This window comes from Cardiobacteriaceae bacterium TAE3-ERU3 (assembly GCA_019218315.1).
Taxonomy (GTDB): domain Bacteria; phylum Pseudomonadota; class Gammaproteobacteria; order Cardiobacteriales; family Cardiobacteriaceae; genus JAHUUI01.
In genome coordinates, this window is record JAHUUI010000003.1 from 57672 (window position 1) to 115342 (window position 57671).

Annotated in this window: 57 protein-coding genes and 1 tRNA gene (2 of these 58 cut by a window edge); 22 read left to right on the forward strand and 36 right to left on the reverse strand. The window is 48.3% G+C overall.

Annotated features, from left to right (window positions below):
• On the reverse strand, positions 1–965 hold the 5' portion of the coding sequence (locus KRX19_06475; GenBank protein MBV7434671.1) for a M24 family metallopeptidase. 265 nt of this gene lie to the left of the window's left edge; 965 of the gene's 1230 nt are visible here — the first part of the coding sequence; it begins with the start codon at positions 963–965; the stop codon falls past the left edge of the window.
• A 99-nt stretch (positions 966–1064) separates the two neighbouring features.
• Here KRX19_06475 and KRX19_06480 point away from each other — a divergent pair, with 99 nt between their 5' ends.
• The 7 genes from KRX19_06480 to KRX19_06510 all read left to right on the forward strand — a co-directional run bounded on the left by KRX19_06480 (position 1065) and on the right by KRX19_06510 (position 10828).
• Complete coding sequence (locus KRX19_06480; GenBank protein MBV7434672.1) at positions 1065–2018, forward strand: GlxA family transcriptional regulator; 954 nt, start codon at positions 1065–1067, stop codon at positions 2016–2018.
• Between the two features lie 68 nt (positions 2019–2086).
• Positions 2087–2347, forward strand: coding sequence for an HPr family phosphocarrier protein (locus KRX19_06485; protein ID MBV7434673.1), 261 nt, complete (start codon positions 2087–2089; stop codon positions 2345–2347).
• Between the two features lie 131 nt (positions 2348–2478).
• Positions 2479–4200 (forward strand): phosphoenolpyruvate--protein phosphotransferase, encoded by a 1722-nt coding sequence (ptsP, locus tag KRX19_06490; protein ID MBV7434674.1) that lies wholly within the window; start codon positions 2479–2481, stop codon positions 4198–4200.
• 74 nt (positions 4201–4274) lie between these two features.
• Complete coding sequence (locus KRX19_06495; GenBank protein MBV7434675.1) at positions 4275–6203, forward strand: fructose-specific PTS transporter subunit EIIC; 1929 nt, start codon at positions 4275–4277, stop codon at positions 6201–6203.
• Between the two features lie 130 nt (positions 6204–6333).
• On the forward strand, positions 6334–7797 hold the full coding sequence (locus KRX19_06500) for a glycoside hydrolase family 1 protein (GenBank protein ID MBV7434676.1): 1464 nt from the start codon (positions 6334–6336) through the stop codon (positions 7795–7797).
• 137 nt (positions 7798–7934) lie between these two features.
• Positions 7935–9884 (forward strand): PTS glucose transporter subunit IIBC, encoded by a 1950-nt coding sequence (gene ptsG, locus KRX19_06505; protein ID MBV7434677.1) that lies wholly within the window; start codon positions 7935–7937, stop codon positions 9882–9884.
• A 347-nt stretch (positions 9885–10231) separates the two neighbouring features.
• Complete coding sequence (locus KRX19_06510) at positions 10232–10828, forward strand: hypothetical protein (protein MBV7434678.1); 597 nt, start codon at positions 10232–10234, stop codon at positions 10826–10828.
• A gap of 228 nt (positions 10829–11056) precedes the next feature.
• Here the strand turns inward: KRX19_06510 and nagA are convergent, their stop codons facing one another.
• The 13 genes from nagA to KRX19_06575 all read right to left on the reverse strand — a co-directional run bounded on the left by nagA (position 11057) and on the right by KRX19_06575 (position 27371).
• Positions 11057–12178, reverse strand: coding sequence for an N-acetylglucosamine-6-phosphate deacetylase (gene nagA / locus KRX19_06515; GenBank protein MBV7434679.1), 1122 nt, complete (start codon positions 12176–12178; stop codon positions 11057–11059).
• 27 nt (positions 12179–12205) lie between these two features.
• A complete protein-coding gene (locus tag KRX19_06520; protein MBV7434680.1) occupies positions 12206–12646 on the reverse strand; it encodes a PTS sugar transporter subunit IIA in 441 nt (146 codons plus the stop codon).
• A 73-nt stretch (positions 12647–12719) separates the two neighbouring features.
• Positions 12720–13670 (reverse strand): PTS system mannose/fructose/sorbose family transporter subunit IID, encoded by a 951-nt coding sequence (locus KRX19_06525; protein MBV7434681.1) that lies wholly within the window; start codon positions 13668–13670, stop codon positions 12720–12722.
• Entirely contained in the window at positions 13670–14464 is a 795-nt protein-coding gene (locus KRX19_06530) for a PTS sugar transporter subunit IIC (GenBank protein ID MBV7434682.1), read from the reverse strand. Before KRX19_06530 ends, KRX19_06525 begins: the two co-directional genes overlap by 1 nt.
• 12 nt (positions 14465–14476) lie before the next feature.
• Positions 14477–14953 (reverse strand): PTS N-acetylgalactosamine transporter subunit IIB, encoded by a 477-nt coding sequence (gene agaB / locus KRX19_06535; GenBank protein MBV7434683.1) that lies wholly within the window; start codon positions 14951–14953, stop codon positions 14477–14479.
• 104 nt (positions 14954–15057) lie between these two features.
• Positions 15058–16227 (reverse strand): SIS domain-containing protein, encoded by a 1170-nt coding sequence (locus KRX19_06540; GenBank protein MBV7434684.1) that lies wholly within the window; start codon positions 16225–16227, stop codon positions 15058–15060.
• A complete protein-coding gene (locus KRX19_06545; GenBank protein ID MBV7434685.1) occupies positions 16224–17507 on the reverse strand; it encodes a class II D-tagatose-bisphosphate aldolase, non-catalytic subunit in 1284 nt (427 codons plus the stop codon). The genes KRX19_06540 and KRX19_06545 overlap by 4 nt, the downstream gene beginning before the upstream one ends.
• Positions 17508–17524: 17 nt before the next feature.
• Positions 17525–18307, reverse strand: a complete 783-nt coding sequence (locus KRX19_06550; GenBank protein ID MBV7434686.1) for a DeoR/GlpR family DNA-binding transcription regulator — start codon at positions 18305–18307, stop codon at positions 17525–17527.
• Positions 18308–19805: 1498 nt separating this feature from the next.
• Positions 19806–20798 (reverse strand): tRNA pseudouridine(13) synthase TruD, encoded by a 993-nt coding sequence (locus KRX19_06555; protein ID MBV7434687.1) that lies wholly within the window; start codon positions 20796–20798, stop codon positions 19806–19808.
• 70 nt (positions 20799–20868) lie between these two features.
• Complete coding sequence (locus KRX19_06560; GenBank protein ID MBV7434688.1) at positions 20869–23073, reverse strand: 3-hydroxyacyl-CoA dehydrogenase family protein; 2205 nt, start codon at positions 23071–23073, stop codon at positions 20869–20871.
• Between the two features lies 1 nt (position 23074).
• On the reverse strand, positions 23075–25120 hold the full coding sequence (locus KRX19_06565; protein ID MBV7434689.1) for an enoyl-CoA hydratase/isomerase family protein: 2046 nt from the start codon (positions 25118–25120) through the stop codon (positions 23075–23077).
• Between the two features lie 30 nt (positions 25121–25150).
• Positions 25151–26848, reverse strand: a complete 1698-nt coding sequence (locus KRX19_06570; protein MBV7434690.1) for a proline--tRNA ligase — start codon at positions 26846–26848, stop codon at positions 25151–25153.
• A gap of 31 nt (positions 26849–26879) precedes the next feature.
• Complete coding sequence (locus KRX19_06575; GenBank protein ID MBV7434691.1) at positions 26880–27371, reverse strand: DUF4124 domain-containing protein; 492 nt, start codon at positions 27369–27371, stop codon at positions 26880–26882.
• A 129-nt stretch (positions 27372–27500) separates the two neighbouring features.
• Here KRX19_06575 and KRX19_06580 point away from each other — a divergent pair, with 129 nt between their 5' ends.
• The 3 genes from KRX19_06580 (at position 27501) to KRX19_06590 (ending at position 30185) form a co-directional block, all read left to right on the forward strand.
• Positions 27501–28484, forward strand: a complete 984-nt coding sequence (locus KRX19_06580; GenBank protein ID MBV7434692.1) for a malate dehydrogenase — start codon at positions 27501–27503, stop codon at positions 28482–28484.
• A gap of 131 nt (positions 28485–28615) precedes the next feature.
• Complete coding sequence (locus KRX19_06585; protein MBV7434693.1) at positions 28616–29695, forward strand: AI-2E family transporter; 1080 nt, start codon at positions 28616–28618, stop codon at positions 29693–29695.
• A complete protein-coding gene (locus KRX19_06590) occupies positions 29688–30185 on the forward strand; it encodes a DNA-deoxyinosine glycosylase (GenBank protein MBV7434694.1) in 498 nt (165 codons plus the stop codon). Before KRX19_06585 ends, KRX19_06590 begins: the two co-directional genes overlap by 8 nt.
• Here the strand turns inward: KRX19_06590 and KRX19_06595 are convergent.
• The 12 genes from KRX19_06595 to KRX19_06650 form a co-directional block, all read right to left on the reverse strand.
• Positions 30165–31229, reverse strand: coding sequence for an alginate lyase family protein (locus KRX19_06595; GenBank protein ID MBV7434695.1), 1065 nt, complete (start codon positions 31227–31229; stop codon positions 30165–30167). The two genes, KRX19_06590 and KRX19_06595, sit on opposite strands and share 21 nt — an antisense overlap.
• A 16-nt stretch (positions 31230–31245) precedes the next feature.
• Positions 31246–32097, reverse strand: a complete 852-nt coding sequence (locus tag KRX19_06600; protein ID MBV7434696.1) for an SDR family NAD(P)-dependent oxidoreductase — start codon at positions 32095–32097, stop codon at positions 31246–31248.
• Between the two features lie 9 nt (positions 32098–32106).
• Positions 32107–33519, reverse strand: a complete 1413-nt coding sequence (locus KRX19_06605) for an aldehyde dehydrogenase family protein (protein MBV7434697.1) — start codon at positions 33517–33519, stop codon at positions 32107–32109.
• Between the two features lie 83 nt (positions 33520–33602).
• Positions 33603–35051, reverse strand: coding sequence for an aminoacyl-histidine dipeptidase (locus tag KRX19_06610; GenBank protein ID MBV7434698.1), 1449 nt, complete (start codon positions 35049–35051; stop codon positions 33603–33605).
• A gap of 31 nt (positions 35052–35082) precedes the next feature.
• The gene (locus KRX19_06615; protein ID MBV7434699.1) at positions 35083–35808 is read right to left on the reverse strand and encodes a DUF4184 family protein; all 726 of its coding nucleotides are present in this window, start codon (positions 35806–35808) and stop codon (positions 35083–35085) included.
• Positions 35809–35814: 6 nt separating this feature from the next.
• On the reverse strand, positions 35815–36819 hold the full coding sequence (sohB, locus tag KRX19_06620) for a protease SohB (protein MBV7434700.1): 1005 nt from the start codon (positions 36817–36819) through the stop codon (positions 35815–35817).
• Between the two features lie 6 nt (positions 36820–36825).
• Positions 36826–37566 (reverse strand): hypothetical protein, encoded by a 741-nt coding sequence (locus KRX19_06625; GenBank protein MBV7434701.1) that lies wholly within the window; start codon positions 37564–37566, stop codon positions 36826–36828.
• Complete coding sequence (locus KRX19_06630; GenBank protein ID MBV7434702.1) at positions 37553–38368, reverse strand: ABC transporter ATP-binding protein; 816 nt, start codon at positions 38366–38368, stop codon at positions 37553–37555. Before KRX19_06630 ends, KRX19_06625 begins: the two co-directional genes overlap by 14 nt.
• A 50-nt stretch (positions 38369–38418) precedes the next feature.
• Positions 38419–38589 (reverse strand): 50S ribosomal protein L33, encoded by a 171-nt coding sequence (rpmG, locus tag KRX19_06635; protein MBV7434703.1) that lies wholly within the window; start codon positions 38587–38589, stop codon positions 38419–38421.
• An 11-nt stretch (positions 38590–38600) separates the two neighbouring features.
• Positions 38601–38837, reverse strand: coding sequence for a 50S ribosomal protein L28 (rpmB, locus tag KRX19_06640; GenBank protein ID MBV7434704.1), 237 nt, complete (start codon positions 38835–38837; stop codon positions 38601–38603).
• Between the two features lie 29 nt (positions 38838–38866).
• Positions 38867–38942: transfer RNA gene (locus KRX19_06645), tRNA-Phe, on the reverse strand.
• A 103-nt stretch (positions 38943–39045) separates the two neighbouring features.
• Positions 39046–39318: an oxidative damage protection protein gene (locus tag KRX19_06650; protein ID MBV7434705.1), complete on the reverse strand. Its 273-nt coding sequence runs from the start codon at positions 39316–39318 to the stop codon at positions 39046–39048.
• Between the two features lie 84 nt (positions 39319–39402).
• Between KRX19_06650 and nagZ the strand changes: the two genes are divergently transcribed.
• The 5 genes from nagZ (at position 39403) to KRX19_06675 (ending at position 43193) form a co-directional block, all read left to right on the forward strand.
• On the forward strand, positions 39403–40404 hold the full coding sequence (nagZ, locus tag KRX19_06655) for a beta-N-acetylhexosaminidase (protein MBV7434706.1): 1002 nt from the start codon (positions 39403–39405) through the stop codon (positions 40402–40404).
• A 70-nt stretch (positions 40405–40474) separates the two neighbouring features.
• The gene (locus KRX19_06660) at positions 40475–40843 is read left to right on the forward strand and encodes a peroxiredoxin (protein MBV7434707.1); all 369 of its coding nucleotides are present in this window, start codon (positions 40475–40477) and stop codon (positions 40841–40843) included.
• Positions 40844–40868: 25 nt separating this feature from the next.
• Complete coding sequence (locus tag KRX19_06665) at positions 40869–41423, forward strand: hypoxanthine-guanine phosphoribosyltransferase (protein ID MBV7434708.1); 555 nt, start codon at positions 40869–40871, stop codon at positions 41421–41423.
• Between the two features lie 514 nt (positions 41424–41937).
• Positions 41938–42924, forward strand: coding sequence for a DnaJ domain-containing protein (locus tag KRX19_06670; GenBank protein MBV7434709.1), 987 nt, complete (start codon positions 41938–41940; stop codon positions 42922–42924).
• Positions 42921–43193: a chaperone modulator CbpM gene (locus KRX19_06675; protein MBV7434710.1), complete on the forward strand. Its 273-nt coding sequence runs from the start codon at positions 42921–42923 to the stop codon at positions 43191–43193. Before KRX19_06670 ends, KRX19_06675 begins: the two co-directional genes overlap by 4 nt.
• 67 nt (positions 43194–43260) lie before the next feature.
• Here KRX19_06675 and rpe read toward each other — a convergent pair whose 3' ends face one another.
• A complete protein-coding gene (gene rpe, locus KRX19_06680; GenBank protein ID MBV7434711.1) occupies positions 43261–43947 on the reverse strand; it encodes a ribulose-phosphate 3-epimerase in 687 nt (228 codons plus the stop codon).
• A 65-nt stretch (positions 43948–44012) separates the two neighbouring features.
• Between rpe and KRX19_06685 the strand changes: the two genes are divergently transcribed.
• Both KRX19_06685 and KRX19_06690 read left to right on the forward strand, forming a co-directional pair.
• Positions 44013–44741: a biotin--[acetyl-CoA-carboxylase] ligase gene (locus KRX19_06685; protein MBV7434712.1), complete on the forward strand. Its 729-nt coding sequence runs from the start codon at positions 44013–44015 to the stop codon at positions 44739–44741.
• Positions 44738–45469 (forward strand): type III pantothenate kinase, encoded by a 732-nt coding sequence (locus KRX19_06690; GenBank protein MBV7434713.1) that lies wholly within the window; start codon positions 44738–44740, stop codon positions 45467–45469. The genes KRX19_06685 and KRX19_06690 overlap by 4 nt, the downstream gene beginning before the upstream one ends.
• 31 nt (positions 45470–45500) lie before the next feature.
• On the opposite strand, the gene KRX19_06695 is transcribed toward KRX19_06690, so the two are convergent.
• Complete coding sequence (locus KRX19_06695) at positions 45501–46367, reverse strand: complex I NDUFA9 subunit family protein (GenBank protein MBV7434714.1); 867 nt, start codon at positions 46365–46367, stop codon at positions 45501–45503.
• A 267-nt stretch (positions 46368–46634) separates the two neighbouring features.
• Here KRX19_06695 and KRX19_06700 point away from each other — a divergent pair, with 267 nt between their 5' ends.
• From KRX19_06700 to serS, 5 genes are all read left to right on the forward strand, one after another.
• A complete protein-coding gene (locus tag KRX19_06700) occupies positions 46635–46982 on the forward strand; it encodes a DUF1289 domain-containing protein (protein MBV7434715.1) in 348 nt (115 codons plus the stop codon).
• A gap of 110 nt (positions 46983–47092) precedes the next feature.
• Positions 47093–48025 carry an NAD(+)/NADH kinase gene (locus KRX19_06705; protein MBV7434716.1) on the forward strand — a complete coding sequence of 311 codons (933 nt, stop codon included), beginning with the start codon at positions 47093–47095 and terminating at the stop codon, positions 48023–48025.
• Complete coding sequence (gene recN / locus KRX19_06710; protein ID MBV7434717.1) at positions 48018–49682, forward strand: DNA repair protein RecN; 1665 nt, start codon at positions 48018–48020, stop codon at positions 49680–49682. The genes KRX19_06705 and recN overlap by 8 nt, the downstream gene beginning before the upstream one ends.
• Positions 49683–49733: 51 nt before the next feature.
• Entirely contained in the window at positions 49734–50072 is a 339-nt protein-coding gene (gene bamE / locus KRX19_06715; GenBank protein ID MBV7434718.1) for an outer membrane protein assembly factor BamE, read from the forward strand.
• A 1-nt stretch (position 50073) separates the two neighbouring features.
• On the forward strand, positions 50074–51351 hold the full coding sequence (gene serS, locus KRX19_06720) for a serine--tRNA ligase (protein ID MBV7434719.1): 1278 nt from the start codon (positions 50074–50076) through the stop codon (positions 51349–51351).
• A 72-nt stretch (positions 51352–51423) separates the two neighbouring features.
• On the opposite strand, the gene KRX19_06725 is transcribed toward serS, so the two are convergent.
• The 8 genes from KRX19_06725 to KRX19_06760 all read right to left on the reverse strand — a co-directional run.
• Complete coding sequence (locus KRX19_06725) at positions 51424–51690, reverse strand: DksA/TraR family C4-type zinc finger protein (protein ID MBV7434720.1); 267 nt, start codon at positions 51688–51690, stop codon at positions 51424–51426.
• A gap of 9 nt (positions 51691–51699) precedes the next feature.
• Positions 51700–53526, reverse strand: coding sequence for an RNA polymerase sigma factor RpoD (gene rpoD, locus KRX19_06730; GenBank protein ID MBV7434721.1), 1827 nt, complete (start codon positions 53524–53526; stop codon positions 51700–51702).
• 72 nt (positions 53527–53598) lie between these two features.
• The gene (gene dnaG, locus KRX19_06735) at positions 53599–55293 is read right to left on the reverse strand and encodes a DNA primase (GenBank protein MBV7434722.1); all 1695 of its coding nucleotides are present in this window, start codon (positions 55291–55293) and stop codon (positions 53599–53601) included.
• Between the two features lie 84 nt (positions 55294–55377).
• Positions 55378–55785 (reverse strand): GatB/YqeY domain-containing protein, encoded by a 408-nt coding sequence (locus tag KRX19_06740; GenBank protein MBV7434723.1) that lies wholly within the window; start codon positions 55783–55785, stop codon positions 55378–55380.
• A gap of 46 nt (positions 55786–55831) precedes the next feature.
• Positions 55832–56047 (reverse strand): 30S ribosomal protein S21, encoded by a 216-nt coding sequence (gene rpsU, locus KRX19_06745; protein ID MBV7434724.1) that lies wholly within the window; start codon positions 56045–56047, stop codon positions 55832–55834.
• 162 nt (positions 56048–56209) lie between these two features.
• Positions 56210–56749 (reverse strand): gamma carbonic anhydrase family protein, encoded by a 540-nt coding sequence (locus KRX19_06750; protein ID MBV7434725.1) that lies wholly within the window; start codon positions 56747–56749, stop codon positions 56210–56212.
• Entirely contained in the window at positions 56749–57492 is a 744-nt protein-coding gene (gene nadE, locus KRX19_06755) for an NAD(+) synthase (GenBank protein ID MBV7434726.1), read from the reverse strand. Before nadE ends, KRX19_06750 begins: the two co-directional genes overlap by 1 nt.
• A gap of 4 nt (positions 57493–57496) precedes the next feature.
• Positions 57497–57671 carry the end of a hypothetical protein gene (locus KRX19_06760; GenBank protein MBV7434727.1) on the reverse strand. 257 nt of this gene lie beyond the right edge of the window, so 175 of the gene's 432 nt are visible here — the last part of the coding sequence; its start codon lies beyond the right edge, outside the window; it ends in the stop codon at positions 57497–57499.

Genomic DNA, 57671 nt, shown 5'->3' on the forward strand with positions numbered 1-57671 from the left:
TTAAGCAAACCGTAATGCTTGAAAATTTTGTTTAATTCTTTCGCCACATCACAACAACGCAGCCCCGGCTTGAGCATTGAAAGCCCTGCTTCGTGTACTTCAATATTCACCGCCCATAGCTTGCGTGAGGCTGCATCCGGCTCGCCAAAAAACAGCGTGCGTTCTAATGCGGTGTAATAGCCACCAATCATGGAAAAGCAGTTCAGGCTTAAAATGTCACCGCGTTGCACCCTACGACTGGTAACCGGATTATGTGCACCATCGGTATTGATGCCGGATTGAAACCACGTCCAAGTATCCATCAGCTCTGCATGCGGAAAACGCTTGGCAATTTCACGAACCATCGCCTGTGTGGATGCCAGTGCAACCTCATATTCAGGTACGCCTTCTTTTATTGCGGCAACCAATGCTGCTCCACCCACATCACAAACCTGCGCACCCTGCTTAATATGGGCTATTTCTTCAGCCGACTTAATCATGCGCATATGCATACACGCCGTACTGACATCAGCAAATTCAACCTCTGGCAAGGCCGCCTGTAAGCGGGAAAATCGCTCTAACGGCAAATGATCAAACTCGATACCAACCCGCCCTTTGTTTGCAACCAACTCACGCACAGCTCGGTAATAATTATCGCGGTTCCAATCGGTGTAAACCAAGTTATCTCCATTAACCGTACGCCACCATGGTTGTCCACCATCAATATTTGCTGAAATAGTAGTCAGCGTATCTTGCGTCACGACCAGCCCATACGACCGGCCAAATTGGCAAAACATGAAGTCGCTGTAGTAATTAATGTTGTGGTAGGACGTAAATAACACACTGTCGAGCCGTTCTTTAAGCATATAAGCGCGCAACTTCTCGACCCTGCGCGCAAATTCTGCAGCCGAAAACATCGACTCAACCTTTTCGCCATTATGAATGCGCAACAAATCAGGTAAATCTGCCACCGTCGTTATCGACATCTCCAACCTCCATAAACTTGCTTTACTTTAAATTCATCCTAGCTTAGTTTATGAGTCATAAATATTCCCAAACCGACCAATAACACGCAAAAAACGACAATGACCACCTATACCATCAGCTTTTTACTTCTCGATGGATTTTCAATGATCGCCTTCACTAACCTCGTCGAGCCGCTACGCATTGCCAACTACTTGCTTCATAGCACAGCTTACTCATGGCAAATCTCCGGCTTTGGTCAGGCTGCGACACAAGCCAGTAATGCACTCACGCTTAACCACACACACGAACCCGATGCACTACTCAACGCAGATATGCTGATCGTCTGTGGTGGCTACGACTTACGCCACACCATCAACTCAAAAGTACGCCAGCTGATAAACCGCGCCGCGGCACGAAAATTGATTCTCGGCGGAGCTTGCACCGGAGCTGTGGCACTCGCAGATGCGGGTCAGCTCAACAACTACGCAGCCACGTTGCACTGGGAAAACCTCAGTGCCGCACGCGAACAATATCCATCAACCCATTTCCGGCAAAACCTGTTTATTGCCGACCGTGACCGCCTCACTTGCTCCGGAGGCACTTCAGCACTCGATATGGCATTGCATATTATCTCCAGCCATCACGAACCAACATTGCTCACACGTATTGCGGACATATTCATGATCGAACACATCCGCCCTACCGCTGCTTTGCAACACATGCCACCGCACATCCCACCCGGCAACACCCATAAGCACTTAAGAGACGCACTTATCATCATGCAGAACACCATCAGCGACCCCATTCCCACAGCTGACATCGCAGACAAGATCCACCTCTCATCCCGCCAGCTTGAGCGCCTGTTCAAGCAACACTTGAGCACCAGCCCGGCTCGCCATTACACCCGTTTACGCCTAGAGCACGCCCGATCACTCTTACTACAAACTGACCTTAGCATCACAGCAATCAGCACTGCCTGCGGCTTTAGTACAGTGTCAAACTTTTGTAAAAGCTACCAAAAACACTATCAAATCACGCCCGGAGCTCAGCGCAAAAACATTGCCATATTTTGAGATTGGCAAAAAATGTGAATTTATACGACAATAGGCATTACCTCGAATCATCTATATGGAGAAATAAGATGCAAGAACAAAAACTCACTTTGACTAACGCTTCAGGCCTGCACGCCCGTCCGGCAAAAGACTTTGTCCAAATCGCAAAAGGCTTTGAAAGCAGCATCACGATTGTCAAAGGCGACAACAGCTACAACGGCAAATCACTGATGAAGCTTCTGCAAGCTGGCCTTGCTCAGAATGACGAGCTGACCCTGCAAGCAGACGGGGCTGATGAAGCCGATGCGATCACAGCACTGACTGACTTCATCAACAACCTCGACGAATAGTTCGAATCAAAAAAGCGGTCATCATGGCCGCTTTTGCACAAGTGAATGACTGTGATCTAAATTAAAGGTACACACGCATCAATAAGCAGCATCATGCATGCATTGCTGTACCAAACCGAAACGGAGTAATCATGAATATATACAAAGGACTCGCTGCCTCACCTGGAATTTCTGAAGGTGTACTGTGGCATTATCGGCCACAGCAACCGAAAGTTGATTCACGCACCATCGATGAGTCGGAAATCAGTACGGAACAACAGTCTTTTCATGATGCCCGTAAAACGGTCGATACGCACTTAGCAGCTATTTTTGAGCGCGTACTCGCCAAGCAAGGCAAAGAAGAAGCAGAGATTTTTGCCAGCCACCGTGAACTGCTTGACGATGAAGAACTCGTTGGCGATATCGTTAGCCTGATCAACGACGACAAGCTCACTGCTACTGCAGCGGTCAAGAGTTATCTCGATGATGCCGCCGAAACCATGCGCCAGCTCGATGATCCATACTTGCAAGAACGTGCTGCCGAGTTCCTCGATTTGCAGAAAAATATCTTACTCGCACTCAATGGCCTCCCACTTGCCGGCCTTGGCAACGTCGCTAATAACAGCATTATCGTCGCTGAAGATCTCACGCCAAGCGAAACTGCACAGCTCGATATCGATGATGTGCGCGGCTTCGTTCTTGAGCGCGGCGGCCTGACCAGCCACGTTGCGATCCTCGCACGCAACCTCGGCTTACCAGCCGTGATGGGCTTAAGCAATATCATGAGTGCTGGAAAAGATGGCGACAAAGCGCTGATTGACGGCAGTACAGGTACTTTTATTATCGAACCTGATCAAGCAACTCAGCGTATTTATGCGCAAAAGCACGAAGAGCAGAACCGCCGCAAAGCCGAGTATGCCAAGCTGTATGGCAAACCAGCTGTCACCAAGGACGGCGTACACTTCCCACTCTATTCCAACATTGGCTCCTCCGCCAATTTGCACCTGATCGAAGAGAATGGCAGCGAAGGCATCGGCTTATTCCGCTCTGAATTCCTGTTTATGGAAAGTGCTCAGGCACCAAGTGAGGAAGAGCAGCTTAAGGTCTATCAGGAAGTTGTTGAGCACATGGAAGGCAAGCCGGTTATTCTGCGCTTGCTCGACATCGGCGGCGACAAACCACTCAATTACATGGACTTCAAAAGCGAAGACAACCCATTCCTTGGCTGGCGTGGCGTGCGTCTGTATAAAGATCACCCGGAAATTTTCCTCAGCCAGATTCGCGCAGCGTTACGCGCATCAGCCTTTGGTGACCTGCGCATTATGGTGCCGATGGTCATTGGTGTTGATGAAATCCGCTGGGTTAAAGAGCAGTGCAAAGAGCAAGCTGAGAAGCTTCAAGCAGAAGGATTTAAGGTCAACCCTGATATCCAAGTCGGTATCATGATTGAAACCCCGGCTTCAGCCATGGTCGCACCACAGCTGGCCAAAGTTGCTGATTTCTTCAGCATCGGCACCAACGATCTCACGCAATATACCCTTGCAGTGGATCGCGGTAATACACGCATTTCCGAACTTTACGACAGCCTGCATCCGGCCGTATTACGCCTGATGGACATCACCTGCCAAGCCGCGCATGAAGCTGGCATCGAAGTTGGCATTTGTGGAGAAATGGGCGGGCAAGCAGAAGCCACTCCATTACTCGTCGGCATGGGTATGGATGAAATTTCTATTTCTGGCCATGGCGTACCTGCAGTTAAATACGACATCATGCACCTTGAGCAAAAAGCCTGCCGTGAGCTACTCAATCGAGCTATTGCCGCGGAAGACAGCACCGAAGTCAGAGCCTTAATTCAGGATTTTATTAACCATTAAAAATCTATTGACTCAGTATTGATATAGGGCGTTATTATTAACGCCCTATTTTTTTGTCTGCAAAGGTACCCATTATGCTGATAACCACAGGCCTCATTGCAACCAATGAGTGCATTACAGATAAGGATGCAGCCCTGACCCGACTGACTGAGCTGCTTGTAGAGAATAATAAAGTTGAAGCAAGCTATATTGAAGGCATGCGTGCTCGCGAACAACAGATCAACACCTATCTCGATCAAGGTATTGCCATTCCACACGGCACACCAGAAAGCCGATGTGATATTCACGAAACAGCTATTGCTTTTCTGCAAGTTCCAAACGGGATTGCCTGGGGTGAACAGGGAGAAACAGCTACCCTCTTGATCGGCATTGCAGCCAAAGGTGATGAGCACCTCGATATTCTGCGCCGATTAACAGGCATTCTCGATGACGAGCAGACTTTACACACCCTAAAAACCACCAATGACAAAGCACTGATTGCGCGGATTCTCAATGGTGAGGAAAGTGGCAACGCTAAGACTGAGGCACCTACAAATACCGAAGCATCGCTATCCGAACAAAGCACCGAATCCAAGGGGCTGATTATCGGTGTCACCTCTTGCCCTACCGGTATTGCCCATACTTTTATGGCAGCAGAGAGCCTAAACAATGCTGCTAAAGCGCTTGGTTACCGCGTCAACATTGAGACTCAGGGCAGCGTCGGTACTCAAGATACGCTAAGTGATAGGGATATCAGCGACGCTGAAGTCGTTATCATTGCATCTGATACCAGCGTCGATCTAAGCCGCTTTAATGGCAAACGCATTTACCAAACTAACACCAAGGCTGCCATCAATAATGGACGGGCTACAATCGAAAGAGCACTTGCAGAAGCTTCTCTCTTAAACAAACGCAGCAGCAACAACGCACAACAGGCATCACCACAATCAAGCACATCTGCACTGTCATCCGTCTATAAACACTTGATGACTGGTGTCTCTTTCATGCTGCCCTTTGTCGTCGCTGGTGGCTTGCTGATTGCACTTGGCTTTGCCTTTGGCTCATGGCAGTTTGGCGATCAGGGCATCTATATTTATGAGGCTGAATACGCAGGCAGCATCGGGCAAGTATTATTTAATACCGGTAAAGCAGCCTTTGCGCTATTTGTGCCAATACTCGGCGGTTATATTGCCTATTCTATTGCCGGCCGCGCTGCTATTGCCCCGGGTATGGTTGGCGGTTTTCTCGCTAATAGCGAAGGAAGCGGGTTTATTGGTGCGATCATTGCCGGTTTCATTGCCGGTTACCTGATTGCAGCGCTGACCAAATGGATCAAATTACCCAAATCCCTCGATGGTCTCAAACCAATTTTGATCTTGCCATTGCTTGGCACCATGATTGTCGGCTTACTGATGTTCTACCTGATCGGCGATCCTGTTACAAGCCTCAATAATAGCCTCACCACCTGGCTGCAATCCATCAGTGGCGTCAATGCTGCTGTGCTTGGTCTCATCCTCGGCGCAATGATGGCTGTCGATATGGGTGGACCAATCAATAAAGCAGCGTATGTTTTTGCAACCGGCCTCATCGGTTCGGAAGTCTATGCGCCAATGGCAGCCGTCATGGCTGCTGGGATGACGCCACCGTTGGCCATTTTTTTCGCCAGCATCATACGCCGTAATTTATTTAGCACAGAAGAACGCGAAGCAGCCAAAGCAGCTGGTGTCATGGGCCTGGCCTTCATTACCGAGGGTGCTATTCCCTTTGCTGCACGTGACCCATTGCGCGTCATCCCCGCATTGATTGCCGGTAGTGCAATAGCTGGTGCGATGAGTATGGCTTTTGATTGCTTACTGCGCGCACCACACGGTGGCCTATTCGTATTATTCGTGCCCAATGCAGTCAGCAATCTTGCTATGTATATTCTCAGCATTGTGATCGGAACGGCCGTCAGTACTGCGGCTTTGATTTTGCTGAAGCCGCGCGTTAGTGGCCAAGCCGTAAACGCACCAACACAAGCTTAAGCCAGCATCAGTGCATGTAGTCAGCGTGTGTCAGTACCCTCAGGTATTGGCATACGCTCGGTACTACAGCGCAAGCAGCAATACCTAGCCAAATATGGCATTAGAGTATGCCGCAAGAATAGGATGAAAGATGAAGCAAACAAAAATCAGTTTTCCACAGGGTTTTCTATGGGGCGGTGCTACTGCTGCAAATCAGCTTGAAGGCGCAAGTGATATCGGTGGTAAAGGGCTATCAAGCGCTGATGTGATTCCTTTTGTTCCACCCGAGAAACGGGTGCAAGATCATACAATGGAAATCAGCAGTGATACTTTAGCCCGAGTCGTATCAGGTAACTTCAAAGGCCACTTCCCCAAGCGCCACGGTATTGACTTCTATCATACCTACGAGCACGACCTCGCATTAATGAAAGAAATGGGCTTTAAAGCATTTCGTATTTCTATCGCATGGACGCGTATTTTCCCTCAGGGAGATGAGCGTCAACCCAATGAAGCAGGGCTCGCATTTTACGATCGCCTTATCGACTGCATCATCAAGAATGGCATGCAGCCCGTCGTCACGCTATCACATTATGAAACGCCCATCGGCCTGACTCAAAAGTGGAATTCATGGATAGATAGGAGGACGATTGATTGCTTTGTCCATTTTGCTGATACTTGCTTCAAGCGCTACACAGATCGCGTAAAATACTGGATAAATTTCAATGAAATAAACATGATACTACACTCGCCTTTTACTGGCGGAGGTGTACTCATCGACCGTATCCCTGAAAAGCAGCAACAGCAGGCAAAATATCAAGCACTCCATCACACCTATGTCGCCAGTGCCATAGCCGCACAAAAATTGCATGAGACAAACCCGAATGCACTCATGGGCTGCATGTTAGCTGCTACCCCGACTTACCCCCTAACCAGCGATCCTCAAGATGTTTGGAAAGCCCAGCAAGTTAATAAAGTACGCTGTTTACAGTTCGCCGATATCTTTGTGCGCGGTGAATATCCCGGCTACATGGAAAGATTTTTGCGCGAACACAATATTAAAATACACAGAAGCCAAGAAGATTTGGCACTGATGAAAGCAAACCCTGTAGATTATATTTCACTCAGCTACTACATGAGTGCCTGCGTTAGCAGTAGTGAAGATACAGCGAAACCCGGCAACTTAGTACAAGGCGTGGATAACCCCTACCTCACAAAAAGTGATTGGGGGTGGCCAATCGACCCCATGGGGTTGCGTATATTACTCAATGAACTTTGGGAACGTTATCAAAAGCCTTTGTTTATTGTCGAAAATGGCCTTGGCGCTCAAGACGAAGTGAGCGCTGACGGGAAGATTCACGATATTTATCGCATAAACTATTTACGCCAACATATTCAGGCCGTTAAAGAAGCACTCAAAGATGGTGTGTGCTTGATTGGCTACCTCAGCTGGGCGCCTATTGATTTGATCAGCATGAGTACAGCACAAATGAGTAAGCGATACGGGTTTATCTATGTAGATCAAGACGACTACATGCAAGGCAGCAAAAAGCGAATTAGAAAGGATTCTTTTTATTGGTATCAAAAAGTTATCTCAAACAATGGAGAAATTTTATAGCATTCATTGATTATTTAATCATCTCTTTCTGAAATAAACACAATTGTCAATCGACTAAAATGGTTATAATACAAATTGGTAATTGTTTCCACCAAAACGAATCAGCCATTTTTAGGATAAATACAGAAGGAGAATAAATGTCAAATTTATTTGCTAATTTGCAGAAAGTCGGTAAGGCTCTCATGCTGCCTGTATCGGTATTACCCGTTGCAGGCATTTTACTGGGTGTTGGTGCTGCTCATTTCAGCTGGTTGCCAGAAATTGTTTCAAACATTATGGAACAAGCAGGTAGCTCAGTATTTGGACAAATGCCATTACTGTTTGCCATCGGTGTTGTTTTAGGCTTCACAAGAAATGATGGCGTTGCCGCTTTAGCCGCTGTCGTCGGTTATGGCATTTTACAGGCAACATTGGTTGTCATGGCACCTGTTGTTGGTGTAGAAGCCATTGATACTGGTGTTTTGGGTGGTATTTTGGCTGGTGCTGTCGCAGCTTGGGCATTCAACCAATTCTACAGAATGACACTGCCGAGTTATCTGGGCTTCTTCGCTGGCAAGCGTTCAGTTCCTATTATCACCGGCTTCCTCTCTATCCTTTTAGGTCTGATTCTGTCTGTCGTATGGCCGCCAATCGGTCATGCAATAGCCGTCTTCTCATCTTGGGCCGCAGAACAAAGTCCAGAATTTGCATTCGGTATTTACGGTGTCATTGAGCGTACGCTGATCCCGACAGGCCTGCATCATATCTGGAACGTACCGTTCTTCTTCGAAGCGGGAACTTGTGTTGATGCCTCAGGCGCTACACAGCACGGCATCGTAACCTGCTACTTGTCTGCTACCGAAGCAACCCGTACTCCGGAAATGAGCTACTTTGGGCAGCTCGCGGGCGGCTACTTATTCAAGATGTTTGGTTTACCAGCTGCGGCAATCGCTATTTGGCGCGCAGCCAAGCCTGAGAACCGCAAGATCGTTGGCGGTTTAATGATTTCTGCTGCATTGACGTCATTCCTGACCGGGATCACCGAACCAATTGAGTTTGCATTCCTGTTTGTTGCACCAATCCTATATGGCGTCCACGTTCTGCTTGCTGGTTGTGCTTATGTGCTAACCAACATGCTCGGTATCGTTCACGGTACGTCTTTCTCACACGGCTTGATTGACTTCATCGTACTGTCTGGCCATTCTCAAAAAATCTGGTTGCTCATCATCTTAGGATTGATTTACGCAGCTCTTTATTATGTGATTTTCACTGTTCTGATTAAAAAATTGGATTTGAAAACACCTGGTCGAGATGCTGATTTAACAGTCGATACTCAAGATAATGCTAGTGGCGCAGGCAATAACAGCATAGCTCAAGCATTAGTCGAAGCTTATGGTGGCAAAGAAAATATTGACAACCTAGACGCCTGCATCACTCGTTTGCGCATCACAGTCAAAGATGTCAATGCAGTCGATCAGGGCAAGCTCAAAGCGTTAGGCGCTGCGGGTGTATACGTTGCTGGCAAAGGTGTACAAGCAATCTTTGGCACCAGATCCGATAACCTGAAAACGGACATGGAAGACTGGATCAAATCCGGTACAACGAGTACTCAAGCACCAGCACAACCTGTGACCAAAGCAGAGCCAACACCTAAAGCAACGAATGAAACACCTACCATTCCTGCTGATTGGCGTATGCCATTAGAGGGTGAGGTTATTCCTTTAGCCGAAGTACCTGATCAAGTCTTTGCTGAAGGTACTATGGGTGCAGGCTTTGCAATCAAGCCAACAGGTAAACAAGTAGTTTCACCTGTAGCTGGCAAAGTAAGCTTTGTATTCCCAACCAAACATGCTGTAGGTATTATTACGGACAGTGGTTTGGAAGTCCTTATCCACTTGGGCATCGATACAGTCAAGCTGAAAGGCGAAGGCTTCACCAGCTTGGTTCAAGAAGGTGATGACGTCGTTGCTGGTACGCCGCTGATTGAGGCTGACTGGTCAGTCATTGGGCCGCAAGTACCGAGTATCATTAGCCCAATTATTTTCACTAATTTTACAGACGGTGAAGAAGTGGCGATTATTGATAATAAGCCTGTGATCAAATCCTAACTTTATAATCCAAAGTTGGTATACAGCAATGGCTCTGGATCATATCCAGAGCCATTTTTGTTTCAGCAGTCATTTTGGGGAATACAGGCCTATCCATTCCTCAGAGCGGAATTTATTCACAAAGTAAAATAGCGATACATACCACGCAGCGGTGTAGCAAAAGCCTTGGTCTGTTACTGGGTCGCGCTTAAAATATCAGGAACATCCCAATGGTATTCCCATTGAAATTATTAGCTATGAAGGACAGCAGAGCTATACAGGATTCTGGCAGATAACGGCTAGATAATACCTTTACACCATTAAACAAGCGTTCTCAATAATCCAACCTAAAACACAGGAAATATAAAATGATATATAAATGGATGAATGCTGATTCACGCTATGCGCAATACGATGGAAAAGAAGAAGTTGATGACACGGCTATTACATGGATGAGCCCCGTTCTTGGTGATCCATTACCGCCATTGTCACAATGGCGTACCCCAACTCTGACACAGTATATTGGCGATAATAGTAGTAAATCATCCAAAATCATTGCTGATTGTGTGAGAGGGCTTTCACCCTACATTAACCAAAAATCAGTCGATGCCCTGGCAGATATATGGGACAAGCATGCCACTTTATATCCCGTGATATTGGATGACAGACCTAATGAGCCTTATTATATGGTAGTGGTAAACACAGTGATTGATTGTATTGACCGCGAAGCATCAATTGGCAATATTGACAAAAATACGCTACACGGCAAAAAAGGCTACTTTAGTGGCATTACTCAATGGGTATTTAGAGAAGATGAGATTGGTGATAATGATATATTTGTATTACCAGATGATCCATCTACTAACTATGTGACAGAAAGGTTCAAACAACGGGTTATCGAAGCAGAATTGACAGGATTTGGTTTTGTGACAGAACAATTTGACGATAATCCATTTGTTTCTTAGGCCAACTCTGCTATTTTTTGTAGTATAAAAAGACCCCAGAAAACAGTTACAGCTCATAAAAGCCAGGCATTGTTCTGGTTTTATTTTTTGGCTACCTTGCGACCATGTTTCTCGAGTTCGGCTGTAGTTTATGCGCCACTCACGGCCTTACTTTTTCAAGATATAAAAAACGCCCCAATGTTTCCATTGAGGCGCTGATATCAGCCAGCTAATTCAACTGACTTACTGTTAGGCTTGATACCACTCAAGCAATTCCAAAGATTGATCAAGGCAAATGATATCTTCAACGCGGCGGTTGATGATACTGCCAAGGTCATCACGATCAATATAATGTGCCGGTGTGGTTACACTCATGCGCAACGCACTTTCAAGGTCGGCCTTCATATAACGCACTGCATTTTGCAGGCAACGCAATAAGGTGACGTGTGCACCTGCCAAAGAACCGAACTCATTGACGAGGCGATCTTCTTCGACGAATACCTTTTGCCCAGTAAGATCAAAACTCTTAATGTCGGTACCAATGGTATGCATTGAATCTGTGACCAACATCAAATGGTCATCACCAAGCAAGCGATAAGCAGTTTCCAACGCATAAGGGTGACTGTGCACTGCGTCGGCAATAATACCAGCGTACAAGCCCAAGCTAACCGCACTACCCACAGGACCAGGATCACGGCCACTAACCGGGCGCATCGCATTATACAAGTGGGTAATACCAGTCAAGCCCTCAGCGACGGCACTGCGCAAATCTTCATGGGTTGCCATGCTGTGCGCCATATTGACGTTCAGCCCCATTTCTGCGAAGCGAGCAACAGTACCTTTTGGCACTTGCTCAGGTGCAAGGGAAACGATACTGTGCTGTAACACATCCGCATACTGTTCAAAACAAGCAAAATCACTGTCATCCGGTATGCGAATAAAATCAGGGCGATGCGTACCTTTTTTCTCGACACACAGGAATGGGCCTTCAAAATGCCCACCAATCAAACCGGGAATACCGGCTTTGATACCATCAGCCACCGAGGCAATGGCCTTATGGTATTTGTCTTGTGTATCAGTGATAAAGGTTGGCAACATTGCAACCGTACCAAATTGACGGTGTCCGGCAAGAATAGTCTTGATGCCATCATGAGAATAATCGTCATTAAACAGCACACCGCCACCACCGTTGGCCTGCGTTTCGACAAATCCCGGTGTCAGAACGCCATCTATAACGATTGGTTCAACGCCGTCAGGACATTGCTCGAGTGCCACGATTGCCTTCGTCACGCCATTTTCGACTTTGAGCAAGTAATCGTCGCGCAATTTGCCTTTATGAAATAGCTGTTGAGGTTGATAGTACTGTGTCATGACTAACTCTCCATTAAATAAAGTGAATTAAATCCCGTCGTCGTCAGCGGCGTCCTGTTTTTTCTGCGCCTGACTGGCGAGTTTATCTGAATACAGCGTCATACATTCCTGAGCACTGCTGATAAGCTCTCGAGCAAAGGCTTTTAAATCATCTGCATCATCTCGTTCTACGCAAGCTTCTGTCAGCATTTGCAAATTCGCACCGCTAACCACTTCAGCATTAGGTAGAGCTGTGGCGAGTGCCGCACATTCACGGAATGGTGTGCCGCCGATAATGTCGGTAAGGAAAAGAATTGGGCCATCTGCACTTTCTACACATGCACTAAGCTTTTCACGCAGTACTTCAGGGGTCATGCCTTCACTAAAGTTCACCGCATCGCAGGCTGGGCTGTCACCGCATAACAAACGGGCTCCGGAAAGTAAGCCTTCTGCAAACTCACCGTGGCCGGAAACAATAATATGAATCATAGAATCTCTCCAAAGAGCATTCAAGACGAGATTGCACCGGCCAAAGACCGGTGCAATCGATAGAGTAGGCTTATTACTGCCCTACAGCTTGAGCTGCAGTTTCAATGCCCATACGAACATCAAGTACAGCTGGGTCGATGATATCGACGCCAAAAGCCATTTTGACTACAACAGGAAGCAAGGTGCAGAACAGACCAAATACGACGGTCATGATAACCAGACGCAGTGGTGAGCTGCCCTTCTTAATCCGCCACAGGATAAACATTGTCCACAGCAGTGGTAATAATGCCGGCATGATTGGATCAATCAAGCTACCTTGCAAAGTATAGACAAATGGTTCTGCTGTGCCTTTAACATAGCGGGTCAATTGCAGGCCTGAATCAAGCTTGACGTAGCTTGCAGTCATCGCACCGATAACGGTCAAACCAACAATGGATGCAGCATGCGCGAGTTTGCGCGTCTGATCCTTAAGGCTCTTGATCGCCGAAATACCCATCTTGTAACCGTAGCTAGCCAAGCCGAAACGCAGTGCAAAGTGCACAACGTTGAACAGTACCAAGAAGAAAACCGGACCAAGCCACGAGCCATTCAGTGAAAATGATGCACCGACACCACCACAGATCGATAGCAGAGTCAGCCAAAATACTGCATCACCGATACCGCCACCTGGTCCCATGGTTGAAACCTTAATTGCACGGATGGTATCAATACGTTCTTTCGATTCTTCCATCGCCAGAATCAGACCAGAGATGAAGGTAACGAGGAACGGGTGAGTATTGAAAAATTCCAAGTGCATTGCCATGGACTTTTTCAAGTCATTTTCGTTCTTATGGATTTTACGCAGCCCCGGCATGATGGTATAGAGCCAGCCGTTAGCCTGCATACGTTCGTAGTTGAATGACGCTTGCAATAAAAGCGAACGCCACGCCATAGTACGGATGTCTTTCGGAGTGATGACCTTATTGACGGTTTTGTCTTCGTATTCACCAGTCACGAATTCGACGTTAGTATTTTGCTGTTCCATTAGATGCCCTCCTCTTCTTCTGCACCACTGGCTACCGCGCCCTTTTCAGGAATGCTGTCGCGCAGGAAATATTCAATCAGCGCAAAGACGGTACCGACCAATGCAATTGCCAGCAAAGGTTGCTCGAAGTACGCAGCCAGCAAGAAGCCGAGCATATAGTAGGCAATGTATTGGCGTTGCAACATGATATTGAGCAAGATGCCGAAGCCAATTGCAGGCATCAAACCACCAGCCACTTGCAGACCATCTGTAATCCATTTTGGAATAAGATCTACCAATGTACGCGCAGCATCCGCACCAAAGTAGATGACGGAGAATGCGATCACGAAGTAGAACAGGAACAAAATGCTCATACCAATGTAGTTTAGGTTCGCCAAGCCACGGAAATTGAGTTTTTCCGCATAACCATCAGCGACACTCATCAATGGTGAGAACGCAGTGAACAGGAAAGTGATACAAACCTGCACAAAGATCGCAAACGGCACTGCAACGAGGATCGCCTGCTCTGCTGTCTGCCCTGTGATGATGGCAAATGCAGTACCGATGATACCGCCGAGTACCACGTTTGGTGGCTGCGCACCGGCGAGTGGTACAAGCCCCATCCACATCAGTTCAAAAGTCGCACCAGCAACCAGACCTGCTTCAGGGTTACCAAGGATAAACCCAACAATCGGGCCGGTAATAATAGGACGGTGAATATGGGTCAGAACGTTAAACAGATCAATCCCCGCAAACCCCGCAAAAAGGGCAACGGCCAAGGCCTGCCACAAGGTTACGTCAGCTATTGCTTCCATTACTGTCTCCTTTTAATCAAAGAGTGAAAGTATAGGTACTTTCTTGTCATCCGGTGTACCCTGCGCGGTGCAAGTCACCCCCTTTTCTTCCAGTTCGCGGAAGCAACGAATATCGTCTTCCGTGACCGAAATTACTTTGCTTACCTGCTTTTTGCCTTCTGCAAAATGCAGGTTACCCACATTAATCTTATCGATTGGCACGCCCCCTTCTACCAGCTTGAGCGCATTTTGCGGTGTACGTACAACGATAAAAATCTTTTGGCGATCCGCCGCCTTGTGAATAACATCAATCGTTTTTTGTAAGGTGAAATAACGCGACTGCGCTCCACCGGCAATCGCCATGTCCATCAGTGCTTGCTGGTTTTCATCAGCAGCCAACTCATCATCGGCGACAAGAACAAGATTGGCTCCGAGCCAATTTGTCCAAGTCATGCCAACCTGCCCGTGAATCAGGCGGTTATCAATACGTGTCAGTAAAATATTGGGCATATGTTTCTCCTTCGTCAATTAAAAGGCTGGCGGAGGCGGCACCAAGCATAATGCTAGATACTTGGCGCCAATCTCTCTAGATATATTATATCAATTTGTTAATTTCATTGTCCATAAGGATATAGCGTTACGCCCTGTACAACGCGATTTACCTCACCACTTGGGCATGGGTTATCAGGTGAAATATCAAGCCCGATAGACAAACGCAATCCAAGCAGTTGGACGTGTTGTACACCTAACACAGCCAATACATCATCCGGCGCACTATCAAGCGCGACGCCGTAAGCCAGACAATCAACCATATCGTGCTCGCCAAACTCCGGATAACGCTCAAAGAAAGCAGCACTGGCAATCGCAACCACGCGCGCAGCTTGTCCATCTTTCGCCAATTCACGAATGATATCGGCGTCAAACTGCTGGGTATAGCTGTTGTTACTCACCAGCACAACAATTACCGTTTCGTTATTAACCAATGATTTTGGGCCGTGGCGGAAACCAAGTGATGTTTCAGCCATAGTTGGAATAACACCGGCGGTCATTTCCAGAATTTTCAGCGCAGATTCACGCGCAGCGCCAAACATTGCGTTACTGCCCAAGAAGACCAGGCGCTTGGCATTAGCCATGCGATCATATACATCAGTGTTATAACCATCTTCGCAGATACGTGCACTTTCTTTGGCGGCAACCTCGAAATCCGGTAATGCCTGACCAGTTGCCTTACGGCACAGAGATGCCGTATAGAGCGTCATGGTTGAAAAGCTTGAAGTCATCACAAAGCTTTCATCATGCGTTGCAGGTGGCATCAGCAGGCTGATTACGCGATCATCTTTCGCCAGCTTACCGTTTTCGTTACAAGTTACCCCTACCGGGCGTACATCAGGTGCAACAGCGGCAATTTTCTCGACGCTATCGACGCTTTCCGGTGAATTACCAGAACGCGCAAATGCAAACAGCAAGCCATGTGCGCCCTTGCTCACGCAAGCTGCCGGATCACTGACGATATCGGTGCTGGCACTGGCATAAGCCCGTGCCTTGACTAATGGCGTTACCGTTGGGGCAACGATTTCCCCAACATAAGCCGACGTACCCGCACCGCTGAACAAAACACTCGCAGTACTGTCATTGAGTACTTCACCAATTTCACGCACTGCTTGCGCATCGCGCTCAAGTAATGCTGGAATTTCCTGCCAGCTTTCACCTTGTGCCGCTATTTCGCGTGCTGTTGCCGTCGCACCCTTTTCTGCAAAATAGTTTTTGTCGTGTTGACCAATCATACATTGCCTCCAGCTGCTGCTTTATAGTAAGGAGTTAGTGCGAAACGCACATGTTGACGCATCAGGTTCAGCGCAGTCAGCTCTTCGCCGCGGTCATGGCAAACTTCCAATGCCTGTGGCAAGTACTGATGCAGCACGCCATAAGGCATTTTCTTCTCGTCATAAACTTTGATGAACTTCTCAATTTCTGCCTGAATGTCAGGATGCGGCCAGTAATAACGTACACGATCTGACAAGCTATAAGTACGCAATAACGCCAACTCATGCTCATCACCGTGGTAATACTTCTGCCAACGACCAGGCTCGGCACACATCACCCTTTCAACCACAGCCGGAACATCGACGTCAGCATCAGGATAAACAGCCAGCAGCGCACGGTTCAGCGCATACAAAGCTTCGCGATAAGCAAAAGTCAAAGCTGGGCCAACTTTCAAAATGGCAAAGTGGTCGCGTACCAGATTCGCCATACCTGAGCCAGTTTGATAATCTGTTGAATGTGCTTCAAATACCGCATGTTCAAAATCATTGGCCAGCTTAGACAAATCAACAGCGCGTTCTGGCTGATAATCCACAACCTGATGGTGGTCAAATTCAACACCCGGCTGGACGACCAATCCAATGACGCGAGACCATACATCCTCACCTAAACCATGCTCGGCAAAGATTTGCTTGTGTACAGCGTATGTCTGCTTCGCTGCTTCTGGAGTTGTCGGTACCACACCTTCTTCAAGATCTTCCTGCGCACCACCCGGTACTGGCACTTCTGTACCAATGATATAAACCACCGGTTTGGTGCGCGCTTCTTCAGCAATTTTGCACAAGCGTGCAGCGCGCTCAGCGACCGTCTTGTCATCAAGCGGTACCGGATCATCAGCACAGCTCATGCTGCAATCAAGGTGAATTTTGTCAAAACCAGCTTTAGCGTACTGACGAATCAACTCATCAGAGAGCTCCATCGCCTCTTTAGCTGGCTTGTCCTGCCAAGTATTTGGGCCAAGGTGATCACCCCCAAAAACCAGACGATCTTCAGGGAAACCACTATCGAGCACCTTTTTGCGTGTCTGAGTAATAAATTCCTGTGGCGTTAAGCCCATATAGCCACCAAACTGATCGACCTGATTGGATGTCGATTCAATCAACAACACAGCATCATGTGCCAACGCCTCCTGTACAGCTGCGTCCAGCACCACAGGGTGTGCACTGCACACCGAGACCACGCCACCTTTACCAGTGCGTTTATGTTCAGCAATAATTTCTGCCAATAGAGACGTATCGACCATGACTTACTCCTTGCGTTTTAAGTTGCAACCATCACACGGATATTATGCTCGTGGCATATATCCAAATAAGATTTAGGCATCTCTTCATCAACAACGATGCCGGTAATATGTTCGAAAGAAAGGACGTGGCGAAATGACTTACGGCCAAACTTGCTCACATCTACCAATAAATACACTTCATCTGCATGCTGTGCCATCAGCTCCGTCAAGCGGGCATTGAGCTCATTGCTGCTGGTCAGCTCGGCATCGGTATCAATGCCATCAATACCGATAAATGCTTTCGCAAAGTGGTACTGCTTCAAATTTGCATGAGCCATCGTGCCACCGAAAGCCATAATGTCTTTACGCAGCTCGCCGCCTAATGCATAAAGCTGGGTATGCTGATGCAAGCTCAAAAGCCCCAGTGCCTCAAGACTATTTGCCATCACATTAATCGGCAAATCAGGCAACGCGCGCGCCATTTCCAAGGTAGTCGTACCACCGCCAATAATGATTGCACCCTCGCTACCATCAACCAAATTTAGCGCAGCATAGCGACCGATGCGTTCTTTAATCTTTTGGCGTACAGGATCTTGTTCTTTACTTTGGCTGGCCGTAAAAAACCGCTGACACAACACTGCGCCGCCAGATTCACGCCGTGCCACACCTTGTGATTGCAAATGATCCAAATCGCGATAAATGGTCATCAGTGACACACCAAACTCATCTGCTAGAGCTTGCGAAGAAACAATTCCTTCATGCATCAAGCGCTGCTGGATTGCTTCTCTTCTCTGAACGGAGTTTTTCCCAGAAGTGGTCATACTATCATCCTTTGTTTCTATTTGTGATTATATGTTAAAAACCTATATTTTGGCAACACATTTACTCTACCAAAACACCTTTGATTTGCCGTAATTATTCCATAAAACCAAGCAAATGGCATGTAATGTAAAAAAATTCTCCATAAATTGATAATACCTTAAGCATCACATGTTTAAGGTATTATTATCAATTTGGATTTCACTCAGAACCAATTTGTCTCTCGATGCTAATTTTTATCAATAATAACAATTATATATTATTCGCAAATAAGCCTTATGTGACTCATACAGTGATTGAAATTTTATGCTGTACATCTACACCGCTAACTCAGAATCATGCACGGTCTATCCTTTTATTAGATCTGCACTGGCCTAAAAGCTACGAACTAATATAAAACTTTGCAATATTACTAAAGTTATTCTGGGCAGCTTTTAAGCAACTAAAATAAATAACAAAGTTTTACAAAATAACAAATACTTTTAATATTGGAAAAAGAGCTTTCAAAGCAGCAAATATTGTCTTTATAAAAACTCTTGCCATGGAGCAATTAACATAAGATGTGTGAAGTAGAGCTAACTATATTAATTTTTAAAATTTAATCACCAAAAATTCAATTTATGCTGATTTGTATAGCTTAAAAGATGGGGTTACTACCGCTGCTGACTGTAACACAGACTTAAGTTAAGGCATGGCTGTAAAATTAGCAAAAGCCGGCTAGCACACCGTCAGCATTAAGCGCAATGAAGCAAATGGGACTAAAAGCCAAGATTAGGAAAGTAAATATCTCAATGTTTATCCAAACCCGCTCAAACAGAAGCACATTCCAAATATCACTGAAAAATTAGTAGCCAAGCAACTCATCAAGCAAGGTAGCGATGGCAAGATCATCCACATAACATCCATTGCTCTCTTTCCAAGGTAACATCCACTTGCTTTAACTACACAGTTTCAAAAAGCAGCGTTATGAGCATTACCCTCCTTCTGGCAAATGAATGGGCTAAAGATAACATCAATGTTAATGCTGGCTACAGATAATACAGCGGTGCAGCGCACTAACGAAGAACACGGCGCGGAAATTCTCAGCTGGATAGCGGGCAAACTATCTGGATTATCTGGTCCTATCACTCTTTTGACATCAGCTGTTTTCGATGACAGAAATAGCTACACTATTGCTGTTGATGGTAATTTGTTAGCACATAAAACCCTTGACTCAATATCTTCATATTGAGGTACTAACAATTTTACTTACGATCTACAATCATATTTTAATTTCTATAATCAGATATCAATTAGTACACTTTTGCTATATTCACACGCAGTAATTTGATTGTCGTTGTAAAGTCATCGATGTAACTGCACCAGTATCAGGGCGCAATTATTAATCGAGCAGTAATACCAAAGTTGTAGCTGTATCACTGCATTCCACGATCCTAAACAAAACAGTTTTTACATTATTGCCCTGTTCAATTTTATGGGCTATTCGCTGGGTTCCAGTTATTAGGATGTTGTATCTGCATCATCATGTAATTCATCGAAAACATCTGCAAGCAAAGCTGTCGCGAAACTGCCTCGTGGCAAAGAGAAAGACAAGCGCAGCTCATCATTATCCAACCATTCATGGCTCATATCAGATGGCTGGACGACCAAAGCACGGCAATCCTGATCACAATGATGCTGCAAATAATCAACAGCTGCTTCATGACCAGCATATGCTTGTTTACGAATAGCTTGGGCACGACCACTGGCTTGTTGCTTGCTTTTCCCAACCAATATTCCAGCTGGTGCAATATCTCCACTAGCACATCTTGCCAGCAACTCTTCATCAATATGCTTAACGATAAAATGGCTGTTGCTACCGGCAAGCATTGCATAATCTCCATCGACGAGTGAACCTGCATTTCCCAACTCGCGACGGGCTTCGAGCTCCAAGTTAAATAGCCATGCACGTAAGGTTGACAGCGTTTGAGCACGTTCATCGCGCTTTTTCGGCAAGCTACTACGCTCTACCCAGCGCAGCGCTCGATCAAGATTATTGCGCCCAAAGCGTTGCTCACCAAAACTATTGGCAAAACCTTGTGCTTTAATTTGAGCCAAACGCTGATCGATTGTGGCTTTATCGCCACTCACTTGGCGTAAATACAGGGTAAAGTTATTGCGCCGATGAGTACCAATACGCAGTTTTTTCTGATGCAACCCGTGCTCAATAATTTGCCAACCCTCACCACTATCGGGCAAGCCTACAGCATCACGCGCAGGCAGGCATAACCATTGCCGAGTCACAGCATGACGATCTTTTAGGCCACTGTGGCTAATCAATTTGCCCGGACAATCAAGTAACCGCGACCACTCACGCTTAAGAAAGGCAGTATTCATCCCACGCTTCTCGACATAGCACCATAAATGCTCACCGTCACCACTTAGCGGAAAATCAATAATTTCATCAACGACGAAATCTTCCGGCTTTGTTTTAATCACTGCACTGGTATGCATAGTCTTTCCTTGTCAAAGTAATTCAGTAAAAAATGTATCGGCTTTAAGTCACCAACACTGCATGCATCATTCAAAGTGCCGATATCTTACTGCCAAGGCGCTGCATATACAGTGCCTGCTCATGTTCTAGCAGCATCTGCAGTGAAACCGTCATATTTTGCTTTTGTGCAGTGAGTAGATTCAGTAAGGCAATATAGAGTTCAGGCCGATCGGTCAGCTCTGCACGCTGATACAAAGTCGCAGCATCTTCAGGCGCGAGCTGATATTGCGCATTTCGAGTCATGCGCGGTTGGAAAGACTTAACCCACGAATCAACCGCCTCAGCAGTGACCTCAACCAGCTTTTGACGGCTCAATACCACGCGATCATGGGCCCGGAGAATCCCCATGGCTCGCCCTCTACGCACATCTTCTGGAGGGCAAATGGTCGCTATACGAGATAAAACAGCATAAAGTTGCTCAAGATTTTGCGCGCGTGACAAATATGGCAAACGGCGCAACCATTCAAACCATATTGCCCCCATAGATGGAAGATCATTCGCGGACGCCTGCATATACCACTTGACGTTCACATCCAGCAAGACTTGATCAGCCTGCATGATAATAGCCGCACCAAAATCGCCAAGAATGCCACTAAAAGACATAATGACCGAACGAGGATGGGTATGAAGTGCCATCACCAGCTCATTCAGGTCATGGTGTAAATCAGCAAAGCGGGCAAGTGCCTCTTCACTATCTGGCCATCCTGATAACTCCCCAAAGCTACGGCCATGGTGATAAACCAGCAGATACAGCTCAGCTTGCCGAGCATAAGCACAGGCTTCAAGCAACTCATGCACCAGTGCAGGCTCAGCTGTCAGTGTGTCTTTATGTGGCTGCCATACCAGCATTTTATCTTGATAAACCCAAGATGAACTGACTTCCTGCTTGTGCAGCAATCGTGCATCAGAAATAAATGGGTTAGACGGCTGTGCTTTACGAGCCACCACCTTCCGTTGATGCTGCCAAAATGGCAATGGGTTGTAAGTCAGCACCTCCTGCTTTGCATCCGCAAAACAAGAAGCCTCAATCTCAGCCAGGCCAAACTCACGAGAGAGCTTATATAATCCCGTTTCCCATGAAAATGCCTGAATTAAAATCGTATCAATCACATCAGGTGCGATACCAACATCAGCAACCAGATAAAGAGCGTATTGCCACCAATCACGCAGCAGTGCACAAATAAATTGCGCCTGTGGATGAGAGGATTGAGAAAGTGCCTGCCAGTCCCGCTTGCGAAAAGCCTGATACACATCTGCATCAACTTTAATGCTTTCATGGCGCTGCCCATCCATATCTTCCAGCATATAGGGCTTATAGCTGTAATCATAAAAACCATGATATGCAGCACGGCCTAAGCGCCCCTGTTCAGCAAGTTGCTCAAACCACGGTGATATATCAAGCATCTCTCCAAACTGCATTTTCTCAGCTGGCGTACTTCGCTTGGCCCCCTCTATCACTCGATCCAAGCCAATATGATCAAGTAAATGACATAACCCACCGATAGGGCAATGGCCAACCATTCGCGTCAACCCTTCAAACTCAGGCAAGCTGATGTTCGAGCGCTCGAAATGATAAAAAGCGATGTTGGTTAAGCCGATAATCAATCGGGTAGTAATGTAATTCGGCCTATCGGGTGCTTCTATAACATCAAAATCAAAGTAACCACGAAAATAATCAGCTACTTTATTGATCAGGCGTACATCACTATGCCTGATCGGTATCAGCTCAATTAAGCGCTGAAACCGTGGCGGGCGAAAAAAGTGGATTCCGATGAAGCGGGAACGCAGCCCAGCAGGCAATGCATGGCTAATTTCATTCATCGACAATCCCGATGAATAGGACATCAGAACGCAGTCGCGCGCCAAAAATGGTGCTAAGCGCGACCACAAGCCCCGCTTGGCGGAAGAATCTTCATCAAGACACTCAATAATCAGATCATGCTCAGCCAATAACCCGCGATGATCCTGATAATTTCTCGCTTCTATCCAGTTCGCTGTTTCAGGCCCGCTCAATGGTGGCGGATGGCTACTGTGCAATTTTTCAATAGCGGCTTTGGCAATGCCATTCGGATCATCAGGCAAAGGCTTATCGTAAAGCCTGACAAGAATACCGGCATTGGCAAATAAAGCCGCTATCTGTGCGCCAAATGTTGTCGCGCCAAGAATGGCAGGACGTTGAAAAAATTCATCAGCAATCTTGTGCTTATTGCCGCTTTTCCCGCCATTTATCCCCATACTACGGTGTCTGCCACCATGGATCCGGGGTAAATCTCTCACCATATTGAGCCGAGAGGCGCTCAAGTTCTTTAACCACCTCATCATAACCCAGGCTTTGTGCGTAATTCATCGGCCCACCACGGAATGGCGCAAAGCCAGTGCCAAATACGCAACCTGCATCGACAAGATCAACATCATCGACGACTTCTTTACGCAGGCACCATGCACAAGCATTGAGATAGCTCATGATCAAGCGCTGCTGTACTTCCTTGATTGTCATCTCGTCGGCGTTTACTTCGCCCTTTTGTGGCTTGCCATCGGCGTAGCTGTAAAAGCCTTTGCCTGATTTGCGCCCAAGATTGCCTGCTTCAACCAGCTTATCAAGTTCGCTGTTATCCGGGCTGTCGATAAATTCGTGCATGGTTTCAGCAATAGCGCGACACACATCCAAGCCAACCGTATCAGCCAACTCAATTGGCCCCATCGGCATACCAAAATCTTCTGCTGCTTTATCAATTGCAGCTTTGTCGATACCGTCTTGATAGCATTTCAATGCTTCAAACAAATATGGCACCAGCACGCGGTTGACCAAAAATCCCGGGCTGGATTTAACCGGCAAAGGCAAGCGGCTGATTTTTGCCACATATTTTGCCGCACGATCCAGTGTTTCCTGGCTGTTTGCTTCCTGGTGGACAACCTCAACCAGTGGCATTTTTGCCACCGGATTAAAGAAGTGAATACCGAGCAGCCGCTCAGGTGCATCAAGACCTTGGGCAATATCTTCAAGGCGCAGGCTCGATGTATTGGTCGCGATGATTGCATCCGGCTTAGCCTTTTGCAGGACGTCGGTAAATACCTTTTGCTTGACGTCAATCTTCTCGACAATCGCCTCAATGATCAGATCAGCCTTATCCAACCCCCAACCATCTTTATCTAGCCGCAAACGCATTTTCGCTTCACGGTTGGCATCCTGATCGCGCAGTTTTTTATCAAACAACTTATTCGCTCTCGCACCAGCTTTATCGAGCTGCTCCTGCGAAAGATCACTCAGTGTAGTGTAAATACCTTGCATCGCTGACCACGCGGCAATATCGCCACCCATGGTGCCACCACCAATGACATGTACATGCTTGACCGGATCAGCATCATTTTTGCCAAATCCTTTCAGTCTTTCCTGCAAGAAATACAGACGGATCAATGCATCAGATTGCGGCGTCTGGCGCAGCTTGACGAACGAATCTATTTCCGCATCTGCCATCGCCTTAAAATTACCGCCGTGCTCACGCCACAAATCAATAATGGCATAAGGTGCAGGATAGTGATCTTTGCGTGCTTTTTTACTGACGGTATCTTCGATTTTCTTGGCGATGATACTGCGTACCGGCCCGAAAGACATCAGTTTGCTCTGCCAATTTCCGGGCTCACGACGCCCTTTTTCGACCAGCTTTTCACCAGCCACAAAAAGATCTTCTTTGCTATTGACCAGCTTGTCAGCGAGTCCTTGCTTGACCGCTTTGCTGCCGCGCAAGTTAAAGCCTTGCAGCATCATCGGCATGGCTTGAGTCGGTGGCAATAAGCGAGTCAGGCGAGCTGTGCCGGCAAACCCAGGGTGCAGGCCAAGTTTTACCTCAGGCACGCCAAGCTTGGCTGATTTTGTGATAACACGATAATCACAACACAATGCCAGCTCCAGCCCACCACCAAGGCAAAATCCATCGATCAGTGCAACTTTGGGTAATGGCAAAGCTTCAAAGCGGGAAAAATAATCATGTACTTCCTTGACCAGCGCCTTGAGCTTATCCGCTGACTTTGTTTCCTGAATGGTCGAAATATCGGCACCAGCAATAAAGCCACTATCCTTGCCGGACTGCAACAACAGCCCCCGATATTGCCCCGCAATAAGCTTGAGCTTATCGATCACAGTCGCAAACTCGCGCAATACTTCAGCATTAAGGCTATTGGCACTTGCATCATCACGATCGATGGTCAGTACAAGCAAGCCATTTTGCTCAGCAAGATGCCAGTGCTTCAATGCCGACTCAAAAGTCAGGTTTTGGTTGGTCATGATTACCCCTTTATCTTTGATGATTGATTATCAACGATCGAATTGCGCAAAAATATCATCAAGTGCAATACGCTGTGCTTCGCTGTCACGCCGACGTTTAAACTCCACTTCACCATCGGCAAGGGTTTTATCGGAAATAACAATACGCGCCGGAATACCGATCAAGTCCATATCTGCAAACATGAAGCCCGGGCGCTTACCACGATCATCAAGTAAAGCATCAATGCCACGCTCAAGCAGCTGCTCGTAAATGCGCTCAGCAGCTTCTTGTACCGCTGGTGATTTATGCCCGTTAACTGGCAGTACAGCTACTGCAAATGGCGCTAACGCATCAGGCCAAATAATGCCGCGCTCATCGTTATTCTGCTCAATTGCTGCAGCGACAATACGCGAGACCCCAATGCCATAGCAGCCCATCAGTGGCGTAATAGGCTTACCATTTTCTCCGAGTACAGATAATCCCATGGAAGCTGAATATTTATCACCAAGCTGGAAGATATGTCCAACTTCAATACCGCGCTTAATAGACAGTGTACTTTGTCCATTAGGTGAGGTATCACCAGCGACAACATTACGGATATCTGCAACTTCGGCAATCTCTACATCACGTCCCCAGTTGACGTTGAAATAGTGGAAGTCGTCTTCATTTGCACCAGCCGCAAAGTCAGCAATCAATGCCGCTTCATGGTCAACGATCACCGGCACATCAAGCCCAACAGGCCCTAGAGAACCAAATCCAGCCCCCACTGCTGCACGAACTTTTTCTTCTGCCGCCATCGTCAGAGGCGCAGCTACTTGTTCCAGATGTTCGGCTTTTACTTCGTTGAGTTCATGATCACCACGGACGATCAATGCGACGATACCGCCATCCGTACCTTCAACAAGTAAAGTTTTGATCGTACGTTCGATTGGCACACCATGACCTTCCACCAATGCAGCAATGGTCTTGCAGTTTGGCGTCGCGCGTTTTTCCATCTCAGCCGTCGGTTGTGGGCGTTCTGCTTGTGAACGCGCTGCTTCAGCCTTCTCCATATTTGCCGCGTAACTGCCGTCTTCAGCAAAGACGATGTCGTCTTCACCAGTCGCCGCCAACACGTGAAACTCGTGAGACCCTGTACCACCAATCGAGCCGTTATCTGCCAAGACCGGACGATAATCAAGGCCAAGGCGATCAAAAATACGACAATACGCTTCGTGCATCACGTCGTAAGTTGCTTGCAAGCTTTCTTGATCAAGGTGAAATGAATAAGCATCTTTCATCAAAAATTCACGACCACGCATAATGCCGAAACGCGGGCGAATTTCATCGCGGAACTTGGTTTGAATTTGATAAACGTTAAGTGGCAGCTGCTTATAGCTAGTTACTTCGCGGCGCACCAGGTCAGTAATGACCTCTTCATGCGTTGGACCAAGGCAATAATCGCGCTCATGGCGGTCTAAAAAGCGCAACAGTTCTGGACCATAATCCTTCCAGCGGCCAGACTCGCGCCATAGATCACCCGGCTGAACGCCAGGCATGAGCAACTCAAGCGCACCGGCACGATCCATTTCTTCACGCACGATTGCCTCGACCTTACGCAATACTTTCAGCCCTAATGGCAGCCATGAATAAATGCCCACCGCCGTTTGACGGATCATACCCGCACGTAGCATTAACTGATGACTAATAACCTCAGCCTCAGCCGGAGTTTCTTTTTGTGTGCTCAACCAATAATTAGCTAGACGCATGTCTGTCCTTTAAAAATTCTAATATTCAAAATTATTCGTTACAAAGCCGCTCAACCAGTGCTTTAGCACTTTGCAAGCGTGCATTTTTCTCTTCATCACTAATCGGAACAAGATTTCCTTCCGCATCTTCAACCGTAATTGAGCGTCCAGACTCAGCACTTTCGATCGTTTGGATATCCTGCTGCGCATTCGCACAGCGCTCAGATTTAGGTATAGCCCCTTCTGGTAAAACCTCATTCTCACTATCGTGGTGATCAGCCTGGTCATCATCCAACACTGAAGAAAGGTTATTATTCTGATCTGGACGCATTGGGCGCAATACATTTGCAGTAGCCATAATATCGTCTTCATCGTGAATAATCAGGCCACGCTCATCAAGCTTAACCACATTACCTAATGTGCGAGGTGGCTGTGTTGAGTAATGGGTAACACCATTTTGTGTCCATTTATAAACAACTACCTTTGCCGTAGCTGGTGTATTTTGGGCTGAAACTGCAATCGAAAACAGGCTACACCCAATCATTATTCCTTTTTTCAGCACAAGACAACTCCCTTTCTAATCACTGATAACGGTCAATCATTTTACATGATTTCTGAATGCTTGCGATCTGCTATAATTTAAATGTTTTTTACACTAATGAAGGAGTCCACAATGAAATCACCAGTACGCGTTACGATCACTGGCGCTGCCGGAAACATTGGTTACGCCATGGCGTTCCGTATCGCCGCGGGCGACATGCTGGGGCCGGATCAGCCAGTCATTCTGCAACTGCTTGAAATCACGCCTGCACTTGATGCGCTCAAAGGTGTCGTTATGGAGCTAAACGATTGTGCCTTCCCACTGCTGCACGACATCGTGGCGACTGACGACGCAAACGTTGCTTTTAAAGACTGTGATTACGCGATGCTGGTTGGTGCACGCCCACGCGGCCCGGGCATGGAGCGCAAAGACCTGCTCGAAGCAAATGGTGCGATCTTTGGTCCACAAGGCAAAGCGCTCAACGACCACGCCTCACGTGACGTCAAGGTACTGGTTGTCGGCAACCCAGCCAATACCAACTCTTTGATTGCCCAAGCTGCTGCTCCGGATCTCAATCCGAAGAACTTTACGGCAATGACGCGCCTTGACCACAATCGCGCACTCAGCCAACTTGCAGAAAAAACCGGTAAGCACTCAACTGACATCAAAAATATGATCATTTGGGGCAACCACTCTTCAACCCAGTATCCAGACATCAGCTGTGCAACGATTGACGGCAAACCAGCCGCAGAACAAGTAGAGGAAAGCTGGTACAAAGATACTTTCATTCCTGACGTACAACAACGCGGCGCAGCCATCATCAAAGCACGCGGCGCATCTTCAGCAGCTTCAGCAGCTTCAGCAGCCATTGACCACATGCGCAGCTGGGCACTCGGTACTGATGGCGATGATTGGGTCAGCATGGGTGTACCATCTGACGGCTCTTATGGCATTGAGCCGGGCATCATCTATTCTTATCCTTGCCGCTGCAAAGATGGTAAGTACGAAATCGTCCAAGGTCTTGAGATCAGCGATTTCAGTCGTGAGCGTATGGACGCCACGGAAAAAGAGCTGCGCGAAGAACGTGAAGCAGTCAAACATCTACTCGATAAATAATTCAAGTAAACGCAAGACCCGCTTTCGAGCGGGTCTTTATTTTCACCAGCCATCATACCCTCTCAACTAGGGTTTGATCAGACTCATAGATGGCTCTGTCTATACGTATCCCTGTTCTTGAGAAAATATTCATGCCCCAAAACAACACTCATCCTTTTCATACCCTGACCCTCGCAACCCTATTTGTCGTTTTGATCGGCTACATACTCTACATTGGGCAAAACATCATTTTGCCAATCCTGGTTGCCATTATCGTCGTTTACGTATTGGTCAGCGCTTCAACATGGCTAGGCAGGCAGCCCGTTCTGCGTCATTTACCAGAAACCATTCGGCGAATCATCGTACTTGCATCATTTTCCTTGGTACTGATTATGCTCGGTGGCATCGTCGTCGCGACAGCCGAAAAAATCACTCCTCAGTTACCGACCTATCAACATAACGTTGAAAACTTGATCCACAGTACCCTAGCGTATTTCCATATCGAAGAAATGCCCAACTGGTCAGTACTATGGGAGCGCCTAACTGACCACATCAATTTACAAAGTATCCTCACCTCAACCATGTCAGCGCTTAGTTCTATGGCTGGTTGGGTATTTATGGTTATCCTCTACGCTGGTTTTCTTATTGCCGAGCGTGGTAATTTCGCAGAGAAACTCACCACTGCCCTGCCTGGTGACCGCGGCCGTCACGCATCTGATATCGTGCACAACATCAATAAAAGCATTGGCGACTACCTTGCCATCAAAACCCTGATTAACGTTTTGCTCGGCTGTACTTGCTTTGCAATCTTATTGCTGTTTGGGATTGATTTCGCAATTTTCTGGGCAATATTGATTGCTCTGTTTAACTACATCCCCTACATCGGCTCATTTATTGGCGTCGCATTTCCGGTATTGCTGGCCATGGCGCAATTTGGTTCAATAGGCAAATCTGCCTTGGTACTGGCTGCACTGGTCATCACGCAAATGTTTGTCGGCAATATTGTCGAACCCAAGCTGATTGGTAAAAAAGTCAATATGTCGCCGTTTGTCGTACTGGTTGCTTTAACTTTGTGGTCATCACTATGGGGTATCGCTGGCGCTATTCTGGCCATTCCACTAACAGCGATGATTACCATCATCCTCTCATCATTCAAGAGTACCCAGCCATTAGCAGTACTACTCGCGGAAGACGTACACGCCATTCATAGCCCAAGACAACATCATGATTGAAGCTTTTGCCCCGCTGATTGCGGGGCAACCTCACACCCTGATTCTCGGTAGTATTCCCGGCATTGCTTCGCTCAATGCCGTGCAGTATTACGCGCATCCGCGTAACGCTTTTTGGCCGATCATGGCCGACATTATCGGCTTTGATCCTACTCTTGATTACCCGCAACGCTGTGAGCAGCTAACCAATGCTGGCTATGCCTTATGGGACAGCCTTGCCCGCTGTGAACGCGAAGGCAGCCTCGACAGCGCAATCAAGCGCGACAGCGAAGTCGCCAATGCCATTCCCGAACTGCTTTTAGCCTACCCGTCCATACGCCGCATTGCCTGCAATGGCGGCAAGTCATGGCAAAGCTTTTGCCGCCATATCCGCGCGCAGCTGCTGCGCGACGTCGAGCTAATTTCCCTGCCCTCGACCAGCCCAGCCAACGCACGGATGACTTTTACCGAAAAAGCCACAATCTGGCGGCAATCATTGGCCTTCGGGGAATAATAACGTCAAATGGAAGAAATCCATGCCCTGTCCGCCTTTTTCAAGCACTGCTGCGCCATCATCATTGGGATAATGGCGTTGTAGCACGCTAAAATAATCGCCATTTTCGACTCCTTGCAGCTTGCCGTTATTACGCTCGTAATAAGGGAACGTCTCAGGGCGTAGCGTCCACTGTGCAGCGCGCGCATAAGCCTTGCCAAGTGCTTCACCCGCAGCCGTTTGCCAGACGTTATAGCCTTGCTGATCGAGAATCTGCGCCGATACGGTGGTTGGCAGCAAAGCATAGTGGGTGTAAGCAATGCCTTTAATGCCCTTGGTCGGCCCGCCACACCAATTAGTCGTATCACTGCGACAGACTTCTTTGCTCATGTTGCCTTCATTATCGACCTGCTCTTGCAGCAACTCCTGCCAACGTGATTGGGCTTCGCGCAGCAAATTGTCATCTTGCAAATACGCAGCTATCGTCGTATTGAGCAATACACCCCAGCTACCGTGGTTATTGTCGCTGCTGTATGCAACCGACAGCGGCGCTATCACTTCACGTAAAAACGTTTGCCACTGACTGTCATCCCAGCCTTCAACATCCTGCACCAAATAACCGGCAATCACATACGCCGGCATATTGAAGCTAATCCAGGCTTTACCTGGCATCCCTTCGACGCTCTGCAATGTACCTCCCCACGCATCGAGAATCTGCTGCGCCTGGCGTGCAAAGCGTACATCATCTCCGAGCTTGTAGCACAGCGCTGCACGGTATGCTCTCCAGCCATCACTAGAGATCTGCTTTTTTACTTCACTTTCCTGATTATTCTCACCATATTTGCCGTAATGCGCCTGTGGTACAAATATTTCTACCGGCCGCGCCACTTTATCTATATCGCCCTCGCAGCCGCGCAGCAAATCCGCGTAGCGATCCGGCTTCTCGCGCAGCGCCTGCCACTGGCTTTCATCGAGCAAAATCGGTTTGCTGTTTTCAGCCGCTATCGCTACGCCTGAGGTTACACCCAATATCATTGCCAAAATACGCATTTTGAAATGTTTCATACTCATCCCCATGATGTCATTTTTGATGACCACGAAAATCATCCATCGAGCCATACACCTTAAACAAGTGCTTTGCCGCCCAGTCCCAAGCCCGCACCGGCAGTAATGCGCGTGCAATCATGCCCAAACGCACCGACCACGGCTTGTACAAAATCGGCTTGCCCGCGTGCATCGCCTGCCACGCAGCATTGACGGCTTCTTCAGGCGTCATAATCGGGGTCAGCAACATCGACTTTGCTCCCTCGAACATACCGGTACTGATATAACTCGGGCAAAATGTCGTGATCTTGACATGCTGGTGACCTGCATCCTGTAATTCCAGCCGCACCGAATCACTCCAGCCAAGTAATCCCCATTTAGAGCCACAATAAACCGCCATCCGCGGATTAGCCACAGTTCCTGCTGCCGATGCAACATTGAGGATACGCTTATCAGTACTGCTATCAGCGACCATCGCCGGCAACAGCGCGCGAGTAAGATACATCGGGGCAAGCGTATTAATATCCATGCATAACGTGGTTGCGCGACTGTTGTCATGCTGCCAGAAATAACGGTTATCCGGCACGATACCGGCATTATTAATCAATACATCCACGCCCGTAGGATATTGCGCCAATAGCGCCTGACACTGCATTTCGATCGCCTCACGGTCAGATAAGTCGATCACGCAAGTATTGACCTCGACCTGCGTATGCGTGGCACATTGGCGTACCGCTTCGGCACTGCTGAGCAATGCCTCTTCGTTGACGTCCCAAAGATGAATCACCCGCGCGCCTTCCTGCGCGGCTTTCAGGGCATAGCTTTTGCCCATGCCCATTGCTGCACCGGTAATCAGGATGGTTTTGTTTTTAATGCTGAATGTCATCATGTCCTCCAGCTATTTTTCGACAAAATATTTGACCACCAAATCGGTGATACGGTTATACGGTGGCGCAATCAATTTCATCGTATTCGGCCATAGTGGTTTACTGATAACCGGCTTTAGATGGCTGAATGTATCGATTGAATACTTACCCATATAGCGCCCCTGCCCGCTCATGCCAACACCGCCGAACGGCAGCTCGTGCGCACTCAAATGTGCCAAAGCGAGATTAAAGCCGAGCGCACCGGATGAAGTTTGCTCAGTTAATTGTGTCCGCTGTTCTTTATCGTCCGTGAACGCGTACAGCGCCAGTGGCTTGGGTTGGCTGTTGATATAGTCAATCGCTGCATTGAGATCGGCAATGCGCACAATTGGCAGCAGTGGACCAAAAATTTCTTCGCCCATCAGCTTCATGTCGGCTGTGACGCGATCAATAATCGTTGGTGCAATATAGCGCTCGTCAATATCGAACTCACCGCCAAGCACAATCTGCGCTGGTGAGGCGTCATCAAGTAATGCGGCAATACGCTGCGTATGGCGCTGATTGATAATCCGCCCGTAGTCAGCACTGCTGCATGGTGCTTCGCTATACAATGCTTCCACGGCGCTAATCAATTCAGGAATCAAATGCTCGGCAACGTCGTCCGTGGTCAGCACGTAATCTGGTGCCACGCAGGTCTGCCCGGCATTGAGGAACTTCGCCCACGCCAAACGTTGTGCAACGTGCTTGAGATCAACGCTGCCGTCAACCCACGTTGGTGATTTGCCGCCGAGTTCCAGCGTCACCGGCGTTAAATGCGGCGCAGCAGCGGCCATCACTTTTTTCGCCACAGCCGCGCCGCCAGTGTAGAAAATATGGTCAAAGCGTTGCGCAAGGATTTTTGCCGTACCCTCTGCATCTGCCTCGAGCACCTTTACCGCCTGTGCATCAACGTATTGCGGCAACAACTCACTGACCATTGCGGCAACGTGTGGCGACAGCTCGCTCGGCTTGAGCAACGCCGTGTTGCCACAGGCCAATGCGCCGACCAATGGCGAGAGCACCAGCATTAGCGGATAATTCCACGGCGCAATAATCAACACCGTGCCAAGCGGTTCATAAACCAGCTTGCCACTGGCTGGTTGCAGGCTAAGCGGCATACCGGCTCGCTTGGGCTTGAGCCATTTTTTCAAGTGTTTCAAAGTGTCATTGATTTCGCCTTTGACGAAGCCAATCTCGGTTAACTTGCTTTCAGCCTGTGGTTTACCCAAATCTGCGCGTAATGCTGCAGCAAAATCGTGCTCGTGTTCATCGAGCATCCGGCACAAAGCCTTGAGTTGCTCAATGCGCCAATCTAGTGGACGCGTTTTCCCACTGCGGAAACAATCACGCAGCTGCTCAACGGTCTGCGCCACTACTGCATCATCAAGAATCGGGGTATCAGACATATTGTCACCGAAAATATAAAAAAACCGGCACACAGTATGAACTACTGTGTGCCGGTGAAGTTAATAATAACGACACATTAAGCTTATTGTTCAGCAATACACGCTAAGCTCTTTTCCAGCCACGTCCAGAACGTCGCAACCGAAGCAATATGTACCTGTTCATCGGGTGAATGTGCGCCGGTGATGGTTGGGCCAAAAGAAATCATCTGCCAATGCGGATAGTGCTCACCGAGAATACCGCACTCAAGCCCGGCGTGAATTGCCTTCAACGGTGGGATTTTGCCAAACACTTCCTCACCACTCGCTTGCATCAGCTGCACAATTTGCGATGAAGGATCAGGCTGCCAACCAGGATAATCACCAGAAAACTCAGCACAGCCATCAAGTGCATCTGCAAGCATGGCCATTTGCTGCTTGGCATGAGCCTTGGCATCATCACTGGATGAGCGCAGTAGCGATTGCAACTGCAGCTGCCCATTTTCAATACCGACAACCGCAAGGTTATTCGAGGTTTCGACCAAGCCCGGCATATCGTGACTCATGCGCAATACCCCATTTGGGCACAGCAATACGGCTGACAGCAAGGTTTTCTGGCTATCGCCATCAAGCGCTTCTACAACTGAGTCATGTTCGCTCAAGCTGACCGAAAAGCCCTGATCAACTTTACCAAAGCTGGCACGCAACATATCAGCCAATGGCTTAATAGCCTGCTCTAATGACTTCTGATCACCATCAAAAACGATTACAGCCTGCGCTTCACGCGGAATAGCATTACGCAGATTACCGCCATTAAACTCGGCGATCGCAATATCGAATTCTTCGCTCAATCCTGATAACAGCTGCGCCAAAACGACATTGGCATTGCCGCGCTGATCGATGATATTCAAACCTGAGTGACCGCCTGCCAAGCCACTGATACGGATCAGCCATGCTTTTTTGCCTGCAGCTGATTCAAATTTCAAGGGGAAGTTAAGCGTGACGTCAACGCCGCCCGCACAACCAATATAAAGCTCACCTTCATCTTCAGAGTCGAGGTTAAGCAGAATATCGCCTTGCAACCAATTCTCGCGCAGCCCTTTCGCACCGTCCATACCGCTTTCTTCTGTCGCAGTGAACAGCGCTTCAATTGGGCCGTGAACCAGTGAATCATCAGCCAATACAGCCAGTGCAGCAGCCGCACCGATGCCATTATCAGCACCAAGCGTTGTACCGTTAGCCGTCAGCCACTCGCCATCGACCAACGTCTCGATCGGATCAGTCTCAAAATTGTGTACTTTATCGTTATTCTTCTGCGGCACCATATCGAGGTGTGATTGCAGCACAACACCCGGTGCATTTTCCTTGCCCTTGCTCGCGGGCTTACGCACCAAAACGTTACCAACTTCATCCATATCCGCATCAAGACCAAGACGTGCTGCTTCATCCAAAACGTACTGGCGCACTGCTTCCTCATGGTAAGAAGGCCGTGGAATTTGTGTCAATGCCTTAAAGTATTGCCATAGCGCTTTGGGCTGAAGATCATCAATCGTCATTTTTAGACTCCATTAAGAATGAAAAGGAATTCTAATTATCGACCTTCCAGAGCGCACAATCAATTAACGAGACGATAAACAATGCCACTGCAAGTGCTGAAATCGTTACCACAACAACGTTCCCCAGAGCAGGCAGATGACCAATAGCCTGAAAACGCAGCAGCAACAAGATTACGGCAATAGCAAGCACAACTCCCCAATAAGACAACGTGCGATACCAAGGTAATGTTGGTATATGCCCACTGCGCGGCAAACGATAGACAAAGCAAGCAATTATGGCTAACCCACTAAATGTGCTGATGTGCTGCAAAACCCGAGACCACGGCCACGACGCACCAAATAAAGATGGCTGTGCGAGCACCGGCAACCATACACTGGTGCGCCCTACATGGGTAAAACTATCCCAAATTACATGGGTTACTGCGCCCAACCAAATGGAAAAGACGAGCATCAACCATGAGGTATGACGCCACGGCTGACGATAACAATAAGCAAAGCGCTGCTGTAAACACGAAGGCAAATGCCGCAGCATGGAATCGCGAATAACGCGCTGGAATAACCACAATACGAGCAGCCCTAGCGGTATATCGAAATACCATAAGCCCCAAAAACTGTGCCCGAGCTCACCCTGCAAACGTAGCTTAATGAAATACTCAAGATCAGGTGCCATTGCACCGACAACCAGCCCACTAAATGACAGTGAGCGACATCGGTACAATGGTAATACGGCCGCAGGATGTGCGAACGTAAATGGCATGATTACTTAGCGGATAGTCGCCTTAAACGGTTGATGCGTACTGATTTTGCCAAGAAAGCGCGACTTCAACTTTTCCACCAATCCCTCATGCACTTCATCTTCAATCAGCAGCAATTGATGGCTATCGAGATGGCTGAGAATGAAATCATCACTGGTGCCAACATAATCAATCAAGCCATTTTCGACCGCCTGAGTACCATACCACGTCTCACCAGTAGCAATATCGTCAACATCCAACATTGGGCGAGCCGCACGAATGTGATCTTTGAACAATTCATGAGTAATGGCCAATTCATAGGTAAACTGCGCGCGATCATCATCAGTATTTTCACCAAATAGCGTCAGGCTACGCTTGTATTTACCTGCTGTATGTTGCTCATAATGAATATGGTTTTTTTCAAGCAAATCATGGAAATTTGGCACCGCACCGATGACGCCTACCGAACCAACAATGGCAAAAGGTGCTGCAAGGATCTCATTGCCAATGCATGCCATCATATAACCACCACTCGCGGCCACTTTGTCAATAGAAACAACCAGGTGAATCTGCTTTTCACGCAAGCGCGCCAACTGCGAAGCCGCTAAACCATAAGCGTGTACCAACCCACCGGCACTCTCTAAGCGCAACAATACTTTATCGTGCTCAGCGGCGACCTGAATCACGGCGCTAATGTGGGTACGCAGGCTATCTACAGCGCTCGCCTCCATATCGCCATCAAAATCCAAGACAAACATTTTTGGCTTGTCTTCACTTTGTGCCTTATCTTTTTCCTTATCTGCTTTTTTGCGCGCTTTTTCACGTACTTTCAATGCTTTTTTATCAAGTAAGGCTGTTTCAAGTTGCTCACGATAAGCTTCATAACGCTCATTCAAAGAAACTATATTGAGCTTATCCTCTTGATCACCACCTTTTTTTGCCGCAGCAATAACACCAACCACAGCAACGATTGCCAATACAAAAGTAATCACCTTGGCAAAAAATAAACCGTATTCGTAAAAAAATTGTGCCATCCGCACCTACTCCTTGATCCAAAAAATTGATGTTAATGTAGCCATAGCCAGCAACATCATCACGAAAAAAACACCCGTCTGACTAGACAATATACCCTGCTGCAATAAAGCTACATGCTCAAAAGGTGACAGCCAGCGCAACATTGCATTCAGCCATTGCGGCGAACTCGCCAACACCGGCAAGAGCCATAAAAGCAACCATAATAATCCAAGTAATAAAGATGCCGTCAGTGGCTGGACACACGCCGCTGATACGGTCAATGCCAGCCCGACGCCATACAAAGCCAGTAGCACCTGTGACAAAGCAATCCCAAGCAACAGGCCATCATCCCAGTCTGTGCCAAAAGTAAGCCCAATCACCCACAGCCAATACGGCAGCACAACAAGCAGCAATCCAAGCAGTAACACGGCTGCCTTACTCAGCAACAATCTCCAGCGACCACCACAGCGTGAACGCCACAAAAAATCTGTCCCCCACTGTCGCTCTTGTGCGAGTGAACGGGCGCCAAAATAAACCAACCACACGATCATCAACCAATTCACGACACCACCGGCATGGGCCAAAAGCATTTGCGTAGCACCCCGGCGATTGCTCAATCGCGCCAGTTGGTCTGCAAGCCCGTTATAAGCTTCCAATGCCGCCAATAGATAAACAACTTCACCAAGCCACAGCAGTAGCATTGCCCACAGCATGGCTGGGGTTAACAGCAAGCGCCACTCTTTAGCAAGCCAATCACGCCACTGCATCAATTTTCTCCTGCAACGCCTGAGCCGGATAACTGTCACTCACCGTCAAGACGGCGGCCTGATCAAATTCAGCACCCACTGGAACGGCCAAAAAACGGCCATCACGGCTCACAGCCTGTGCGCCATACGTACCGGCAGCATGTTGATCAATAAATTCCAGCCACCGCCAATCTTGATTGCGCTGTGGCATAGCCAATTCGTGACAACGTCCATCTTTAAGTAGGTAGACACGATCAGCAACGGCACCAACTTCAACCCAATCATGGCTGATTAGCATCACGCCTGCATCACGCTTTAAATTGCTGAGTAGTGGCCACAGAGCACGCCGCTGCTGGTAATCTAGACCATTACCCGGCTCGTCAAAAAGCAAAACTTGAGGCTTGCCGAGAAGCATTTGCGCCATAGCAAGACGCTGGCGATAGCCATGGGAGAGATTTTTCGCTGGCCGTGATGCGACTGAAGTCAAGCCCAACAGAGCAATCAATTCTTGAACCCGTTGCACCTCAATGCCATGAAGCACAGCCAAGCGCTGTAGTACTTCATTAATGGACCAATCTGGATAAAGGGCTGGCTTATCAGCAAGGAAGGCAACCTGAGCCAATGGGCAGCCATGCTGCACACTACCACTATCGGGATGAATATAGCCGGCAAGTACGTGTAATAAAGTGGTCTTACCCACACCATTTGCACCAACCAACGCAACGACTTCACCGCGATTGAGCGCTATCGACGCACCATTAAGTACGGCTTGACCACGGCGTTTAACCACAACATCTGCTACGTTGATCAATATTTTGCTCATATAAATAAAAAACCCGCATTATAGCGGGCTTTTTGGGCAATAATCGCGAATTACTTGATTTTTGCTTCTTTATAGATCACATGCTTACGTGCCACTGGATCAAATTTTTTGATTTCCATTTTTTCTGGCATGTTACGCTTGTTCTTGGTCGTGGTGTAGAAGTGACCAGTACCTTCAGAAGAAACTAAGCGGATCTTGTCGCGTGCGTTTTTCTTCGCCATGATCGGACTCCTTACACTTTATCGCCACGAGCGCGGATGTCTTCAAGTACGGCATCAATGCCTTTCTTGTCGATGATTCGCATACCGTGAGTCGATACTTTCAATTTTACAAAACGGTTTTCACTCTCAACCCAAAAACGGTGTTCTTGGATATTTGGGAGAAAACGGCGCTTACCTTTGTTGTTCGCGTGGGAAACGGTATTACCGACCATCGGCTTTTTACCGGTCACCTGGCAAATGCGGGCCATAGCCGTACCTCTTTAATCTTAAAATTCAGTGGTGGCCAAGGGCGGAATCGAACCACCGACACGCGGATTTTCAATCCGCTGCTCTACCAACTGAGCTACTTGGCCTTGGAAGGCTGCGCATTAAACAGCATTTCGGACGGTGCGTCAACTTTTTCTACAACTTTTTTTAAAAAGTTTTGTCCCCCCCTGACGTATAAGGGAAAAATACTCAGCTATTTTCGCCTTTTGGCTGATAAGCCTGCGGTGCGACATGTGTGTCATTAAATAAAAATGCTTCCATCTGGTCGCGTAAAAATGTCTGCGCTTCAGGTTCAAAAGAAGAAAGCTGGTATTCATTGATCAACATAGTTTGCTGTTTAAGCCACATTTCCCACGCTTCTTTACTGATATGTTGATAAATGCGCTCACCAAGCTCACCTGTAACAGGCTTACGTGGCAATTGCTCACCTTCGCGTTGCAACTTTTGGCAAAAAATAGTCATTTTTGGCTCCTAATATTAAAGAGCAACAGCATAACAAAATGAACTGGCAGCGTGATAGAATCTCGTTTTTGTCAGTAGGTATCCATGTCCATCATCATCGGCATAGAATCGACCAAACTCAGCACAGAGGATAAACGCAGGCTGGAACATCCGGCTTGTAGTGGCGTTATTCTGTTTAGCCGTAATTATAGTGACTCTAAACAACTGCGCTCTCTGTGTGCTGAAATCAAGCACATTGATTCAGAAAAGCTGATTTGTGTCGATCACGAAGGTGGGCGCGTCCAGCGTTTTCGCACTGATTCCACCGCACTTCCAGCCCCTTATTCATTAGGCTTGTTATTTAAAACCCACCCTTTACGTGCTCTGGCACTGAGTAAAGACATCGGAATTGTAATGGCTTATGAGCTTGGCCAATATGGTATTGATTTCAGCTTCGCACCTATTCTCGACTTATATGATGAGGTTTCATCGGTTATTGCCGAACGCGCTTTTTCAGATTGCCCTGCTGTAGTCAGCACGCTGGCTTCCGCATTACGCACTGGCCTGCGCACTGGTGGCTTGGCTGCTGTTGGGAAACACTACCCGGGGCACGGCCGTGTTCAGGGTGACTCGCACCACGTACTACCACACGACACACGCCCTGTCGAAGCAAGAGAAGCGGATCTTTACCCATTTGCCGCACAAATCAAAGACGGCATCGAAGGCATCATGACCGCGCATATCGTTTACCCGGAAACAAACGGCATACCTGGTGGTTTTTCACCTTTAATAATCGACAACTTGCGTCAGCTCGGCTTTAATGGCGCCATTTTTTCTGATGATTTGGACATGGCTGGCGCACAGGTCTTTAAAGATGCAGCAGCGCAAGTGCAAGCTGCACTTGATGCCGGAGCCGACTTCACACTAATTTGCAATAATTTTGCAGCAATGGATCAAGCACTACAAAGCAACCCCAAGCCACGCGATCCTCAAGCATTTGTGCAACGAAAAAAGACGATGCTACGCAAGCAATTTGATGCACAAGCATTTGAACACGCTTATCAGCACGCAAAGGCCCGACTCGAGCAATACAGAGAGTCAATTTAAGCATTTATTATGAAGCCACATTGCTCCACCCAACTTCTACATCATTCTTCATTTCTAAAGGATTCATCACATGGCTGAAAAACTCGTTGTCATCGTACTGAATAGTAACCCTGAAAACCAAAGTGAAATGGTCGAGCCTATTTATCACGCCACCATTGCCGCATCTATGGATTATCAGGCTGAAATTATTCTCGCAGGGCGTGCTGGAGAAATTGCCATACGCGGCGTTGCCGAAGGCATTGAATCACCGCGCAAAGCAGACGAAACCATTTACGATTTACTCAAAGAGGCTTACCAAAGTGGCGTAAAAATCAAAGTCAGTAAATTTGTTGTGCAAAAATGGGGCAACAATTTGATTCCGGAAGTCGAAGAGACCGTCAGCGGCGGTTACATCGTCGAGGAAATCATGAACAGCAACAACACCACACTCACCTATTAAAAGAACCAACCATATAAGGAATATCATGGCTCAACTATCAAACCAAGAACTTGAAGGCGTTCTCAGCAATTCGGAATGCCTGATCACAACCGCAGAAGTCAACGCGGCTTACGACAAGCTGGCAGCTCAGCTAAACCTCCATTATGCGGGGCTGAACCCAATCGTCATGGTCGTCATGAACGGAGGACTGATTCCGGCCGGGCAATTACTCACTCGCCTCAATTTCTTTCACCGTATGGAATACATTCATGCCACTCGTTACCGCGACAATCAAGCCACCAACGAATTACAGTGGAAGATGCGCCCTAATGCAGATTTAAAAGACGAACACGTCCTCCTAATTGACGATATCTTTGATGAAGGCTATACGCTCAAGGCGATTGTTGATGAATTGAAAACGCAGAATCCAACCACACTAAATTGCTGTGTGCTCCTCAATAAGTTACACGACCGAAAAGTGCCCAACTTTAAAGCTGATTTTGTTGGTACCGAAGTCGTTGATCGCTACATCTATGGCTGTGGCATGGACTACCACGGTTACCTGCGTCATCTCCCGGGCATCTACGCATTGAAAGAATAACATCCCCCTACCTGGCAAGCCGCCATATTCTTACTTGGCGGCTGCTTCAGACAAGTACTCCAACAGCGTTTGTCTTCTTACCGGCAACAGACAAGCGCTGCTTTCCAGCTTATCAAGAACAATAGCTGACTCAAGGCCTTAAAGCATAAAGCCACATTACGGCAAGAAAAATTACGCCTCCTCCAATAACACACCGATGCGTACTACAACGATCTAACGTTGCCATCTTTCTCTCCGACTGAGTGCCCACAACTATAAACACCACCAAAGTACGACTTACTCAGGACATTGATTCTCCCGCAAAAGTCAGCCTATGCTATAGCAATGACAAGGGAATGGCCTAAGTATTCTCAGTCAGCCATATTGATGCAAACCACGCCCAACCAAACTTGTTTCCACTCTCGGTAAATGTTATTGATATTTAGGCAGCTATCTGATAATTATGCTGCATGGGCAGCCTCATCGCGCCATAATAGGGGCAGCAGTTCAATTCAGGGAGAAAAGGGAGAGGTAGATGGTAAAGGAAACGTTTTACGACGTACTTGGCGTCCCCCAAGATGCCAGTGATGCCGAGATTAAAAAGGCCTATCGTAAGCTGGTCAGAAAATATCACCCCGACGTGAGTAAAGACCCTAACGCCGACGAGATGACCAGTAAAATCAACCAAGCATACAATACGCTCAAAAATAAGGATAAGCGCGCAGAATACGATGAAATGCTGCGTAACCCATTTGCAGGTCAGCAGCACAGCGGTAGCGGGCATCATCAGCAAGGCTTCGAAGACTTTGACTTCAGCCAATTCACCAATCAACACGGTGGTCATCAATTCCGCCGCGAAGACTTTGGCCAAGACGGCGTCTTTGGAGGTGGTGATTTCCGCTTTGACGATATTTTTTCCGCATTTGGTCAGGGGCGGCAATCACATCGATCACATGGTCCAACCAAAGGTGAAGATCAGCATGCAGAATTAAGCATTGATATAGCAGCAGCCTACCATGGCGCAAAACGCAGCCTAACTCTAAATATGCCGACCTACGATGCCAACGGCCGAATGACACAAACGCAAAAAACCCTAAATGTCACCATTCCCAAAGGCATCAGTGAGGGTCAGCAAATCCGACTCGCCGGGCAAGGTTTACCGGGCATCGATGGTGGCAATGCTGGTGATTTATTCCTGAAGATCCGCTTTCATGAAAGTGAACGGCTTTACGTCGAGAATGGCAAGGATGTGCATACCGTGCTCGATATCATGCCTTGGCAAGCAGCACTCAATGACAAAGTGACCGTCGATACACCAGATGGCAAGTTAGCAGTTAAATTGCCGACCGGTACCAAGCAAGGTCAAAAAATTCGCCTGAAAGATAAGGGCATTCCGGCAAAAACACCCGGCAATTTGTATATCCACATCAACATCACCATGCCGAAAGTCAGTAGCGAGGCTGACAAAGCCGCTTGGCAAGCACTTGCAGCGCACTATGGTTATGAAGGAGACAAACAATGAATCACCCCACTAATCAGGACATTTACCTCACATTTAGCGAAGTCATCACCACTTGCAACTGCGAGCCGGAGTGGTTAATCAGTTTGGTAGAAGAATCGGCAATCAGTGTTGAAGGCGAGCCACAGCAAGCGCAATACAGCGGTTACCAACTTGCGCAAATTCGCCGTGCATTACGCATTCGCCGCGACTTTGAAGCCAGCGCTCCAGCGACTGCCCTGATCCTTGAGCTCCTCGAGGAATTACAGCATTTACGCCGACTCAAGCGCTAGACCTATCATTCACATTCAAATGGGTACAGCATTCAAACCTGCTGTACCCATTTTTTACATCAGCGCATTACTCGCCACGTACGTCCGCTAATTTCTGGCGCATTTCTTCAATCACCACAGCGTAATCCGGCTTATTGAAAATTGCCGACCCAGCGACAAACATATCCGCACCAGCGCGGGCAATTTCGGCAATATTATCCGGCTTCACCCCACCATCAATCTCAAGGCGAATCTCACGCCCACTAGCATCAATACGCTGGCGAGCTTCACGCAGCTTATCCAGTGCTGCAGGAATAAATGCCTGACCGCCAAAACCAGGATTAACCGACATAATCAATACCAGATCAACCTTATCCATTACGTAGTCAAGATAGCTCAGTGGCGTTGCCGGATTAAATACCAACCCTGCTTTACAGCCGCTATTTTTGATCAGCTGTAGTGAACGATCGACATGCTGGCTTGCCTCTGGATGAAATGAAATATACGACGCACCGGCATCAGCAAACTGCTGAATCAAGTCATCAACCGGAGACACCATCAAATGCACATCGATTGGTGCTTTGATGCCATAATCTACCAGCGCCTTACACACCATTGGGCCAATGGTCAGATTTGGCACATAGTGATTATCCATCACATCGAAATGGACGATATCCGCACCAGCATTAAGTACCGCATCGACTTCTTCGCCGAGGCGGGCAAAATCTGCTGACAAAATGGATGGCGCGATCCAAAAAGGCAATTGTTTAGACATGCTTGGTTTAACCTATTGCTTACCGTAGAATGCGCCATCATATCAAATCATAGAGTAAACTACGGATGAATATTGATGCCGCGAATTGGGCAAGCTATTTTACTGGTGGTGTGCACCACGCGAGCGTCCTCGACTCCACGCAAGCATTCATCAATCGCCAAGCGAAGTCGGCCAAGCCGATCTTTTGCCGCGCTGAGCAACAAACTGCCGGCACCGGGCAACGTGGGCAAACATGGCAATCACCTATCGGCAATCTTTACTGCTCTTTTCGCCTGCATTTGAACGAATTGCCACAATGCCAATCCGGGCTGACTCAATATATTGCGCTAACTATCGCACAAGCACTTAATCCTGATGCCCAAGTAGTGAGGCTTAAATGGCCAAACGACCTCTTCACGTCTCGCGGTAAATGCGGCGGTATATTGGTTGAAAGCACAGAATACGACAGTGGCACATTAGTTAATATCGGTATTGGGCTTAATCTCATTGATGCGGCACACGATCAAGGTATGCTCAGCCGCGACCTCAACCCCTGTTATCAATCAATTGAGCACACCCTTAATACCATTATGCCTGCGCTGATTAACGCACTTCAGCAATGGAATCAACGACCTTATTTACCTATAAACCACCGCTGGCAAGATTACGATGCGTATTACGGTCAGCAAGCTATCCTCGAAAACCACCCACATCCAGCACGCTTGCACGGCATTGATCAAAAAGGCCGGCTAATTGCAGAAGACTGCGATGGGCTGCATTTCCTCACACAAGTCCGCATCAAGGCTCAACCATGAAATTACTTATTGACATCGGCAACTCACGCATCAAATGGCTTTACGGCAACGAAGTGCCCGGTATCGTCGAAGCAGTCTCTTACAAAAGTAACTGGCAGGAAAAGCTTTACCGCGCCTTTCACCTCATGCCAACACCGGACATGATTGGCTTATCAAGTGTGAATAACACAGAGATTGAGGAAACAGTTATCGCCTTGGCCGAGCAGCTGTGGCAAAAAGAAGTCAAAATTTTTCACGCCCAAAAGCAAACTAATGGCACCCTAACCGTCGGCTATGAAGATGCCAGCAAACTCGGCACAGACCGCTACCTTGCCATGCTTGGTGCCCGGGGCTTATGTCAAGAACCACTGTGTGTGGTTGGCTGCGGCACAGCGATCACGCTTGATGTCATTGATGGGCATGGCCGCCACCTTGGCGGGCTTATTTTGCCCGGCATTCGCTTGATGGAAAACGCCCTATTAAATAACACACAAAAGCTAACCCCGATGCGCTGGACTGCGCAGCTGATCGGCAACGACACCGCAACCTGCATCGGCGCTGGTATTCACCACGCTATCCCAGCCGGCATTGACGGCATCATGGACGATCTGGAAGGTAAGCATGGCGTGTATTTTCGCCGCTATGCTTTTGGAGGTGATGCACAAATCCTGTTCGGCTCACGCCCAACTTACCGCATCGAGCCGGACTTAATGTTCCGCGGCATGTTCGCACATCTCGATGGCGCTTAATCGCTATAGCGCGTAAAACCTAGCAGACCTCTCAATCACACTTGTGAATAACGACTGGCTTTGGCTCGATACACATCTGCGCCCAAGGCCATTCTTCCGTCGTATTTGATACCTGCATACTCAGATAGTTGTCATAAGCAAAAGGTGCACCGGGGATCAAGCTCATGATTCGCCCCTGAATGGCTGAAATCACATCAGGCAGTGGGACAATCAGGCGCTTCCAACCATGGGCTGTACATACCCGCTGCACTACCTCATGCATCGTCATCACTTCGCAGCCACCCAACTCATAAGCAGTGCGGTCTACCGAAGATTCCAAAGCCCAAACAAATGCTTTAGCAACGTCTTCTACCGCCACCGGCTGAAACTTTGCTTGCGGACAGACCAATGGCAGTACCGGAGCGACTTTCAATATCCGCGCAAACTGATTAAAGAAATTGTCGTTTTCACCAAAAATAATTGATGGCCGCATACTAACCATCCGCATGCCATGCTGTTTACACAGAGCAAATGCTGCTTGCTCACCATCAGCCTTACTTTTTAAGTACTTACTTGGGCCACGATGATCTACACCCAGTGCAGACATATGCAGATAATCATCAATATTTGCCTGCGCAGCCGCTTTGACAACATTTCTGACCAATGCATGGTGCGCCCATTCAAAAGATAGTCCTTTATCTTCGTGCAGAATCCCCACCAAATGAATCACTGCGTCACAGCTGTCCATAGCTTGTGCCAGCGAATCAATGTCGTGATAATCAACCTTGCGAATAGATATGCCGTTATCCCGACCTTCACGGCTACGCGATAAAATGACTACCTCATGACCGGCTGAGCGCAGCGCAGTACACACTGCCTCTCCCACGAACCCAGTTCCACCAGTCACAACTACCTTCATATACGCTCCTGATTGATAAAAACAGCTTATTTATAGTAATTTTCAAACAGATAAAATCACCAAGAAAACAGACAAGTAAATATTTTAAAGCACTATTTACACGATCTAAAATCATATATTGTTTTCTTAGATCACTAAATTATACTAAATTAAATAAAAATGATTAATACACCCAAGCAAAATTGCACCGCTTCAATTTACGGCTGTATTCGCAAATAATGCAATAAACTAACAAATATCATCACGAGAGCAGGTTATAATCGCGCAATGAAGCAAATAGAATCTTTTGCCATCGAAAGTCCTTGCCAGCAGATCTGCCGTTTCAATCGCCAGCGCTATTGCCGCACCTGCATGCGCCATATGGATGAACGTATCGCTTGGGATAATTTCAGTGATGAAGAAAAGCGCGCGGTATTACGCAAATGTCACCGACGAAAGTTGGCCTATCGTCGCGCCGCATATTTGCAGTTTCAAGAAATGAAACACCAACAACACACGCCCCGCCCACAACAGCAATTGAGCCTTTTTGAGCGACCGGAATCGCAAAGCGACAAAACCCATAACCTCAAACAACCAAACAACGAAGACAGCGACCCACAAATACCACTATTTTAAGGAGTTGCCCTTGCCAAGCATCTAACTGGGGAATACGCGTAGCCGAAGTGCATAACTGGCTCTATTGCTATGGTTAAGTATATAATGCTGCTTTTTTGGCGCCTGAGCGTATGCAACACAACGTTTTCCAACACATCGGCATTATCGGCAAGAACGGCAGTGAAGAAGTCGAGCCGACAATCAGACGCCTGCTCACATTCCTCGACCAGCGCGGCATTGAATATTGCCTCGATAAGCAAACCGTACCCGACAGCTTAGCCACCCACCCGGCTAGCAGTGAACCTGAACAATGGCCTACCAGCGTTGATCTGTGTATCGTTATCGGTGGGGATGGGACCTTTCTTTACGCTGGGCGCACTTTGCTCGACAAAAAAATCCCTCTACTTGGTGTTAATGCCGGACGGCTGGGCTTTCTTGCCGACGTCCCCGTCACTGAACTCGAAGCCAATCTCAGTGCTATTTTTAGCGGTGAATACTGCAGTGAAGTTCGCCAATGCCAGCGCATCAGCGTTGAGAACGAAGGCGATATTCAAGCAGAATTCTACGCCATCAATGAAGCAGTCATCCACAAGCGCAATATGGCGCGTATGATCGAAGTGGACGTCTATACCCAAGACCGCTTCCTTTGCCACTACCGTGCTGACGGCCTGATTATCGCCACGCCTACCGGATCTACTGCTTATGCCCTTTCAGCCGGTGGCCCTATCGTCGAGCCTTCGCTGTCAGCTTCGCTGCTCGTGCCTATCTGCCCACATACATTGATGCAACGCCCGGTAGTACTGGATGCCAGCCGCCACATTCGTGCGTGCATTAACCGTGAACGGTTTAAAGACGTCCAGCTCACCATTGATGGGCAGGAAGAATATATACTCCACGCAGGTGACAGTGTCCTGATCAGCCAAGCTGAACACCTCACCGTCATCCACCCAGCCAGTTACAAATTCCAGCAGCGCTTGCGTGAAAAATTCAATTGGGGCATGACCACAGCCTTTACCGCACGCACTGGAGAAGATCATTCTGTCGAGGCCGATCCGCATGCTTGAGCAGCTCAACATCGAACAACTTGCCATCATCCAACGCAGTCAGATTCGCTTTAAATCCGGCTTTAACGTACTGTCCGGGGAAACAGGCGCAGGTAAATCCATCCTCATTGATGCATTGTCCCTGCTGCTTGGTGCACGCGCTGATTCATCATCTATTCGTCATGGCGCAGATAAAGCACAAGTCATTGCCAGCTTTATCGATAACCCCGAGCACCTCAGCAAACTGATCCACGAAGAAGGGCTGGATGACCCTGATGCCCCCCAAGGCTGCCTGATTCGCCGTACCGTACGTGACAGTGCGAGCAAGGCCTACCTCAATGATCACCCAGTTACTGCGGCCAAGCTCAAAAGTATCGGCGCGCATTTAGTGAGTATTCACGGCCAACACGCCAATCAAACCTTGGTTAAAAGTGATGAGCAACGACGCCGCCTCGATCGCTTTGCAGGGCACCATGAATTACTCGACAATGTCAACCGCGCCTATCGCGATTGGCAAAAGCTCGAGCGTGCCTGGCAAGACTGGCAACAACAGCGCAGTGAAAGCGAAGAGCGCCTCAACTTACTCGCTTATCAACTCGAAGAACTCAATGAAGTCGCGCCACAAGAAAATGAATTTGAGCAGCTTGCAGCTGAGCAAAACACACTTGCCAGCGTTGATAGCATTCTTGAGCACGGCGGCACCCTAGGAGACTTACTACAAGACAGCGACGAATCCATCAATGCATTGCTGCGCCACGCACGCCAGCTCAGTGAGAAGCTTGCCGAAATAGATGACCGCTTCAGTGAAACCTATGAAATGATCGAGCAAAGCCTGATTCATGCAGACGAAGCTTACGACGCACTGCATAAGCGCCTCAGCCGTATTGAGCACGATCCTGAGCAGCTTGCCAGTATTGAAGCACGAATGTCCACCCTGCACAGCCTCGCACGCAAGCACCACTGCACGCCAGATGAACTCTACAGCCATTGGCAGTCACTACAGCACGAATACGACAACTTGCAGCGCCAAAGCAACGACAGTAACCAACTCGACGATCAGCGTGACGCGGCACTACAGCACTACAACACCGTTGCAGACAAACTCAGCAACGCACGCCATCAAGCCGCCACTATACTCGGGAAAGAAGTCGAAGGCTGGATACGCCAGCTCGGTATGCAGCGCGCCACTTTTGCTGTCGACGTCCGCTCAGCTGAGCGCCCGGCTGCCCACGGTCAGGATGACATCAATTTTCTACTTTGTGCCAACCCCGGGCAAACCCTGCAACTGCTGAGTAAAGTAGCCTCTGGTGGCGAACTTTCTCGTGTCAGCCTCGCAATTGAAGTTTCTTGCCTCGATGAAGCACCGGTGCCAACCATCATATTTGATGAAATTGATGCCGGCATTGGTGGTGAAGTTGCCGATACTGTCGGCAGCTTACTACATCGCCTAAGCCGCAATCGCCAAGTACTGTGCATCACTCACTTACCGCAAGTTGCTGCCTATGCAGATCACCATTACCTGATCGAAAAAAGCAGCGACGACACCAGTACCCAAACCCGTGTAACGCCGCTTGATGAAGATACCCGCATCATTGAAATTGCCCGTATGCTCGGCAGCGCGGACAGCGCCACCTCACGTGAACATGCCAAAGCCATGCTCAATAAGCGCCCGGCATAAATTTCTCTTATAATGGGCGCCACGTATTACATGCTACCTCAAGGAATCAACATGAAAAGACACCTACTCATCGCTGTTGGCGCCGCTATTATCCTTAGCGCTTGCAGCCGCACGCCTTTTCTTTACCGCGTAGACGTACCACAAGGCAATATCTACGAACAAAGCACCGTAGAGCAAATTCGCCCCGGCATGACCCGTACTCAGGTTCGTCGCCTACTCGGCACACCACTGCTGGCTGACCCATTCCGCCAAAATCAAGATTCCTATATCTATCGCTTTACCAGCGGCAAATCCAACCTAACCTACCGCAAAGACCTCAATATTTACTACGATCAGGCCAATCGCGTGATCGACATCAAAGAATCCGAACTCACAACAGAAAGGAAATAATATGCTTGACCCAAGATTGCTGCGCAGCGATACCCAAGCAGTTGCAGCCGCATTGGCTCGGCGTGGCTATCACTTTCCCATCGATGAATACGAACGCCTTGAAGCCGCGCGCAAAGAACATCAAGTTGCCAGTGAGCAACTCCAAGCCGAACGCAAAGCGCTCTCACAGCAAATCGGTAAAGCCAAAGCAAAAGGCGAAAATGCTGATGAACTGATGGCGCAAGTCGCAGCCATTGGTGATAAGCAAAGCAGTGCTGACCAAGCACTCGCCGAAACCCAACAAGCGCTGACTGACCTCCTCTACGGCTTACCAAATCTACCTGATGACGGTGTACCTGAAGGCAAAAACGAAGACGACAACGTCGAAGTGCGCCGTTTTGGTGAACCACGCAGCTATGATTTCGAAGTTAAAGAACATACAGACCTTGAACACATCGGCCTTGATTTTGCCAGTGGAGCAAAACTTGCCGGCGCCCGCTTTACCGTCCTGCACGGTAGTCTGGCCCGCTTACACCGCGCCCTCGCGCAGTTCATGCTCGACCTGCACACCAGTGAACACGGCTATCAGGAAACCTATGTCCCTTACCTAGCCAATAGCGACAGCTTATTCGGCACCGGCCAATTACCCAAATTCGGCGAAGACTTGTTTAAAACCGAACTTGGCGAACGAGATTTTTATCTCATTCCGACGGCTGAAGTCAGCCTGACCAACCTTGTGCGCGACACCATTCTCGACGAAGCCGACCTGCCACAAAAATACACCGCACAAACGCCTTGCTTCCGTTCAGAAGCCGGCGCACATGGTAAAGACGTACGTGGCATGATCCGTCAGCATCAATTTGAAAAAGTTGAAATGGTGCAAGTCGTCCACCCTGATCACTCTGACGCGGCACTTGAAGAACTCACTGGCCACGCCGAAACGGTATTGCAAAAGCTCGGCTTGCCTTATCGCGTCATGCTGCTCTGCACTGGTGATATGAGTTTTGGCTCACGTAGAACCTATGATCTTGAAGTATGGTTGCCCGGCCAAGGTAAATACCGCGAAATTTCTTCGTGCAGTAATTGCGGGGATTTCCAGGCACGCCGTATGCAGGCTCGCTTCCGCGCTGCTGGCGAAAAGAAACCACAGCTTGTCCACACCCTTAACGGTTCAGGACTTGCCATTGGCCGCACGCTTGTCGCAATTCTTGAGAACTATCAAAACGCCGACGGCTCAATCACCGTTCCTGAGGTATTGAAGCCTTATATGGGCGGAATTGAAACCATCAAGCTTGCGTAATCAATCTTGATACCCAATAAAAAAGCGGCTCATCGAGCCGCTTTTTTATTATGTCACATTGCAATATCGAAATTAGCGCAGCTGGCTGTCCTTACTACCGCGCCGATTGAACAACGCAGTAGCTTTACTGTCTTTCTCAAGCATTTCCTGACACGCTACGCAGTAGCGAACTCCGGGCAATGCTTGGCGCCGTGGCTCGGGAATAGGCTCATCGCATTCTTCACAGAACTCAACACTCTCACCTTGCGGCAGCGACTGCCGTGCACGTTCGAGGGCGTCATTAACTGTGGCATCCATCTGCTCGTGCTCCGCACCATCTCGCGACCAGCCTCCGGCCATGGATCGACCTTAATCAGTGAGGAAGCTTTTCAGCAATTCGGAGCGGTTTGGATGACGCAATTTGCGCAGTGCCTTCGCTTCGATCTGACGAATACGCTCGCGCGTTACATCAAACTGGCGCCCTACTTCTTCCAAAGTATGATCTGTATTCATATCGATACCAAAACGCATACGCAGGACGCGCTCTTCTCGTGGCGTTAACGAACTAAGTACATCGTTAGTCGCCTCACTCAAGCCGCGAGTAGTTGCTGCTTCAAGTGGCGACATAACATTCGCATCCTCAATGAAATCACCAAGATGTGAATCTTCATCATCACCAATCGGGGTTTCCATAGAAATAGGCTCTTTGGCGATTTTGAGCACCTTGCGGATCTTGTCTTCCGGCATTTCCATCGCCACTGCCAACTCTTCTGGCGTCGGATCACGGCCATTTTTCTGCACCAAGGTACGCGAAATGCGGTTGAGCTTGTTAATCGTCTCAATCATATGCACAGGAATACGGATGGTACGCGCCTGATCAGCAATCGAGCGCGTGATCGCTTGGCGAATCCACCATGTTGCATAAGTTGAGAACTTAAAGCCACGGCGATATTCAAACTTATCAACCGCTTTCATCAAGCCAATGTTTCCTTCCTGAATCAGATCAAGGAACTGCAGACCGCGGTTAGTGTATTTCTTCGCAATGGAAATAACCAAACGCAGGTTGGCCTCAACCATTTCTTCTTTAGCACGCTTGGCTTGTGATTTACCAATCGTAACCTGACGATAAATATCTTTCAGCCCGGTTACGGTCATGCCATAGCGCTGCTCGATTTCGATCAACTTTTCCTGCTCAGCCTGAACTTCAACAATCATGGTCTTGAGCTTTTCTGCGTATTTGCGGCGCTGCTTACTCTGGCGAACGACCCAATCCAAATCAGTTTCCTGCCCCGGAAAATCCTTAACGAAACTCTTGCGCGGCATACCTGCACGGTCAATGATCAAGCGCATCAAACGACGCTCAACGCCTTTAATTTCTTCAATCGGGTCTTCAATCTGCTCTTCCATCATATCGATGGTGCGCTGTGGGAAAGAAAACGCCTGAATATGCATTTTAATTTCGTCGTGAATTTTTTGGTTTTTCTTGCTCGACAGCGGCTGCCCTTTTTTCAGTGCTGCAGCTAATTTGTCGTAAAGATCAGCCAATTCAACCAGCTTTTCACGCGCCTCAGCCAAGCCATCTTCTGCGCTGGCAACAGCTGGAGCATCATCGTCATCATCGACATCGTCAGCATCAATATCAGCATCATCGTCGCCACTGGCATCATCTTCAGTTTCAGCATACGGATCACCGTAGCCATTAACCAAATCACCAAGTTTGCTCTCACCTGCTTCGACCAAGCGAAACTCCGCAATCAATGCCTCCAAAGCCGGAGGAAATTCAGCAAGCGTCATCTGTACGGTATTCAACCCGGCTTCGATACGCTTGGCAATCGCAATCTCACCCTCACGGGTCAGGAGGTCAACCGCGCCCATTTCACGCATATACATACGCACCGGATCAGTAGTTCGGCCAATTTCGTTTTCATTGAGGAAGACATTACTCGGTACGTCTTCTTCATCTTCTGGAGGCACAACGTCATCATCTTCTTCCGGCGCGCTATCGAGTACGTCAATACCCAATTCACCCATCAATGTGGTAATTTCTTCGAGCTTGTCACCTTCCAAAGCATGCTCAGGCAGCGCCTCACTGATCTCTTCGTAGGTTAGGAAGCCCTGTTCCCGACCGCGCTCAATGAGTTCTTTAATTTCTTCTTGTACATCATCTTCGTCATGTGCACGATCAAAATCACTCATGGTCTTTCCTCATCTTTTATCAGGTTACCGACGCTGCAGACGCACTCATCGGATCGTAGTCTATATATGCGGTCACCCGCCCAATTTTTCAAGCCTTGCCTGCTGTTCGGCAATTCGCTCAGCCCGTACACGCAGGCAATCATTGAGTTCAGCAATGATGTGCTCACGCGACATATTCTCCAAAGCCCGCTGCGCATGGCTAACAACTTCGGCAACATCCTGTGCTTTTAACCAGCTTTCCAGTACGCTTTTCCCCGCACCACTTTGTACGACATACCAAGCCGCGCAAAATAGCGGCAGGGCTTCGTCCAAGGCTGCTTTCTGGCGTAGAAGCTCAACTCTATCTGCAATATCGGGAAACTGTAACAACATTGCTGTCAGGCGTACATCCATCGTCTGTGGTGCATTACTCAGTACCCGCTCGATACGCTGGCGCTTAAAGCGCTTTCGATGACCACCTTCTGCCACCACACTTGCACCCAGCGTCTGTGCATTGAGCCCAAAACGCACTTGAATTTCTTCTTGCAGTAAGACGCGATAAGCACTTTCAGGCAACATGCCAAGCCATTCTCGCGCATAGCTAGCGACTTCCGCATCAGCTTCGACTGAATCACGCCCGGCAAGCCGCTGATCCAACAAGCGCAGCAAGAACTGCGACGCTGTCAGGCTGCCATCAAGCAGACTTTGCACTGCTGCAACGCCATCATGCTCAATCAGAGAATCCGGATCTTCTCCTTCCGGCATGAACACAAAACGCCATTGATGATGTTCATCGTGCAGTCGGAATACCGCTTCCAATGCCTTTCCCGCTGCTTTTTGGCCAGCAGTATCGCCGTCAAAAGCAAAGTAAACCTTCTTCGCCCGTTTTTTGAGCTGGGTGATATGCGTCTCACCAATAGCAGTCCCCAAAGCAGCAACGGCATTATCCATGCCGTGTTGCCACAGCTTGACCACATCCATATAGCCTTCGGTCACCATCAGCGGTTGGTTGCGCTTGCCATTTTGCAAAGCTTCAAATAAACCGTAACATTCATGGCGTTTATTAAACCATTCGCTCTCGCCAGAATTAAGGTACTTGGGTTCACCACCATCCATCGCTCGCGCACCAAAGCCAATCACCTGACCACGCACATTGCGAATTGGGAACATCACCCGGTCGCGAAACCAATCGTAGTGGCGGCCGTCTTTTGCGCCGATTAGCCCTGTTGCTTCAAGTATTTCATGGCTAAAACGGCTGCCAAGTGCTTCGAGCAAGCCATTGCCGCGAGGCGCATAGCCGAGCATGAAATGATCAACGCTCGATTTACTCACCTTGCGGCCACGTAAATACTCTCTTGCCTGACGCCCGGCATCCTCATAAAACATGCGCTGAAAATACTCAGCAGCAGCCGCAAGACATTCAAGACCTTGTTCATGGCGAGCCTTATCTCTTGGCTGGGCCTGATGATCGCCGATCGCGCGCTCTTCGTAGACCACTTCCATACCGTTAAAATCTGCCAGCGATTCGATCGCTTCGACGAACGTAAGATGATCATGATCCATCAAAAAACGGATCGCATCTCCGCTCGCACCACAGCCAAAGCAGTGATAGTACTGCTCAGCTTCATTGACGGTAAAAGAAGGGGTTTTTTCGTTGTGAAATGGGCAGCAGGCGTAGTGATTTTTGCCGCTGTGGCGGCGAAAATCAACGCGTGTTGCAATCAGCTTGACCAGATCAGTACGCGCATTGAGCTCTTGAATAAAAGTAGCTGCAATACTTTTCGCCATTATTCCACTCCGATCAAGACAAAAAACGCTGCCAAATGGCAGCGTTTTACCTGTGCGCAACGCGCCTGCCGTTCAGCTTTGCACTTAGCTATTGAGCTTCTCGCGCAAATACTTACTGACTTTACTCATATCAGCACGGCCTTCAAGTGCCGGCTTAAGCTTGCCCATTAAAGGTCCCATTGAGGACATTTCCTGTGGCAATCCAGATTCAGCAATAGCAGCATCAACTGCCGCAGCAATTTCTTCATCACTCATTGCCTCAGGAAGAAAGCGCTGAATAATTTCTATCTCGGCTTCTTCCTTGGTCGCGAGGTCATCACGATTGGCATCGCGGTACTGCGTAGCAGCATCCTGACGTTGCTTGACTTGACGAACAAATTCACGAGTGGCAACTTCATCAGTGATTTCGATGCGCTGATCAATTTCAATCTGCTTGAGTGCTGCACTGAGCATACGCAAAGTTTGCAAGGAAGCACGGTCCTTATTGACCATTGCTTCCTTGATTGCGCTATTGAGGTTGTCGCGTAACACAGTAGTATTAGTACAGACGTTCGAAACGGCCGCGCTCTTTCTTCAAGCGACGAGAATTACGCTTAACAGCAGCAGCAAGCTTGCGCTTACGTTCCTGAGTTGGCTTCTCATAGAATTCACGGCTACGCACTTCAGCCAGTACACCAGCTTTTTCACAAGAGCGCTTAAAGCGGCGCAGGGCAATATCAAACGGTTCGTTGTCACGTACTTTTACACTTGGCATTCAAATTCCTCATTGGAGTCAGGTTGAAAAGCTGCGCATTTTACTGGCAGCCTTGAAAAAAAGCAAACTTTATCAGGCGCATCTACATGGGGTACAAAGCATACATATTAGATGCGCCAAATATCGTCGGCAAGAAAGGAGGCAATTAAGACCACAGCCACCTCATAATGGTGCTGTCTGCGCTTGATAAACCGCGGCCAGCTCGACGTAATTCTTTGCTGAATAAGCAAAAAATTCACGCTCTCCAGCAGTCAGTTCGCGGATTTGTCGAGCTGGATTTCCAGCGTACAAATAACCGGACTGCAGGCGCTTGCCTGGAGCGACCAATGCCCCAGCAGCCACCAAGACATGTGATTCAACCACTGCACCATCAAGTACAGTGGCATTCATCCCAATCAAGACTTGATCGTGAATGGTGCATGCGTGGATCACGGCGCTGTGCCCAATTGTTACATCCTCACCGATCACCGTGTCGCGCCCACCCGGGGTATATTTTCCATCGTGGGTAACGTGAACCACAGCACCATCTTGAATATTGCTGCGCGCACCGACGGTAATTTTACCCACGTCACCACGCAATACCGCCATGGGCCAGATATTAGCACCCTCACCCAGCACCACTTGCCCAACAACTAACGCTTGTTCATCAACCCAGGCACTTTCAGCCAGTACAGGGCGAAATTCTCCAAACTGCTTAATCATCAGCTTTGTGGTGCATTTGGTGTACGTGGTAATTCGCGCTTGTGGTGCGAGCGGTTATGCCAGAAGTCGATGCGCTCCTGTGCTTGCTCGCTCACGGTTTCGCCACGTAAGAACGCGTCAATTTCAGCATAAGTCACGCCCATTTCACCTTCATCAGTCTGCCCTTGCCACAAACCGGCGCTTGGTGCTTTATCAATCACCACTTCTGGTACACCAAGGTAACGCGCAAGTTCATACACTTGCTCTTTGCGCAAATGTGCAAGCGGCACGACGTCTGCTGCACCATCGCCAAATTTAGTGAAATAACCGGTATGCCATTCTGCGGCATTATCTGTACCAACCATCACTGCACGGCGACTCTGCGCCACGGTGAATAGCGTGACCATACGCAAGCGCGCTTGCAAGTTGCCGCGCAAAACATTAACGCGGTCTTCGCTATCACCAAGTACCGCACCGATTTGCCCCATCACCGCGTCATACATCGGCGCAATTGAAATCAGCTCACCTTGCAGCCCGGCTGCATCGAGCACAATACGCGCATGATCTTCATCACTCGCAATACTGACCGAGCTCGGCAACATGAGCGCCGTAACTGGTGCGCCGGTTTTAGCGAGCAGGAAAGCGACAACTGCGGAGTCAATGCCACCACTAACACCTAGGACATAACCGTCCATCTTGTAAAATTCTTGACGCTCTTTCTCTAGCCACGCCACCAGTTCATCAGCATATTTTGCTGCATTCATTTGTCTATTCCTCTACTGATTGTATTATTTGTGAGCGAGCGGCACGGGGTTTACCCCATGTATTAGGGTTCGCTATTGCCTGTTGCTGCGCCAAAATCCGATAACCGGCAATACAGCGCACTAACCACCACCGGATGTAGGCAATGATTGTAACGATCATCACCGGTGTTGACCATTCA

Coding starts and splice junctions, on each gene's coding strand:
- rpoD (MBV7434721.1), bottom strand. CDS start 53,526: ATGAGTGATTTTGATCGTGCACATGACGAAGATGATGTACAAGAAGAA.
- KRX19_06500 (MBV7434676.1), top strand. CDS start 6,334: ATGAAGCAAACAAAAATCAGTTTTCCACAGGGTTTTCTATGGGGCGGT.
- KRX19_06480 (MBV7434672.1), top strand. CDS start 1,065: ATGACCACCTATACCATCAGCTTTTTACTTCTCGATGGATTTTCAATG.
- rpsU (MBV7434724.1), bottom strand. CDS start 56,047: ATGCCAAGTGTAAAAGTACGTGACAACGAACCGTTTGATATTGCCCTG.
- KRX19_06600 (MBV7434696.1), bottom strand. CDS start 32,097: ATGATGACATTCAGCATTAAAAACAAAACCATCCTGATTACCGGTGCA.
- KRX19_06685 (MBV7434712.1), top strand. CDS start 44,013: ATGAATATTGATGCCGCGAATTGGGCAAGCTATTTTACTGGTGGTGTG.
- KRX19_06675 (MBV7434710.1), top strand. CDS start 42,921: ATGAATCACCCCACTAATCAGGACATTTACCTCACATTTAGCGAAGTC.
- KRX19_06540 (MBV7434684.1), bottom strand. CDS start 16,227: ATGATTGGTCAACACGACAAAAACTATTTTGCAGAAAAGGGTGCGACG.
- ptsP (MBV7434674.1), top strand. CDS start 2,479: ATGAATATATACAAAGGACTCGCTGCCTCACCTGGAATTTCTGAAGGT.
- KRX19_06565 (MBV7434689.1), bottom strand. CDS start 25,120: ATGACCAACCAAAACCTGACTTTTGAGTCGGCATTGAAGCACTGGCAT.
- serS (MBV7434719.1), top strand. CDS start 50,074: ATGCTTGACCCAAGATTGCTGCGCAGCGATACCCAAGCAGTTGCAGCC.
- KRX19_06700 (MBV7434715.1), top strand. CDS start 46,635: ATGAAGCAAATAGAATCTTTTGCCATCGAAAGTCCTTGCCAGCAGATC.
- sohB (MBV7434700.1), bottom strand. CDS start 36,819: ATGGCACAATTTTTTTACGAATACGGTTTATTTTTTGCCAAGGTGATT.
- KRX19_06615 (MBV7434699.1), bottom strand. CDS start 35,808: ATGCCATTTACGTTCGCACATCCTGCGGCCGTATTACCATTGTACCGA.
- KRX19_06610 (MBV7434698.1), bottom strand. CDS start 35,051: ATGACGATTGATGATCTTCAGCCCAAAGCGCTATGGCAATACTTTAAG.
- KRX19_06625 (MBV7434701.1), bottom strand. CDS start 37,566: ATGCAGTGGCGTGATTGGCTTGCTAAAGAGTGGCGCTTGCTGTTAACC.
- nadE (MBV7434726.1), bottom strand. CDS start 57,492: ATGAATGCAGCAAAATATGCTGATGAACTGGTGGCGTGGCTAGAGAAA.
- KRX19_06705 (MBV7434716.1), top strand. CDS start 47,093: ATGCAACACAACGTTTTCCAACACATCGGCATTATCGGCAAGAACGGC.
- ptsG (MBV7434677.1), top strand. CDS start 7,935: ATGTCAAATTTATTTGCTAATTTGCAGAAAGTCGGTAAGGCTCTCATG.
- KRX19_06585 (MBV7434693.1), top strand. CDS start 28,616: ATGCCCCAAAACAACACTCATCCTTTTCATACCCTGACCCTCGCAACC.
- KRX19_06670 (MBV7434709.1), top strand. CDS start 41,938: ATGGTAAAGGAAACGTTTTACGACGTACTTGGCGTCCCCCAAGATGCC.
- KRX19_06545 (MBV7434685.1), bottom strand. CDS start 17,507: ATGGTCGATACGTCTCTATTGGCAGAAATTATTGCTGAACATAAACGC.
- KRX19_06690 (MBV7434713.1), top strand. CDS start 44,738: ATGAAATTACTTATTGACATCGGCAACTCACGCATCAAATGGCTTTAC.
- KRX19_06650 (MBV7434705.1), bottom strand. CDS start 39,318: ATGACTATTTTTTGCCAAAAGTTGCAACGCGAAGGTGAGCAATTGCCA.
- KRX19_06630 (MBV7434702.1), bottom strand. CDS start 38,368: ATGAGCAAAATATTGATCAACGTAGCAGATGTTGTGGTTAAACGCCGT.
- KRX19_06660 (MBV7434707.1), top strand. CDS start 40,475: ATGGCTGAAAAACTCGTTGTCATCGTACTGAATAGTAACCCTGAAAAC.
- rpe (MBV7434711.1), bottom strand. CDS start 43,947: ATGTCTAAACAATTGCCTTTTTGGATCGCGCCATCCATTTTGTCAGCA.
- KRX19_06740 (MBV7434723.1), bottom strand. CDS start 55,785: ATGGTCAATAAGGACCGTGCTTCCTTGCAAACTTTGCGTATGCTCAGT.
- KRX19_06550 (MBV7434686.1), bottom strand. CDS start 18,307: ATGACCACTTCTGGGAAAAACTCCGTTCAGAGAAGAGAAGCAATCCAG.
- agaB (MBV7434683.1), bottom strand. CDS start 14,953: ATGCCCAATATTTTACTGACACGTATTGATAACCGCCTGATTCACGGG.
- dnaG (MBV7434722.1), bottom strand. CDS start 55,293: ATGGCGAAAAGTATTGCAGCTACTTTTATTCAAGAGCTCAATGCGCGT.
- KRX19_06695 (MBV7434714.1), bottom strand. CDS start 46,367: ATGAAGGTAGTTGTGACTGGTGGAACTGGGTTCGTGGGAGAGGCAGTG.
- KRX19_06570 (MBV7434690.1), bottom strand. CDS start 26,848: ATGCGTCTAGCTAATTATTGGTTGAGCACACAAAAAGAAACTCCGGCT.
- KRX19_06665 (MBV7434708.1), top strand. CDS start 40,869: ATGGCTCAACTATCAAACCAAGAACTTGAAGGCGTTCTCAGCAATTCG.
- rpmG (MBV7434703.1), bottom strand. CDS start 38,589: ATGGCGAAGAAAAACGCACGCGACAAGATCCGCTTAGTTTCTTCTGAA.
- rpmB (MBV7434704.1), bottom strand. CDS start 38,837: ATGGCCCGCATTTGCCAGGTGACCGGTAAAAAGCCGATGGTCGGTAAT.
- KRX19_06575 (MBV7434691.1), bottom strand. CDS start 27,371: ATGATTGGGTGTAGCCTGTTTTCGATTGCAGTTTCAGCCCAAAATACA.
- KRX19_06580 (MBV7434692.1), top strand. CDS start 27,501: ATGAAATCACCAGTACGCGTTACGATCACTGGCGCTGCCGGAAACATT.
- KRX19_06520 (MBV7434680.1), bottom strand. CDS start 12,646: ATGATTCATATTATTGTTTCCGGCCACGGTGAGTTTGCAGAAGGCTTA.
- nagZ (MBV7434706.1), top strand. CDS start 39,403: ATGTCCATCATCATCGGCATAGAATCGACCAAACTCAGCACAGAGGAT.
- recN (MBV7434717.1), top strand. CDS start 48,018: ATGCTTGAGCAGCTCAACATCGAACAACTTGCCATCATCCAACGCAGT.
- KRX19_06510 (MBV7434678.1), top strand. CDS start 10,232: ATGATATATAAATGGATGAATGCTGATTCACGCTATGCGCAATACGAT.
- KRX19_06590 (MBV7434694.1), top strand. CDS start 29,688: ATGATTGAAGCTTTTGCCCCGCTGATTGCGGGGCAACCTCACACCCTG.
- KRX19_06750 (MBV7434725.1), bottom strand. CDS start 56,749: ATGATTAAGCAGTTTGGAGAATTTCGCCCTGTACTGGCTGAAAGTGCC.
- KRX19_06605 (MBV7434697.1), bottom strand. CDS start 33,519: ATGTCTGATACCCCGATTCTTGATGATGCAGTAGTGGCGCAGACCGTT.
- KRX19_06555 (MBV7434687.1), bottom strand. CDS start 20,798: ATGCATACCAGTGCAGTGATTAAAACAAAGCCGGAAGATTTCGTCGTT.
- nagA (MBV7434679.1), bottom strand. CDS start 12,178: ATGACACAGTACTATCAACCTCAACAGCTATTTCATAAAGGCAAATTG.
- bamE (MBV7434718.1), top strand. CDS start 49,734: ATGAAAAGACACCTACTCATCGCTGTTGGCGCCGCTATTATCCTTAGC.
- KRX19_06525 (MBV7434681.1), bottom strand. CDS start 13,670: ATGGAACAGCAAAATACTAACGTCGAATTCGTGACTGGTGAATACGAA.
- KRX19_06595 (MBV7434695.1), bottom strand. CDS start 31,229: ATGAAACATTTCAAAATGCGTATTTTGGCAATGATATTGGGTGTAACC.
- KRX19_06530 (MBV7434682.1), bottom strand. CDS start 14,464: ATGGAAGCAATAGCTGACGTAACCTTGTGGCAGGCCTTGGCCGTTGCC.
- KRX19_06560 (MBV7434688.1), bottom strand. CDS start 23,073: ATGGGGATAAATGGCGGGAAAAGCGGCAATAAGCACAAGATTGCTGAT.
- KRX19_06495 (MBV7434675.1), top strand. CDS start 4,275: ATGCTGATAACCACAGGCCTCATTGCAACCAATGAGTGCATTACAGAT.
- KRX19_06725 (MBV7434720.1), bottom strand. CDS start 51,690: ATGGCCGGAGGCTGGTCGCGAGATGGTGCGGAGCACGAGCAGATGGAT.
- KRX19_06485 (MBV7434673.1), top strand. CDS start 2,087: ATGCAAGAACAAAAACTCACTTTGACTAACGCTTCAGGCCTGCACGCC.